Origin of the sequence: Methanoregula sp. (assembly GCF_023227875.1) — an archaeon.
Lineage (GTDB): Archaea > Halobacteriota > Methanomicrobia > Methanomicrobiales > Methanospirillaceae > Methanoregula.
In genome coordinates, this window is record NZ_JALOCH010000005.1 from 56,472 (window position 1) to 114,142 (window position 57,671).

The window sequence follows — 57,671 nt, forward strand, 5'->3', positions numbered from 1 at the left end:
CAACAACTATGGTGACTATGGATCTTCCAACGGCTCTCAAGAGTTATCAGTACGGCGAACGGGCAAAGTCCGAACTGATCATGATATCCCAGTTCTGCCTTGCAGTGAACGGGTTCCCGGAACAGGAGCGTGCCGGCGGCCGCCGCATGCTCCTCATGATGATGGAAGCGACACGGGGAGAGCTCCAGTTTGCGGCACAGAGCACGTCGCAGGCAGAATTCCAGAGGGCGATCAATGCCCTCAACGAAGCGATCTCCCTTGTCGAAGGAAACCAGCCGGAACAGGCATCATTGAGGATTGCGGCAGCGATCAGTGCATCCACCACGCCGGCACAGGAAGCATGGCAGGTACTTTCGGAACATGGACTTCTCTGATATCCTCTCATTCATCTCAGGGCGTTCTTCGGTCCGGGAATACGAGAGCGAGCCGGTCCCGCAAGAAGAGATCGATTATATCCTGGACTGCGCCAGCACAGCCCCGAGTGCCGGTAACATTGAGGCTTGGGATGTGGTCGTGGTGACCGATGAAGAGACACGTGCGGCGCTTGCGGAGGCGGCCTTCAACCAGCCGCACATTGAACAGGCACCGGTGATCCTCGCTGTCTGCTCCAACTATGTCCGCTCGATGTCCCGCTATGGCGAGCGGGGGATCCTCTATGCACTGGAAGATGCGACGATTGCCTGTACTTATATGATGCTCGCTGCCCATGCACGGAACCTGCAGAGTTGCTGGACCGGGGCATTCGATGACGATGCCGTGCGGGATGTCCTCGGCCTCCCCCAGCATATCCGACCCGTTGCGCTGCTTGCGATCGGGAAAGGCCATACCCCGGGACAGCTCACCGGACGCATGGCAGTCGGGGAACACGTGCACCGCGAAACCTGGTGAAGGAGAGAAGATGCCAGACTATGTCGTAACAATTGAATCCGCGTGGCTTATCCGCGATGTAAAATCCCTTGACGATGCGATCGGTATCGCGATCAGTGAAGCCGGGAAACGCCTGAACCCTAATGCAAAATACGTGGAAGTCGAGGCAGGATATCTGACCTGCCCGTACTGCGAAGAGACACTATCAAGTGCGATTGTCGTTGCGGATACCGCACTTGTGGGGCTTGTCCTCGAGATGAAGGTGTTCCGGGCGGAATCCGAAGAACACGCGGGCCGGATCGCCAAGTCCGTGATCGGTAAGGCGCTCCGCGACATCCCCCTCAAACTCGTGGATGTGCAGGCACAATGATCCATATCGTAGGACACACGGCTATCGACCATATCTCGAAAGTCTCCCGCCTGCCCGAGAAGAACTGCTCGACCCATATCACGGACCGCCAGGTCTACTTCGGCGGCGGAGCGGCAAATATTGCGGCAGGGATCGCAACGCTGGGTGAAGCGGTCACGCTCCACTCCTGCGTGGGCAGCGATTTTACCGGCAGCGAGTATGACCGCTGGATGACGGACCTGAAGATCCACAAGCAGTTCTTTGTGGTCCCCGAAACCCACACGCCCACCGCGTTCATGTTCACGGACGAGGCCGGCGACCAGATGACCTTCTTCGAGTGGGGAGCCTCCCGGGCGTTCAAGGACGCCGAGGCCCCGGGCCTGCCGCTCGTCCACATGGCAACCGCCGACCCCGCGTTCAACTGCCGGGTGGCGGAGAAGAGCGAGTTCATCTCCTTCGATCCCGGGCAGGACGTCTTTTTGTACAACAAGGAGCTACTGGAGTCGATCATTGCCAACACGGACATCCTGTTTGCAAACCAGCACGAGGTAAAACAGATGTGCGTCACGCTCGGGATCACCCGCGAGGCGCTCATCAGCAAGGTCAGCATGGCGATCTTCACGATGAGCGGGGACGGGAGCACGCTCTATACAAAAGGCCGCGAGCATTTCATCCCGGCTGTTCCGGTCACGCTCGCCGATCCCACCGGGGCGGGCGATGCCTACCGGGCCGGGTTCCTCTCGGCCTTTGTGCGGGGCTACACTCCCGAGACCTGCTGCCGGATCGGCACGGTCACCGCATCGTATGTCGTAGAGCATGTCGGGTGCCAGACCCATCTCCCGGACTGGAACGCGATGCTCGTCCGGTACCGGAAACAGTTTGGCGAACTTCCGTCACCACAGGATGCGTAACGTATGAGCTGGGCAGCGCTGACCTCAGGGGGAAAGGACTCGATACTCTCGTGCCAGAAAGCAATCGACAGCGGAAAGGATCTCCGCTACCTCGTCACCGCACGGCCGAAGAACCGCGACTCGTACATGTTCCACTCGGCCAACCTCGATGTGGTGCCGGTGATTGCAGAAGTCTCCGGTCGCGAGTATGTCGAGATCCTGACCGAGGGCGAGAAGGAGGCGGAGCTCGCCGACCTTGAAGCAGGGCTTGCAGCGCTCGATATCGAAGGCGTGATCGCAGGAGCGGTTGCCTCGCAGTACCAGGCCGACCGCGTGAAAGCGATCACCGACACGCTGGGCCTCGAACTCTTCACCCCGCTCTGGCACATGGACACCGAAGAACTCCTGCGGGAAGTGGCAGCGCGGATGGATGCCCGGATCATCGTCACGGCCGCCGAAGGGCTGGACGAGAGTTTCCTTGGGGCAAAAATTGACGATGAACTTATCCGCCGGCTCAAAGCCGTTGAGAAGATCCGCCGGATCAATCTTGCGGGAGAAGGCGGCGAGTACGAGAGTATTACCTTGAACGCCCCGTTCTACTCGCGCTCGATCACGTTTACCAGTTCCGAGATCCGGTCCACCACAGACCGGCACGAACTCGTTCTTGGAGGGTTTGCTTAAATGGCGCAGGGCGGCGATGTCAAACTGGGCCAGCTCAGCAAGTATATCTTCACCGCCCCGACCTGGAAACGATCCCTCATCATCCTCATCCTGCTCGGCCTTGTCATTGACGGGGCCAATGCCCGGGCCTGGCTGAGCCTGCCCTCATCGGGCATCATCGCGTTTCCCCTGCCGCCATTCCTGAGCGACGCCCTCTCCATCCCGGCAAACTTCCTCTTCTCCGGCACCATCGCGTTCACCATCCCCGCGATTGCGGCCCTTGCCCTGACGAAACCGCTCATCGAGTACACCGGCAAGACCATGACCTGGAACCGCTCGGCCCTCCTCGCCCTCGCGTGCACGGTCTTCGGGGTCATCATCACGCTCGCATCGATGCTGGTCTCGATTACGTTGATCCCGCTCTTCTACGCCATCTCGCTCGGGTTCATCTTCGGCCTCCGGCTCTTCGTGCTCGTGGCAATTGCCGATTACCGCGTGCCGCGGATGATCCTCCCGGCCCTCACCCAGAGCGGGGTCGGGATCCTGGCCGGCATGTTCCTCTTCTCGCCCTCGTTTGCGATCTTTGCGCTCGTGCTCCACATCGTCTTCGGCCTCGGGTTTGCGATCCTCATCTGGATGATCGAGCGGCCGCTGAAAAAGGCATTCAAGATCCGGGGGCTCGCGTTCATCAACGCCTTCATCGCCCACATGACCGACGGCTCGAAAGGCATGGAGGACTTCTTCCGGGAGATTGGCGAGGAAATTTTCGTCCCGCAGGTGAGTTTCTTCTTTAAGCGGTCTACAAAAAAACCCATCATCTTCACCGTCCCGAACCTGCACCCCGGTCCCATGGGCGAGATCGGGGGCGGCAACCTGCCCAAGGTGATCCATGACAGTTTCGAAGACGAGACGCTCGTTGCCCACGGTTGCGCCACACACGACTTTAACCTGGTCTCGGAATCAGAAATTTCCAAAGTCACTGATGCGCTGAAGAAGACCCGGGCGGACCTGAGCTACCTGAGCGGGGCAAGCCGGTCCGGCATTGTTGAAGTTGGCTCGGTCAAGGCCCGGTACCAGAAGTTCGGCGACTCGGTGCTGCTCGTCACGACCCGCTCCCCCGAGTGGACCGAGGACCTTGACTTCTCAATAGGCTCAACCATCATGGCAGAAGGCCACCGCTGGTTCCCGCACGTGGCCGTGGTCGACGCCCACAACTGCATGACCGATCTCTCGTCGCCCATCCACCTTGCCACGCTCACGGCGAATGAATACCAGACCGCATCGCTCGATGCCATGGAGACCTGCCGGGATCTTCCCGTGCACCCGTTCCGTGTCGGCGTTGCGCACATCACGCTGCCGTACACCCGCGAGCAGGGATTCGGCGACCTCGGGATCCAGGTGCTGCTGGTCGAGGCCGACAACCAGAAGACGGCCTACATCCTGATTGACGGCAACAATATCGCGGCCGGCGTCCGGGAAATAATTCTCGAACAGGTGCTGACGCTCGCGGATGCAGCTGAAGTGATGACCACCGATTCGCATGTCGTCAACACGATCACCGGGAAGAACCCGGTCGGCCTGAACGTGCCGGTTGCGGAATTCCTTCCCTACGTGATGCAGGCAGTCCGGAGCGCAGCCGAGGATCTCGAACCCGCCACGGTCGCAGCCGGGACCTCGCAGTGCGAACACATCGTGGTCTTCGGCTCGAACCGGATCTCCCAGCTCGCGAGCACCGTGAACGCGATGCTCGTCTTTGTTGCGCCGCTCTCGCTGGCTATGCTCCTCCTCGCGTTCCTCCTCTCCTTTGTAGCCTACGCATTCATACTGTGACCGGGAAATTTCCCGGCAACCGTTCAGTATCTTTTTTGCACAACGCCCTTCCGACCACAATGTATATTCGTAAACACGGGAGTATTCTCAATCAGGAACGGAGGATACACGAACCAGAACTACCACGACTATTCCGTATGCATGTACAGCGGTTGAACTATCGATGAGGTACAGGTGATCAGATTTCATCCGTCCATAATCCTGACAACCCGCTGGATCGGCGTTGACTTAAACACGACCGGCCATGTGGCCGTTGCCGCCGACCCGGAAAGCGGAAAAGTACTGAAACTGGGAAAGAACATCCACCATCTTCACGCGCATTCGATCAGGAACTGTACGAAATTATTCAGAGAAGGAAAACTCTGGAAACTGAAGCGGACCAAGACCCGTGAGCGGAAAGAATTCAAATCCGCCCTGCACGCGATCTGCCGGCAGATCGTATCGTTTGCAGATCAGATGGGTACCGGCATCAAATTCGAACGTCTCTTCTCGGCCCGGTATTCACGTCCCGACAATGCTTCCAACCCGTTCACGTTCTCGTTCGAGAACGGATCGTTCTTCTCCTTGCAGCGGCTCGTGGAGAAGAAGGCGCACGACCGCGGGATCGATGTGATCTACGTGGACCCGGCATACACATCGAAGCGGTGCAGCCGGTGCGGTCGCTTTGGCCGGCGCTCGCGGAAACATTTCGAGTGCCCGCACTGCGGGTACGTGGCACACGCGGATGTGAATGCAGCGTTCAACATTGCAACAACCCCGCTCAGATATTCCGTAACGGAACAACTGACCGAACTTACGGCTGAAGAGATGCGGTTTACGAAAAAGCAGCTCCGGCGCATGAACCGGGCGATGAAGGCACGGACTCCGGTACCGGCGCCCGCAATCACGAGCGGGATGGCGGACGAGAACATGCTGGCGGTGCTGATGTAATTTTTTTTTAGACCGGGCTGCAAATTTTTTTCTAAATTTTTTTTGTGCTGGAAATTTTCCGGAAAAATTTCCGTACAGAAAAATCTCATGAACCGGTTTTTTTTCGCGTGGAGTTGAAAAAATTTAGAGCGGAAAAAAATTTCCAAATAGTCGACCCCCTCTTGCGCCACCAGTCCCCCACAGAAAATCTGATCAACACTTCCAGTCGTTTCGTGTAAAGTAATTATTCCGGTAATTCGGAGGAATCGCAACCGGGGGGTGCCCACACGGCGGGAGTGAAATCCGAATGGTCCATCAGGACCATGAGGATAAGTCCCCCGACAGCGTCAGAGATCCTAATCTCGACAGTATCCGAGGTGTTCTCCTGCCTTAAAATAACCATAATTCATCGATGTGAAATATCGCACCTCCGACGAAACCGGCAGGGTCAAAACAGGGGTTCTTTTCAATTGCTGGGTATATTGGTCGATCCATCATGAGATCGGCCGCTGTAACTCTGCTATTTACTGCTTTTTCCGGGGACAGTTTGGGGGGATTCCCACCAAACAGAGCGCAAAATCGGCGTTTCATAAAACAACCATGTCGTTTTTTCACGCTATTATGTCGATCCAAAGGGTCCGGCAGATATACCCCCCAGAGTTCTCCGACGGAGACTGGTCATACACGGAGTGTATGTCCGGTACGACTCGGGCCACGGGGTTCTACGACATCCGAATGACCATCATGCCATGAGGTTGAGAAGAATCCGAAGGATTCTTCGAGAGAGAATGGGATTACGGGGAGAGCTGTTCCCGGGAGGGAATTGTGTGGGGGGAGATGTCACCGAATCCCACGATGGCGATCGTGACGATCACAAAATAAAATGCATCGATCGGGTGGAGATCTTCGGTCAGGATAAACCCGATGGTCCCGCAGGCCATAACGAATGCAAGAATTGCGGAATATACCCGGACACGAAACCCGATCCCTTCCGCCATACACTGATTCTCTCTTCCGGTGCTATAAATACCCGGGGTACGCGGACAGAGGAATTAAAAAAAGGATTATACCGGGCCATCCGGTTGTTTTTTAGTCTTGCGGGCAGCAGGATTGCCATCAACGGATGTAACCGTGACGGTAGTGGATGAGATGCTAATCCGATCTTCCGCTTGAATGGCCGCAAGGATCAGCTCGTTCAGCCGGGAGCGGAGGATCCGGCGGCCGCGGGCATCGGTCACGTACCGCACATCCAGCGTGATCCAGTTATCCGTGAGCGTGATGTAGGCCGAAGGTTCGACAACTTTCTTGGGAAGATAATATTTTTCCCCGATTCGTTCAATCTCTACATCAGCCTGCATGGTCATTGCCAGGGTTTCTTTGACAACAATACCAAGGACAAGATCCCGTGCCAGCCTCCAGTCGCTGTCATAGGTGAGGGGAATGGAGATCTCGTCCCAGACAAACGAATGATCGCGGGTAAAATTGTACACCGGATGGGTTATCACAAGGCCGTTGGGGATGGTGAGCAGGCGCCCTGACGGCTGGTCGCCGGAAACCCAGCCGCGTATCTCCATAAGTGTCGTGTTCAGGACCCCGATATCCATCACGTCCCCGGAATTGTTGTCAATCGTGATCCGGTCTCCGACACGGTACATGCTGGAGATAATGATCAAAAATCCCCCGACAAAATTCTTAAACACATCCTGCAGGGCAAAGGCAAGGGTGGCCCCGATGATACCATAGGAGACAATAAGGGCAGAGGTGTCCGTCACCCATATCCGCAGGCAGAGTGCGATGATGAGTACTACCGATAGTACGGAAATGGCCTTGTTTGCCGTGTACCGGGTTTTCTGATCGGTGATCCTTCTGACGACAACCATGCTGATGATGATGCTGAAAACAAGGTACGATGCGGTCAGTACAAGGGAGGTGGAAAAGAGATCAGTGACTAACGGGTCGTTCAGGAGATGTGCAGCTGCACCGAGTCCTACCGAGAGGAGGAGAAGCAGGGTGAATATGAACAGCTGACGTTTCATGCATTGGTCCGGATATTACTCTTCTCTCCTTTTGGTTTATTAAAATGCTCTGGCTGGCAGAGTAGAATACTGATTGTGAAGGTACGTTCATTCAGGCATTATTTTTAATAACCGGGTGAAAACTGTCCGGATTTTAAAAAACCCACCGGATTCCTGACAATTCGTTAAAATCTTTTTTTAATCCGGGACCGTGACGCATTGTTTATCGTCAGCCCCGCCCCTGCCCGCTCCACTCATTCCACCTTCATGCTCGTTGCTGGTGACCGGGCCTGCATACAGCACGGTGACCTTGTTCGCACTATCGTTACGGGACGCCCCGGGCATCCTGAAAAGGGGGGTGACGGTGCTCCGGTTATCCATTTTTACCAGCCAGCCGGGTTTTATATCCACACCCATACCAGTAGCCCGGTATTACCCCCGGTCCCCCGGAGGGGAACAAAAAAGAATTGAAATTATCCTTAACAGACCAGATCACATTCGTTCAGGCAATTATAAATGTCCGGTTTTCCGTTGCAGTTACTTTTACATATGACGCATTGGTAAAATAATTTCGAACCATTGTCAGGTGGCTGTACTGATTTTTGCTGGGGGAGATCCACCGCATAATAGTGTACCCCGGCACCAATACTTCCGGCGATTGCTAAACAGACCATAACGAGCACGAGCCGTGCAAGCGGGGTATATGCTGAGGGGGATTCCGGCATAATGAAAAACCATCCTTCTGGACAAGTCGTTTATTTTGGATGGGGATGATGGATATAAAAAGACTGGGAATCTGGACCCGGATGAACCGGGTTGCCAGTTTCTTTTGCAATCACCTCATTGTATCCTCAAGGTGCAATCTTTCTTTCCCTTTTCACTACCTCTCCCGGTAAAAGACTCCCCCGGGCGGGAATTTATGCATTGTGGGATTTAAGGTATTTCGCCTTTGTCCCCCTGATAGGAATGCACTGGATAACTATCCTTATCATTCCCGTTTTCCCATCTATTGGTATACGAAAAAAAAGCAGGCACTCATGCCAGACTACCCGGTCCATCCTCCGGACAACAGTGATATCCATGAACAAGAAAACGCTCGGGCTCATTGCTCTCATCCTCCTTATCCTTGCTGCCGGGGCCTGGGCCGGGTATACGATAATCCATGCAAACACCCCGGTACGGATCGGCGTCCTCATTCCCGTGACCGGTGATATCGATCTTAAGGAACCGCTCGAATGGGCAAAGGACAATATTAACCGGGAAGGCGGTATTGGCGGGCGACCGATCGAACTCGTGTATAAGGATACCGGTAAGGGTAACATGACGCAGCTCGCAGAGGAACTGCTGGACGATCCCACCATCCAGATTGTTATCGGACCCCAGGCAAGCGACCATGTCTACGCACTTGCACCGGCATTTATCACCCGGGAAAAACTCTTAATCAGCCCGGAAGCCACTTCCGGGGACATCATCCGGGCATTCGGCAAAAAAGGATATTTCTGGCGGACCTGCCAGGGTGATGTGGCACAGGTAAAGATGATCCTCTCGGTCCTGAAAGGAAAGGGAGCGAAAAAAGTTGCCCTGCTCGCGGCGAACACGACGTGGGGGGACACGTTTTATGACTGGACCGGATTCTTTTCAACTGAATACTGCCTCGAACTTGTTTCAATTAACCAGTTCGACACGGGCAGCAGCAGTCTCGATAACGATGTCGCTGACGCACTGAAAACGAATCCGGATTATCTCATCGCAATCTGCGAGCCCTCCGATGCGGCCACCATCAAGCGGGCAGTCGATCGCTCGGGATCCCCGGCAAAACTTTTCCTTGCCGATGGTTCGGTCTCCCCGGTCCTGATACAATTGCTCGGTGCTGCCGCAGAAGGCCTTGAGGGAACGTCTCCGACAGCCGACCTCACGACCGGGTTCACCGTTGCCTATCAGGAAAAGTTCGGGCATCCCCCTACCGATTATGCAGCGCCGACCTATGATGCCCTCCTGCTCGCCGCTTATACCTCAGCCCGGCAGGATGCGAGCCTCTTTGAATCACCGGCCGACTCTCTCCGGAAAGTCGTCTATGGAAACGGCACCCCAACCGGCTGGGATGCGCAGGGGTCGCATGAGGCGCTGGCAGCGATCCGGGCCGGCGAGACCCCGGCCATCTCCGGCGCCAGCGGCCCTCTCGACTATGACACGGAGTTCGGGGTTGATCCGCTTGTCACATATTACTCCCACTGGATTGTTGAAGACGGTGATTTCCGGACCGTCGAGACAATCGGCTCGGCAAAGACCGGTGTCAATAGTGCAGCCGGTGAATCGGTTGCACGAACCACGGCTTCCGCAAGCCTCATGTCCTTTGTACCTTCCGGCTCGGATACCTACGTACCCTCGGTCACCAAGACGGATTTCCGGGCAGTCATTGTCGGGCCATCGGGCGGATGGAAAAATTACCGGCACCAGGCAGATGCCCTGACCGTCTACACCCTATTGCGGGAGAACGGGGTTCCCGATGATCACATCATCCTGATGGTCTATGACGATGTTCCCACCGCTCCGGAAAATCCACTCAAGGGAGATGTACACAATATTCCCAAAGGGAAAAATATTCGTCCCGGTGCGGACGTGGATTATGCCGGTTCACAGGTAACGGCGGCCACGCTGAAAAATGTCCTGACCGGCACAAAGATCGCGTCAACTCCCGTTGTACTTGAAAGCAATGTGAGTACCGATGTGTTCGTATATATCGCAAGCCACGGCTCACCGGGAGGGATCGCGTTCCAGTCAGATGAACTTTTTACAACGGACGATTTTACCAATGTTACCGATTCGATGAACCGGAACCAACAGTACCGGCAGCTCGTCTTTGTGGTTGACACCTGTTTTGGTGAGAGTGTTGCAATGAACGCAACCGCACCCGGCATCATCTATCTCACGGGAGCGGCATACAACGAACCATCGCTGGGGGCGGTCTATGATATGGACATTAAGCAGTGGTTGTCAGATGAGTTCACCTCACGCATTATGAGCCTGCTCCAGTCGAACCGCGATATCACGTTCCGGCAACTCTACACGGCGGCCTATGAGAAAGTGACCGGATCGCACGTCCGCATGATAACAACGGGAAATGTCAGTATCGATCAACCGGTCATGGAGTTCTTAAAACCATGAACCGGAAGTATCTCATCATCGGTGCCATTGTAGCGATCATTGCCGTTCTTGCAATTATTGTGGCAATGGTTGTGGTCCCACACGAACCCACACGGCCGGTTGTTTATATTATCTATCATTCGGATAAGGGAGATCTGTCCTACACAGACAGTGCCTACCGGGGCCTTTTTGCCGCACAGGAGGATATGCAGTTTACCAAGCGGGAATATAGTATGTCCACTCCGGTGAACTTTTCCCGGTTGCTCACCGGGACAGCCGCTGAAAAGCCCGGTTTTGTCATCACGCTTGGATATGACAAAGCCGGTTTCACCCAGGCACTTGCAACAGAACATCCGGATATCCGGTTCCTTGCCATCGATCAGACCGGCATCGGCTCTGGCAATGTCCGGGCATACGAGATCACGTCCTATGGTGAAAGTTATCTTGCAGGAGTGCTTGCGGCATCTGCCACAAAGACCGGCAGGGTCGGGATCGTTCTTGGCACACAATCAACGCTGCTCGAAGCATTCCGTCTGGGATATGTCGATGGGGTCCATGCCGTCAGTCCGACAATTCCCGTTGACCAGGCGTATGTACGGGATAATTCAACGACCGGGTTTTATGACACGGACCGTGCCGCAGAAATTTCCGGCGGGATGTATGCCAACGGTGCGGATGTGGTATACGCGGTTGCCGGCTACTCCAACATCGGGGTGATCCGCGAGGCAAAAAAAGCACCGGGACGGTATATCATCGGTGTGGATTCCGACCAGACCTATCTTGGCCCCGGGGTGGTCCTTGCTTCTGCCGTGAAGCATGTGGACCGGGTCGTGTATACCGGTATTGCAAAATACATAAACGGTTCATTCACCGGGGGTGACGAGGTCGCCGGTCTCAAAGAAGGGGTGACCGGTCTTTCGTTCAACCCGAAGTTTGAGCACTATAACAGCACGGTCCGAGCATGGGACGCAAAAGCACAGGAAGAAGAAGCGAAATATCTCCGGTCACGGGCCCTGTCGGTGCAGAAATAATCCGGGACCACAACATTACTTCTGTCAACTGATACGCAGACCATAAACTGCATGAGCCGGCCCGGCGATGGTTTTTGAGGATTGCGACAATATGAACAAACCTCATCAGGAACCTATCGATACGGTCTGATTGGGGTGAAGGTCTACAATATTTTTTTGAGGAATTTTTTTTGTTAATAATACCCGGGGGATTGTTGATCAATTTCAAAAATGAAAGAGATGAGATGGTAATCGCGTGGGAAAATCCCTCATGGAATGAAAAGAAAAAAGTTTAAGGACTGCCCGGTTTCCTCAATAACCTATGCACATAGGTTTACACGTTGCGTTCTCTGGCACATTAAGCGCCGCAGCCTGCTGTATTGGGAGGTCAATGGCGAAATACCAGGCAAGTGCGATGATTGTGCCGAGGATTGCAAGCGCTATCATGAAGATGACGAGTTTTTTCAGGGCGTCGGATTGCTGGGGTCCGGTCATGTGATCCTCTCCTGTGCGTTCAGAGAGGATCAATCTTGGGATGGGATAAATAGATGACAAGGATATCCCGAACCGTGTATGTATGGAGACTAAAAGGGATGTTCTCCGATGAATTCAGCCATAAGCATCGTTGCCCGGGGAGACTGGGATCACCGGCGCATCGGGGGGCTCTGATTTGGTGCTTGCGTCCCCGATTCCAGCGGACACCCGCCCGGCCATCGCGATGAACAAGGAACCAGAAAGACCTTCTTCCCCTGCTCGTTCTTCCCATTCCCTATTTTCCGGGAAAAATCGGCATGCTCAAAGTATCATTATTTAATAAAAGCGATTAATTTGAGCCTTATTTTGGAAAAAAGATATAAATTGCCAGAATTCCCTTCGGAATACCCCCGACCAGATTCGGACTGGTGTCGCCGGATCCAAAATCCGACATGATTGACCGCTACACTACGGGGGTGAATATTGGTTAATTCACTTGACAAATTTCCTTAAAAGAAAATTTGTTCTATTGATTTTAGCGTGGGAGATATTAAAATCACATCAGCAGCAGCTGATGAGAAAATGGGAGGGACCGGTCCACGAAACCTGTGCGAGTTCGTTTATGGTGCACGAATCGTTCTGAACAAGGTTGCGATACGACGGACGTTGCTCGTTCAGGACCCGATCATGATGTCTGCAGGTTTTTCCGAGCTGGCCTTTTTTACCGGTTCTTTATGTTCAGGTACTTTAGTCTCCACGTGCTTCTGGGGATGAAGCGGGGGTTCCTCAGATTTCTGGATCTGTTTAGGGTACCGGGCCAGGATTTCCTTAGTGACCTTGAGCTGTTCCTTCATGATACCGGACATCTCAGCCAAGAGCTTGTTCTGGGTACTGATGAGGAGTTCAAGTTCCTGGCTTGCGTGGATGCCCGGTTCGGGATCCTGCGAAGTGCCCTGTTGTTTCTTGATGAATTCACTGCGGCGTTTCCAGATCTTGCTGATACTGTCAATCCCTTTCTTTCGGGTTGGAAAGGCTTCCCGGTAGCGCTCGTAGAATTCATGGCTGTCAGTACATTGGGTGACAAGATCTATTTCCGCGTCGTCAATTTTTTCATATTTTCTTTTCTTTTCCCGTGCCATGAGTACTCCTTCATTATGTCAACAGGCCGGCAAAAAAGAATTGTGGTATGAATCCAATCTGTTTTTTGTGTTGATTTATTGAAGGGGGAATCCGTTTTCCGGAGGTTCACGTGGTGAGATTTATGCATATTTACTGAACGAAACAGGAAAATTTTGAAATGATTGAATTCAAAAATATTTCGTTCAAATTTATAAGATAATTACGAAGTAATTTGGATATCCATTTTTTTCAATATAATTTGTTTTAATTCTGAAATTAGAAAAAATAGATTTATTTGGGAAAAATACTATTCTCTAACATAAAAAGTATGCCTTTCAATTTGCTTGGAATTTTCCAGATTATATCTTTTTGGAAAATACCTCAAATTACCGATGTTAGAGAACAATTTTTCAAATGCTTCAGATTACTTAATTTTCCTTCGTAAATTTGGTAAAATTTGAATAATCCTGATTTGCAGTATTTACCCGATTTTGATCAGGATTATCAATTTATGACGTAAAAATTCAATTCATCGATTAGATTTGATGATTCCATTTAATTAAAAAAATTCGATTTTTGCAGAAAAAAGATGAGATTTTCTTCTTAAAAGCAATGGATTTGATAAATCTTGATTTTCAAATTGATAGAATAATTATCGATAAAAATTTTGAAGAAATTAAAATAAAATGAATCAGAATAATTAATATCTTTGTTTAACCACGAATTAAATTAGATATTAAAAATTATGGATTTCTAAATTTTTATGAAGTGGAATTGAAAACAATTGATAAATTCAGGAAAATCTTTAAATTACTTCGGAAGTTCCATGAGAATTAGGAACTCAATCTTTTTCAATTCACTGAGTGAATATTGAATTAAAATCATTAAACCATGGCAATGGATCCTCTTAAATTCTGCTGTTTTCCAGACAATCAACCAGGTTGACCATATAACCGAATGCATCTACCACGCAATATCTTCAGACCGCCCGATACGAGAGACAATTGATCTGAAGAATGCACACCCATATCACCGATTCCACTCAGCGTAAGATCTGGTGGACTATTCAATACCGAACATTACCATTACATCCATTTCTTGAAAAAAGTTACATCCACCACCCGGAACATAATATGACAAATTGGGGTATTCAAGGGAGAAAACTGGATATATAAATATGCCTTTTATGTATAGCATCATACAGTTTATTAGAAGAGATAATAAAAAATCAGGCCCCTTCATTCGACCCGGAAAGAGGGAAATACTGCTGGTATACCTGGCGGCGTTCGTCGATATCCGTGTGCAGGTAAATCTCCGTGGTCTTGATGGATGTGTGACCAAGGTTTTCCTGCACCACTCTCAGGTTTTTCGAGCGCCGGTACAGTTCGCTTGCGTAACTGTGACGGATCTTATGGGGGGTGATCCCCGACGGGGCATAATGCTTAAAGATATGTTGGATTGCCCGGGATGAGATGTGTTTGCCCTGCTGGCCAACAAATAACGGGCCCGTAATGCGGGTTCCAATGAATTTCAGGATATCGGCAAGGGTGTCTTCATCGACAAAAACAAGGCGGATCTTGTCCCCTTTCCCGCGGATCCTGATGGTATGCTCATCAAAATCGATGTCCCCGATGTTCATGTTACACAGTTCGGACACACGGACGCCCGTCGCATAGATGGTTCTGACAATAAGTTTGTCACGGGGATCATCGATAGAATCGATTAAACGGAGCACCTGGTTGTGCTTTAAGTATTTTATATCCTGCTGCTTTATTCGGGGGCGATCAATCCCGGTGATGGGATTTGCATTGACAATTCCCTGGGTATACAGGAAGCGGTAAAAGGAACTCAGGGTCGAGATCATCCGGTGAAACGTCTTGGGTTTGTACGTCTGCATCGATGATACGAAAGAAAGAAAATCATTGATGATGACCGGAGTCACATCGACGGGAGTGTCCAGCCGTGCCTTTTCAAAGTCTTTCCAGTAGAAAACGAGCTTTGTCACATCCGTATTTCGCCTAAGCCAGACATAATACCCGAAATGTTTGATGACCTGCTCATAGCTGTCAAGCGTACGGGGTGAATAATTTCTCATGCGAAGGTAGTTCCGGTAACTTTTGAGCCACTCCGAAAAATACCCGCTTTCCATGCTCTATTCTATTTTATCTCAAATAAATAAAGGTTTGCGCAGAATACCTATTCTCCGCAAGTCGGAAATCGCGATATCTCCGCAGATTTTTGAGCAGTTTTAAGATATCCGACAGTAGAGGGTTGATCATTTTCACGATTCTCGATACAATCTATGACCCGTCAATCCGCTATCTTTCATGTATCTGACCAGATTTTATATGAAAATTGGATCAACAAGAACCTTTTTTCCAAATTAAAACAGTGTCTCTTTTCATTTGTAGGGCCAATTACCCTTCAACCATGGAGAAATGCCGCTGGAACCGCGATACGGAGGTTTACAGACGGAGAAAACCAGGGTGGTTTTCTAGACCGTGAAGCTAATGGGATTAAAATTGAGAGAAAGATCTTACAGGTGTTTAAGAGTATCACATCACCAAACAGAATTCATCAACAGATGCAGAGAATCATGTGTTGTTTATCAGACCGATTCCAGTGATTGGAAACAAAAAAAACCTTAATGAAGAACAATGATCGCCGTTGATTGGAAAAATTTGACAGGCAGTCAATAACTTTCAAAATCGTAACCAGGTATCATGCAATTAAAAGATTCCCAAGTAATTTTCAGATCACGATATGGTGTGATATTTACATTATTTCCTCTCTGAAATGAGTGAACATTTTATCTGAAATATCTTAAAATCACTCAAGGTAAGTGCAAGATTGAGACGCAAAAAATGTAACCTTTAATGATGGGGAACATTATTCAAGAAGGGGGAATTTTCTGTATGAATTTAAAGACCCTTATTTCTCATGATTTACCCCGATTTAGGATTAATTCCAATCGGCCTCATTAAATCAATTGTTTCTCGCATGGAGCTGTCGGATGATATTGCGTGGTAAATGCAGTCGGTATATTGGTTAACCTGATTGATTGTCTGAAAAACAATAAAATTTGTGAGGATCCATTGCCAGAGTTCATTGATGTTTATCTAATATTTACTAAGTTAATGGAAACAGATCAAATTCACTATTTTTATAGGGCCCTTCGAAGTAAATCATAACTTGTTCCCTGATTTACCAATTGTTTTCCATTCCCTATCATAAAAATTGGAAATCCATTATTTTGAATATCTAATTTAATTCGTGGTTAAAAAAAATATTAATTATTTTTGATTCATTTTGTTTTAATATTTTCACAATTTCTATCGATAATTATTCTATCAATTTGAAAATCAAGATTTATCCAATTTGCATTATTTACGATGAAATTCTCTTCATTTTTCTGTAAAAAAGGATTTTTCAATGAAATGGAAACATCAAATTTGAATTTTGATTAGAGATTTTACGTTATAAATTGGTAATCCTGATCGAAATCCGGTGAATGCTGCAAATTAAGATTATTCAAATTCGGTAAAAATACACCATAATTCAAATTATCCGAAATATCTGGAAATTTACAATCATCCAAATGCTACGCTCAAATTCATCATAAAAATACGACGACCAGATATTGAAACATCGTAACCCGGTTAATTTGGTTCACGGATTAGTTGAGCTTATTAGCTGACTAAAAGAAGATTTGATAATATTTATCCACTCCTGGATAACACCCGTCTTCAGATAATCGAATCAGAATCAGGATCAGAATAATAAGTCTGCAATTCGCGATACAAAAAATACAGTATTCGGATTAAATCCCAAAAAGGCCAGATTACAGACGTTCTCCAAAATTGAGAGCCATTCTGATTTTTTGATATTCTTTATGTCGTAGCATATGATCATGCGAAGTCGTATGTAAGGCCTATTCTATGATTTTACTAACTATTTTCCTGAAAAACAGAGCCGGAAGAAACAATTTCACAAGGAAAAATCACGCGGGAGTAAAAAAGGTTGAATTGCCTTATCAGGCCCATCAAATCAGTACACCAAATCTATTTTCTGGAAATGGCGATTTCGTGGATAAATTGGACCGCATTTCCGAAAAAACGCCTGAAATATTTTTTATAATAACAAGATTATCAATCTGGGCGATCTTACAATAAACCATATGATGCTATACATAAAAGCGGGAAATTGAGGATCCAAAACAGATTACTCATATGCCCCTTGAATAGCACATCCCTATCGAGAGAGATACTTCCCGAAACACGTACCAGATATCAGAACAGTCAACGTTCATCGGACCGGAAACACACCAGTGTCAAACCGGAGAGACCCTTTCACAAGTCACCCCAACATCACCAAATCAAAACCATTCCGTGATGAAAGATTATAAACAAAGGGAATCATTGGTAATGTTATACCATGGTTGATGACACCCAGATGCTGACCCCAAGGCAAGTGGCTGAGATACTTGGGGTTCACCAAAAAACAGTCCATCTCTGGCTTCGATCAGGCAGGCTCCAGGGAACAAAAATATCCTACCGTGCCTGGAGAATACCAAAAACGGCACTTGATTCCTTTATTGTGAGTAACAGTAACACCCGGTTGACACAGCATACAGACTCATTAAAAAAGAGCGCGGGGGAACCAAACAATGCACAGCAACTGGCAAAACAAAAAGAGAAACATACCCAGAATCCGATTATTCTGGATTCATCCCCCCAGGCAAGAATGAAACACTATATCCAAGAAATTATGGGAGAGAAAAACCCAAAATGAATAGTTCCTCACTGGGTCTTCAGGAATTCACAGACTCTTGAAATCATGAAGATCAAATATCCCGTTGATCTTTTTCTTTTTAGCTTTTTATCAGACAGGTATGAGATATATTGGTTTCTCTCCTGAAAAATGAGTGAAAACCATGGTTATTTTATAAATAATAAACCACATACTGCTATACACAATATTCAAAAAATGAACCAATTCTGAAATAATTTCACCGGACAGAATAACATCAACAGGTACGGGTGTTTGCTCGTGGACGATACAGACATACGACAGGAAATCAACAAGTATAAAAAATTCAAAAAAGTCGATGGTGCCACCTATCGGAAAGTGAACCAGTTCCTGCGAAAGAGAACATACATTACGGCACGTGAATGGGCCCTTGCAAGGCTGTGTACAGATTTTCGAACATCAGGTGGTGCTGAAATGACATTTATCGGAAAGCACCTGCCGGAACTGGTTCCGTTTATGGAGGACACCTACACACCCCAGGCCGTAAACCAGGCAAGGAATTCTTTTAAAAGAAAGGTTCGTAAAGCCAGTGCTACCTTCTTCTATGGTGCAATGTGTGGTTTTTTTACTACCGATGAACTTGACGACCTTCTTTTTGAGGCCAGCGAGGTATCGCGGTTCCTCCTGGAAGTTGAAGGCACAACACTGGATATTGACGAAGAGATCGATGTCGAAGACCGTATCACAAAAGTGATGAGAAGTGTGGGGGAAGCAGCAAAGACCATCCTTCAGGCGCGAAATGAGGATGGGAGCATGCCCGAAAAGCCACAGGATACACTTCCGGATACTCCTGCGGAACATGATGATTCCCAAGTCATTGATAATACAATTACTCATTCAGGTAGCGAACCGAAAGACGATACTCCTGTTAATGAGATCACCCCATACAGGAATCCCGCAGACAACCCGCAACTTCCACAGACAATCCCGGCATCGGAAGAACCTGCTGAACCGGATCCTCGCGATTTTCCGGTCACAAAAGATCACCCGTGGTGAGGAATTATCATTATGAAAATTATCCAGGTTGCAGGCAGGTCAAATTCGGGTAAAACCACTTTTATCAGAAAACTGATCCCCGAACTTAAAAAAATTGGTCCGGTCGGCGTGATCAAACATCTCGGTGATCATGAGTTTGTCCTCGAAGCGGAGAAAGACACAACCCAGTTTTATGAAGCCGGTGCGGATATCACAACGGGGATCGATGTAAAGAAAACCGTATCGGTAATCCAAAGCACTGATCTTGATGGGACATTGCATTTTTATGCCGAAAGAGGGATGCATTTCACAGTTATTGAGGGATACAAGCAACGGTCCTATGCAAAGATCGTGATTGGAAACCTTGAGATCGATCGTTGTGTGATGTCCAATCCAACTCCGGACGAAGTGATACGATCACTCCATCTCTTTGACGATTTTAAATAAATGAAATACAGAAGTGGTACCGCGTATGGCAGTAAAAAAAATGCAGAAACGATTGTTTGGGACGAATGGTGTTCGGGGGGTTGTTGGAAAAGACCTCACGCCGGAACTTGTTGTTGCCATTGGTCAGTCTCTTGGTACAATGCGTAAAGGTCGCATTGCAGTTGGGCGGGATACCCGCACATCCGGTGAAATGTTTGTAAAAGCAATTAAATCCGGGCTTCTTGCCACCGGCTGTGATGTTGTAGATTGCGGAGTCCTTCCCACCCCCGCACTCCAGTATATTGTCAAAGGGCAGTTCGATGGGGGGGCAATGATCACAGCATCCCATAATCCTCCCGAATACAATGGTGTCAAGATTATCGAGCCGGACGGGACGGAAATGGGAGACGAGGAGACAATAAAGCTGGAAGAGCTGATATTCGATCGATCCTTTTCAACCGAGCCGTGGGACAAGACCGGAACAGAGATCCAGTCTCCGGAGCGTATTGAGCAGTACATCAAAGCAATAACCGACCATTTTCCCGGTAAAATCGGGACAGGCATGATTGTTGTTGCTGATCCGGGGTCCGGTCCGGCATGCCTTACAACGCCACGAATTCTTACGGAATTAGGGTGCAAAGTAATCACGATCAATGGAATAATGGATGGGACATTTCCCGGCCGGTTACCGGAACCTTCTGCGGAAGGATTGAAAAACTGTGCTGCACTGGTCACGAGCAGTGGTGCCGTATTCGGTGTTGCCCATGACGGCGATGCAGATCGCGCGGTATTCATTGATGAAAGAGGAAAATTTGTTGAAGAAAACCAGCAATTTGCTCTGATTGCACAACACATCTGCCATAATAAAAGAGGAGTCGTTGTCACTCCCGTCAGTACAGGTCAGGTTGTAGAAACCGTAGTAAAACAGGAAAATTGTTCAATAGAATATACACCAGTCGGGAGTATTTACGTTGCCCGGACAATGCGCTTGCTTCTGGAACAGAGAAAACCAGTTGTCTTCGGGGGTGAAGGAAACGGGGGTCTGATCTTTCCCGACCACCAGTTCTGTCGTGATGGGGGCATGACTGCGGCGATGATGGTGTCGCTCCTCAAGTCAACCGGGAAAAAACTTTCAGAACTCATCGACGGTCTTCCCAGACGCGTTATTATCAAAGATAAAATTGCAACAAAGGAAGGAGACAAAATCCTTGAATTGATAAAAACAGTGTATCCCCGTGAAATGCTTGATGAGACCGATGGGGTGAAAATTTATAAGGATTCCTCTTGGGCGCTTATCCGTGCCTCAGGGACTGAACCCATCATTCGAATCATTGTCGATTCCGATACCAGAGAAAATGCGAGTGAGTTCTTTGAGGAAATAAAAAAACACATCAATCCGATCCTTGAAAAGTAAGTGGTCTACCATATACGGATGTTTTTTTTCTTTTTTCAATACACCGGAAAACGAGAGCCTGTAATCGCATATATTCAGGTTTATCAAAAAATTTTCCCCCCATTTTGGAATCTAACAATAAATTCGGCTTATTATACCCAAATATAAAAAATTTACGCGAATACATTATCGTAAATTTTATTAAATACATCAGTCAAATTGAGTTTACCAATTAGTAAATTACCACCTGTGATAAATAATGGTTCGATCCGCAGAGATATTCCAAGACATACAAAAGGTACTAACTCCAGAGGACTGGAAATCCCTGGAGTCGGTCATCACAGGTATTGAAAATCTGCAGGGTCGCCGTGCCCGGAAAAACATTGTGACGGATATCAACAAGATCATCATTGATACATCACTAAAAAGTAACAATCCGTCACTCCTTCTGGCGCTGCAGGAGATCCAAAGCACTGAAACCGACGAATTATTCTCACGTATTATCCAGCAATACATAGCTACGAAAGATAACCGGTGGCTCGAATCTGTTTTTTTGTTATCTGAAAAAATTGATAAAAAAAGCAGTCAGTCCAGGGTATTTGCATCGATTGCCCGGGACCTTATTGATGCCGGTGTATCCGGGGCCGCTCCAAACCTCATCGATCAGGGAATGATAATACTGGATCGCATCAGTTTCCGAAAATACCGGTCCGAGATAATGATCGATATTATCCCTCTCCTGATCGTCTGGGCAATCACAACCCGCAACCAGAAACTTCTCAATACGTCGCTCTTTTTAATCGAAGAGATCGGAGATATTTCAAAACGGGCGGTCCTACATGCGGAACTTGCAAAGGCACTGGCTACAGTTGCAATTCTGGAAAAAAACCGCACTCTCTTCTTTGACAGCATTCAGAGTGCAACTAACATACACCAGAAAATGCGGCGACAGGACTGTATTTCCGAGATCATCGGAAAGGGTGCCAAATCCGTTTTCGGAAAAGAGATGGCGGATATCCCGCAGTTCTTGAGCAATTTTAACAAGAGTTCCCATGATGCATACCTGGAGATCATCAGTGCGTTGACTGAACAACTCCTCGAGAGAGTGAGGGATAAAACCCAGATCATCACCATTCTTGAACAATTGTGCCAGGATCAGCCTGATGTTACCGGTACTATCGTTATCGATCTGTTAAAAAAAGCCGAGCGATCAGGAGATCTCTGGTTTTTGTCCACAGCAATGGATCTCCAACAGCATATCACCGATGGCGATGAATTTCCTGTACGTGAGATGGTCCGTGCCGGGATCTCTGTCGCCAGTACCTCCAATGACATGCAGGTCCTCATCGATCTGATTCCGGTTCTTAATAAGCACTGCAACCCCGTTGTAATGTCCCGGATTTATCTCCAGTTCTCTCAAATCATGCTTTCTTCAGGCAACTTCAGTTTCGCACTCAGTATATTCGGAAAAATCAACCAGGAATCAGAGAGCCAATCTTCGTATTCCGATTGCCTGATCCAATTGTTAAAAGAGGGAATTCTCAATGACAGCATTCCCCTCATCCATCACAACATCCTCTTAAAACTGAATGCAGATGTGGTGAATAACGCGATCTACCGGGCGATCATCGATGTGTGCAAGGATTGCTCATCCAAAGATCTGGTCTCGCACATCCTTTCGATCCGGAATCTCATCCTGCTTCACCCAAAACAGGATCACCTCATTTTAGAGAGTATCACCATACTGGTAGACCGGGGTTTCCTTGATTCGAATGATCCCAGCATCCTCATAAAATTTGCCGAATCCATACGGGAACAGGCACTCAAAGAGCGGGCAATATCGAATATTGTCATTAAGATTGCAAAAATCGGTGTGAGAACCAAAAACCGGGATTTCCTCCAGAGAGCGGTTGGTCTGACCTGTGAAATTGATGGTCAGAACACCCGCTCTGCAGCCCTGAGCAGCATCATCGATGAGGCATCGATCCTTGCTGCCCAGCAGGGCGATCTTGACCTGCTTCTCAGGATGAAAGTCTGGAGTAATTCACTGCTTGAAAAAGACCTCGTTTCTTATGCAATGGCAAACATCATTGACGGTGTAATAAAATATGCCATTGACAAGCAGTCCTGTGATGCCCTTGAAGAAGCATATCTCATCGCAGAAGAGATCAATGACCCGTCACTGAAAACGCAATTGTTCGAACGAATCGCTGAGTGTTTTGTAAAAATCGGATGCATACTCCTTAAAAATCAGCACACACCTTCAGATAGTAAAGATTATTCAACGAGATTCCTGCCATTTGAGCGGGGTCTGGGGATTATAAAAAATAATGTGAAATCCCCCCAGATTTCTCTTAAAATTGCAGGAATTATCGATATTATCATTTCATATTCCCGGACAAGTAACAACCTGGATTACATCGTGCCTCTCGCGATGTTTGCCGTGGAGATAGAAAATTCCTATGAGAGGGATGCAATGATGTCCCGGATCATTTCAAACCTGAATGATGAGATTTCGCATCCGAATTCTACCGATCCATACGAGACGATGGCATTCCTTCTCAAAAGGAATGACCTCGCAAATTCAACCCCCCGCACTATCGGGTTAATCCATCGCATTCTGCAGATGGTAAATGATCCCTATACCCGGCTCACGGGATTATGCGATCTGGCCGACCTGCTAATCTGGTTACGGAAATCCGATTATGCGAGTCAGGTTCTTGAAGATGTCGTGGATCATCTGGATATCCTTACATCAGGATATCAGAAAGTCCTTGTCCACACATACCTTGCATCATCCTACAGCCAGATAGATCTGACGATTGCAGAAAAATACCTGATGCAAGCGATAAACCAGATTGATACCATTGAATTTGACAAAGATGCGACGACCCGGCGCCAGATAGTGCATGCGATTGTGAGACTGAATACGATTAACCCGGATACCAAATGGTATACAATCGCAGTGCAGATCGTTCAAAAAATCACCGAGCCCGTGGAATATGTCAACTCCCTCATCTCTGTTCACAATATGGTCCGGCAGGAGAAGGTCCGTTGCAGGGAACTTATCAAATTCATGGAAGACGCTGCTGAAAAGATCACATCACCCTACGAAAAGGCATCTGTGCTCCTGAACATCATCCCGCTTACCATGCAGAATGCGGATAACGAACTGCCTTTCAACCTTCTTAAAAAAACAGAAACACTTACTAAAAAGATCAATATCCAGTCAATAGCCGACACGATTCGAAATAATATCGCAGAAATCTATACCGTGGTATATCAGAAAAACCATGATAAAAAGATGCTTGCGCATGCGATCCAGATCACCAAATCCATCGATGATGACGAGACCCGGTTTTACCGTCTTGAACAGCTGGGATATACGGAGATGTATGAAATCACTCCACAGTTTGTGAAAATCAAATCGCTTTCAGAACGGATGGTGAGTGAGGGCATTCATCCGAACCATGTCGCTGCGCTGGAACGACTGGTGAGGACCGTGGCAGACCGGGGAAAAGAGGCAGTCTTTTTCTGTTACCTTTCCATTTACTTTAAAAAGAAGGGACAGGAAAAACTCTCCCGGAAGATGCTCCAGAATTCAATAAAAGAGGCCCGGATTATCCGGCCACTGACCCGGAGATCATTTGTCATGTGCGATATCGCATTGAAAATATTTGCAGCCGGTTGTGAACAGACCGCCCAGGAAATTCTCGATCTTGCCATTGATGCTGCAACCAATATCCGCCAGTCTTCATCACGGGATGAAGTGTTCGACGAGCTGGGTCTTGCGATCAAGATTATGCAGAGAATGTAATAATGAAAACCGTTGAACTTTTTATCAGCGGCCGGGTCCAGAAAGTGGGATTCAGGGCATGCATCCGCAGGATTGCATCAGACCTGAATGTAGTCGGAACGGTGGCTAACCTTCCTGATGGCAGGGTTCAGGTATACGCAACAGGAGAGCCGATGATCCTGGAAAAATTCGTATCAATGATCTATGGTTGTCCCCGTGCGGTAATACGGGATGTCCGGGTTGTTGAAATATCGTTCAGGGCATTCGAGGGTTTTTCCATTCTTAAAAACGAACACAGGATCAGTACAGAATTTTAAACTCTTGGTTGTGCCGGATTGCGTTATAAAGATTATTGACCTGCTCATTGACTTTGTCAGTTAGCGATGACGTATAAAACGCTTTCATCATGGTATTGATCACGTCATCGGAAAGCATGCACCGGTCCTGGGTGATCTCAAAATCTGTCGGCACCAGTGTTTTTTTCGCCAGCAGAAAAACAATAGGATCAACCATATCAGCCTTCAACGGTTCTATCAGGTCATGGACCAGGCTCCCTTTACCTTCATACATCAGACCCAGATCCGGGTCGAGACGAGCACCAATCACTGCAACATAACAATTCCCGAATAACATCGCATAGCCGAACGAGAGCATAGCATTGACAGGATCGATCTGGGGCCGCATGGTCCGTCTCCTGAACCCGAGATCCGGTGGCATATTCCGTGACATGATCTCATAATACATATCCGAGGTAAGTTTGTGCAATCTCCGGATTTCATCCAGTTTGATAAGATACTCCAGTTCCTCCTCAGATTTTTTAAGAAATTCCAGCTCACCTTCATAAAAAAGATGTACATTTTGTGATTCCTGAAGACGTTCGATCGCAAAAAGACGCGATTTGGCCGATGCCTGCGCAAGGGCGATTGCATATCGCTGACGGGGGATGGTTTCCTGATACTTCCGTATTTCTTCCACCTTCCCGTCATTGTACGGCTTTATCGAGCCTATAGGGGTTCCATCAGGATCAAAAAACGTAATACAGGAACCATTTTTTACCAGGTGCGAGATGGTTGTGGAACTGATCGTGTGACCCCCGACAACGAGGAGGTTTTTGATTTGTTCAAGAGGGTAGTGATCGGTGCCGGTCTTCTTCTGGACAATCAGATGTTTCTGTGTCGATTTGATATGAGCGCCAAAACCACTAACCGACAACCAAGGATAATCCACTGCGATCAACACCGGAACAAGACAGTCTGACTTTTATAAATACTACCACCAATCCACGGATTAATTCATCGTTTTGCGTTATGATATCGAATCCGGGTTTTATTCCGGATATAATCCCCATGAAAAACACTTATTTCGGTGGGTATAAACTATATCAGGGGAATATATACACGAGTCATGTTATAGCATAACAAGGTGCTACAGATGTTCTGGGATAAAAAAATTGAGACCATGAAACCGGCTGAGTTGAGAGAACTTCAACTCAAACGTCTGAAAAAAACACTCGATCAAGTTCAACATGTTGAATTTTACCGGAATCTTCTCTCTAAAGCCAAGATAAAAAAGATATCCATCAAGTCTCTTGAGGACATCCAGAAGATACCATTTACTAAAAAACAGGACCTCAGGAACGGATACCCGTTTGGTTTTTTTGCAGTTCCGTTAAAAAAGATCGTCAGAATACACACCACCTCTGGCACAACGGGAAAACCGACGGTCGTCGGGTATACGCGAAATGATCTTGATAAATGGTCGGATCTCATTGCCCGCAATATGACGATGGTCGGCATTACCGAGAACGATGTCTTCCAGAATATGGTCAATTACGGGATGTTCACCGGTGGGCTCGGGTTCCATTACGGGGCCGAAAAAATCGGAATGACGGTCATCCCCAGCGCAACGGGAAATACCAAGCGCCAGATCGAGATGATCAACGATTTTGGTGTAACCACCATTCATTGTACTCCCAGTTACGCCATGCACCTTTCCGAAGTTGCCGAAGAGATGGGAACAACTCTTGACAGTCTGAAGACAGGCCTTTTTGGAGCTGAACCCTGGTCAGAAAGTACCCGAAAAACACTGGAAAAGCGACTCGGAGTAACCGCGTACGATTCCTATGGTATGAGTGAACTTTTCGGGCCGGGTGTTGCGTTCGAATGTCCGGAACGGGATGGTCTGCATATCTGGCATGACAGTTACCTTGTCGAGATTATCGATCCAAAGACCGGGGAACAGGTGTCGGATGGCGAACGAGGCGAGCTTGTGATAACGCCACTTGTAAAAGAAGCGATGCCACTACTGCGATACCGGACGGGAGATGTCACCATGCTCATGGAGGATGGCTGCCTGTGCAGGAGGGGAAAGAAGATTGCCCGGTTCACCGGAAGGAGCGATGACATGCTTGTTATCCGGGGCATCAACGTATTTCCCTCACAGATTGAGCATGTGCTCCTGAAGATCCCGGAAGTAGGGAATCAATTTATGGTATATATTGACAGAATCAATCATCTGGATGAGATGACTGTCGATGTTGAGATCAACAGGGATTCGTTCAGCGGGGAGCTTGCTGATCTTGCACGACTTCAGAAAAAAGTTGTCAAGGAGCTTCGCGATTCGCTGGAACTGAGGACAACAGTCAGACTTGTCGAACCCGGATCGCTGCCACGATTTGAAGGAAAAGCAAAGAGAGTAATTGATCGAAGAGAGGCAATCTAATGGTGTTATGGGATCCCCGCATTGAAGAGATGCCGAAAGAGGACCTGCAGAGAATGCAGTATAAGCTGCTCAAGAGTCTTGTATACCGGCTGTATAGTTTTTCCCCCTTTTATCATGACCGTATGAAAGAACAGAATGTTCATCCCGATGATATTCGCGAACTTTCTGATGTCCGCAAACTTCCGTTCATGTTCAAACGTGATTTACGAGACAATTACCCGGACAAAATATTCACCGCGACAAAAGAGGAACTGGTCAGGTACCATGTCTCCAGCGGGACAACCGGAAAACCAACCGTTGTCGGGTATACCCAGAACGATCTGGATCTCTGGACAACATCCCTTGCCCGGGGACTGACCTCAGCCGGGCTTGGAAGAGGTGACGTTATCCAGGTGAGTTACGGGTACGGATTGTTTACCGGGGGCCTCGGATTGCATTATGGCGCGGAGCGTATCGGTGCAACCGTTCTTCCGACCAGCGTTGGCAACACAGAACGCCAGGTCGAGTTGATGCAGGATCTCGGTGCAACCGCCATTGCATGTACTCCATCATACCTCCTGCATATCGGGGAAGTTGCAGAAAAAATGGGGATCAATATTAAGAAAGATACGAAACTCCGGACCGCAATTCTCGGCGCAGAACCATGGACAGAACGGATGCGCACCAGGATGGAAGACTGGCTGGGCATCAAGGCATACGATATTTACGGAACAAGTGAACTTTCCGGCCCCATGTTCACGGAATGTTTAGAACAGAAAGGATTCCATATCTGGTCCGATCTGGCACTGGTTGAGATTATTGATCCCAAGACGGAAGAACCACTGGAAGCAGGTGAGAAGGGAGAACTCACGATCACCATACTCCAGAAAGAGGCCCTTCCCATGATACGGTACCGCATCGGCGATATCAGCTCAATGGAAACCGAAACCTGCGCCTGCGGAAGGACGCACCCGCGGATCCAGAGGATCCAGGGAAGAGTTGATGATATGCTGATCATCAGGGGGATCAACGTCTTCCCCTCACAAATCGAGTATGCCCTGATGGGGATCCCGGAAGTAGGCCAGCATTTCCAGATCATTGTTGAACGAAAAGGAGCTCTTGACGACATGCTCGTCCGTGTTGAATTGAGCAAAGGATCATTCAGCGATAAGATCAACGATCTGATGAAGATACGTCAGAACGTTGAGCACCGGCTCAGGAATTCACTGAACGTGAATGTTGATGTGGAACTTGTTGAGCCGGGTTCATTGCCAAGGTTTGAGGGCAAATCGAAAAAAGTCATTGATAAGAGGTCGTTGTAAATGGACACGCAAAAATATGTGATCAAGCAGATCTCGATCTTTTCAGAAAATCGCCCGGGGCGTCTTGCGGCAATTGCCCATGCACTGGGAGAGGAGAAGGTCAACATTCTCGCGTTCAGTATTGCTGAAGCAAATGGTTTTGGGGTGGTCAGGGCACTCGTCGATCACCCGCAGAAAGCCCATGACAAGCTGCAATCCCTGGGTTTCAACATTGCCTTTACCGACGTTATTGCAGTCAAGATGCAGGATAAGCCCGGAGGATTATTTGAAGTGGCAAAAATTCTGGGGGATGCGGGTATCAACATCGAATATTCCTATGCATATTCCGGGAAAGATGGGGCGGTACTTATCCTCCGTGTCGATCAGGTAGACGATGCGATAACAAAAATTGAAAAATCCGGTGCCACCCTGATGGAACGATCGGTCTTCCACGGATAATCGTTATTTTTTTTCCCATTTTATCAGGTGTGCGACTTCAGCGAGGGTACTTCCCCGCTGGATCTCTTCCCGTATGCGTTCTTCGTTTTTCCTGACTTCAAGCGCTCTCCGGGCAATTTCGTACGCACGTTCTGCAGGGATAACCACAACCCCGCTTTCGTCACCGACAATCCAGTCACCCGGCCGTACAAATTGTCCGCAGCACTGGATCTCTGCATTGATCTCTCCCATACCTTTGGGTTCACCGGCATTGGGAACGATCGCTCTCGCAAAAAGGGGGAACTTCATTGCCCTGATATCATCGACATCGCGAACCGCACCATCGATAACAACCCCGTTAATCCCTCTTTTAACGCAACTGAGTGTTGCCAGTTCTCCCCATGGGGCAACGTGGATTCCGCCGTCATTATTGATAACGAGGACTTCTCCCGGTTTCGCTATATCGATCGCTTCAACAGGTTTCGCCCAGTCCCCGGCAAATGTCTGGACTGTGACAGCTTTTCCCACGATCTTCACATTGCCACATATCGAGACAATACCGGTCATCGCTCCCTTCCGGTGCATCGCATCCGTGATATTGGGTGCCGACACCTGCATGAGAAGATCACGGATTTCTTCGTCCGTGGTTTTTTTCCGGAGGACTTTTTGTGAGGAGGTGTCCATGCCGGATCGGATTTTTTTCGTTGAACCGGTCACATCTGCTGATCGGACAATATTGCCTCCGACAATCACGATATCTGCACCACACCGTACTGCCTCCCCGGCATGATCCGCGTCGATTCCCCCGGCAACCGCGAGAAGAATATGGATCTGACCTGATATCTTTGTTAAGAGTTCCACGGAATCCTTTCCCATCATCTGCTGGTCAATTCCAACATGCGCACAGATAATATGGACACCGAGCGATTCCAGATGCTTTGCACGGGATACCGGATCCCCGACATTGATCAGGTCCGCCATGATCCGTACCCCATAAAGCTGTGCGGCACGTATGGCGTCGGCAATGACCGCATCATCTGCATCCGCAAGAATACAGATGACATCAGCACCGGCTTTTGCGGCCATCTCCACCTCAAGTGCCCCGGTGTCAGCAACTTTCATATCCGCGACGATAACAGAGTCCGGAAACTGCTGGCGTAAGGATCGTACAACCTGCATGCCCTCGCTCTTTATAAGAGGAGTGCCGGCTTCAATCCATTCAGCCCCGCCATCCACAGATTCACGTGCGATCTGCAATGCACGATCCAGATCAAGGAGATCCAGTGCTACCTGTAGGATCGCATGTTTCATGATTACTGATCTGATGTGCTGGATGCTTAATAATTACGAGAAGGGGAAGAACAATATAAGCGCTTTCTTTAGTTCTTGTGATCATAACGTTCACAGTGTAATGACGGAGAAATTGGTTACGTAAAAAGATCCCTATAGTATTTGGAGATCCGTTATATCCCGCGGTTTTTTTCTTAAAAGAAAAAATTATTTTTCTTCATATCGTTCGAAGAACTGGATTTTTTTCTGGACTTTTTTTGGAACGATCGTGATCTCTGCGGGTAACCCGGCCGCCACTAAAGATACGAGAGTGTATTTGTCTGGTACATTCAGCATTGTTCTCACGGTATCTGCATAGGGCTTCTTATCTCCAGCCACCCAGCAGGAAGAAACGCCATGGGCCTGTAATGCCAGAATCAGGTTCTCTGTTGCAGCACAGCAGTCTTCAAGATAATAGGTCTCGTTCTTTTCCCCAAAAACTGCAAAACATACTGCTGCATCTGTAATGAACCTGCCATTATCTGCAAATCCGGCAATTTTTTTTAGCATCTGCTTCTCTTTGATTACTCCGAAGAGCCAAGGCTGGACATTTCTCGCAGTAGGTGCCAGTGCTGCACACTCAATCGCATCCTGGATCACATTCTCACCAACAGGATCCGGTTTGAATTTCCGGACACTATGACGGGATTTGATGACCGTAGTCACAACATTCATGCACCGTAATGGGAAATTCAGGTAATAAAATGTTGCGAAGTTCAAAAGAGTTATTTTTTCTTCAGACAGAGAACCAGTCCGAAGATGGCGGCTGCGATCGCAAGACCCGCTTCAAAACCCGGGGTGTGGGTAGTGGGAACGGCCGTTGACTCCGGCATCGTCGTTATCGGGAGGATTGTTTCCACAGGAGCGGTAACATCCGTAGTAGGAAGAGTTGTTACAGGAATTGTTGTTGCCGGTATTGTGGTTGGTACGACAGACGTAGTTGATCTTGTCGTTACGGTTGTGTAGATCTTGGTTGTAACAGCGGTAGTCGGATTCGTGACATATCCCTGATTTCCAATCAGCGGGTTCCGGTCCTGGTTGAGGAGGGTCACTTTGTTACTGATGGTCTTACCGCTCTGACCGTAATTATCCTTCATGGAATTGACATTACATTCAACCCAGATCGTATAGGTTCCCGGAATATACGTACCACGGTTGCTGGTACCCCAGATAGCACCGGTATATTGCGGGGTCGTTGTAAGGAGGTAATCAACAAGAGATGTAGAAGTTCCCGCCTTGTTGATAAGGGACGAGTAAACTCCCCCATCGGGGCTCTGGACCTTGATCGTTACAGGGACAGACCCGCCAGACCCGGTTCGCTGGGCTATCTGGACAAGGTTCGAATCGATCCTGAACTGGAGTTCATCATCCGTAGGAACCCATTTATTGGTCACATCAACACTAACGGTTGTGTCTTCTACCCGGATATCCAGCTGAGGATCAACTACGTTGAATGCCTGTGTTTTTGCCGGAAGGACATACCATGACCCCGTTCTGGTAGAGAACTCACTCGGTGAAACATAAAAATTCGATGCATCTGCTACAGTGAGAGTATAATCAGGAGAACTACCGGAAATCGAGGCACCGGACGCCCACCAGCCAATCTGCGTTCCTGAAGCGAGTATGCTGGTAATATCCAGTCCCTGTTCCCCGATATAGACCGTGTTTCCAGCACTGATCGTTTTGAAGTCAGCGGCCATTACCGGGCAAATTAATAGGAGAAGTCCTATTACAAGGATAAGACAACTGAAAGGGTATCGTTTCGTCATAAACATCTCCATTTCCTGTGATTTTTTAGTAATTAATAAAAAAGGATTGACTGATGAGGATAAAGGGTTTATGGGTTATCAAGAATAATCCGGTTGAAATTTTCGAATATTCGTTTACCCTCAAAGGTATGGCTGACCTCCGGGTGCCACTGGAGACCGTAAATATTCTTATCGGGAAATGCAATCGCCTCGTTATTACAGATGAGGGATCTGGCAAGGAGCGTGAATCCATCGGGTACCTGAGCTACCTCATCAGCATGAGATGCCCAGACACTCATTTTTTCCGGGTATCCTTCAAGGATTTCATCGGTTTCGCAGATCTCGATATCAACAGGGCCATATCCGCCGCTCTGCCCGGTTTGCACGCTTCCACCAAACCTTTTTGCTATAATATGAAGGCCAAGGCAGATACCAAGAACGGGTAATCCAAGATCAAGGTACTGACTGCAGTTTCCGGCACGTTCAATTGATGGTCCCCCTCCCAGAATTATACCCCGGCACCCATTGCTGATTTTTTCGGGGGGTGTCGTATTGGGAACAAGGACTGCGTCAATATCCAGATCCCGCAGTGCCCGGTGGATCAGATGGTTGAATTGCCCGAAATTATTAACGACATAGATTGGAAGCATCGCATAACCGTTTCATCTGGAATCCTATAAGTCTGTTCAGCTGCAGGCATTTGCGGCAGAAAGGATTCGTTCCCGTATCGTTTCCACGGAATGTCCCATGAGGTGTGCGAGGCACATTGCACCTCCGGCTCCAAACCCTTCCTTGACTTCACCGATACAGTACCGCGCCAGACCGGCATGGCCGAGCGTACCAAAGCCCGGATCCACATAATAAATACGTGCACCTATCCGGGTGGCAATGTGGTCAACATTAGCAGAAGGATCATCGCGAACGTACGAAGTCGTCACAACTGCCGGGGGAGCGATTCCTATTGCTTTGGCAAGTGCCGCAACAGATAACATCTGGGTTCCCCCTGCCAAAACGATATTCCCTCTATAGGATTTGATCATTCCTGCCGCAACCGGCATCATAGGATCACCGCAATAACGGACAATATCAAGAGGTTCAGAAACATGATCGGCAGAAATCCGTGAAAGGGCTTTTGCGCAGATATCTTCTTTTATAGATACCGGGTTCTCAATGAAACTGCTGCTCACAGATGCCTCATAACCAAGTGCCCGCAGGACACAGAGAGCGGTGGTGGTTCCGCCAGGTACACATTCGCTGATGACAAGAAGATCGCTGGTACGAGAGAGAAATTTTCCCAGTGTTTCCCCCTGATGGAAGAGCGTTAATACATTGGGAACGGCATCCCGGAACCGGGGATCTTCGCCAACCGATCCATAGAGATCGTAGCAGGGTACGGTCGGGGTGTGCCGGAGACCGGCATTGATAAACAGGGGCTCAAGACCGCAGAGGGAAACCATCGCCCGGGTGATGGATGATGGTGTCGGGCAACCGGTCGGGGTATTTGGCTTGAACGGATGACTGGTTACATTACCGGTTGCGATCAGTTCCGCATCGAGTATCGGAGTAAGTAAGGTTTTTTCAGGGGTTGGACCGGCCCCGGATATTCCGGGAACCGTAGACAACAGGGTATTGGCAAGAATACCGCAAAAAACCGGGTTTCTAAAACTGAATAAGGGCTTTTCTGAGAGAAATCCCATAACAATCAACGTATAACTTCTCGTTATGAAAGGTTGAATCTATCGATAAGAAAAATCCACAACGATATAATAGCTCAATCAGTAAACTCCTATAGACATGTTTGAGATTGAACAACGGTTGCAGGATCACGGGATAACCATCGATGACATGGTCTCTGCTGCAATGGGACTTTATGTCTCCCACGGAATGCCGGATGACCAGGCAGCTAAGGAAATCGGGAAAAAAATAAAAAAATATCTGGATGATCCGAATGTGGCATCCCTGCTTCTCGGAGCTATCCTCCTTGAGGACGAATTATATACAAAGCGAAAAAACTCCGAAATTGCTGATGACCCCATTTTCCTGCTCAGTGACGAGATCCTCGGAATGGCAATTGCAGAATGTATAGGGGGCACCTATGCCCGGTTCGAGTTCACCCGGTATGACCAGAAGAAACCCGGTATCCTTGCAAAGCTCGGGCCATTCCTCGACGATGCGGTCGCCGGGCTGATTGCAGGATGCACATCGAGGCTTTACAGCGAATCGTTATGAAAAGCATTCATTCGTTATTGCAGTTTACCACGGTCCTGCCCCTCGGAAAACCGCAGGACCTCGAATATTTTGCCAGACGATCGTATCTGTATCCTCTTGCAGGGTACGTCATCGGCGCCCTCGTTGCACTGCCGGTATATTTTATCGCAAACCAGACCATTGCGGCAGCCGTTGCTGTTGCCCTCCTCATCCTGATCACCGGCGCCCACCATTTCGACGGACTTCTGGACTTTGGCGACGGCCTGATGGCTCACGGAGACAAGGAAAAGCGAATCCGGGCACTCACAGACCGGAATGTCGGGGCCGGGGCTATTGCACTCGGGATTACAGTGACACTCCTCCTGTTTGCCGGGCTGCAGGAAGTCGCCTCGATCGCATGCGCACTGATCATAGGGGAAGTCTGCGCAAAGTTTTCCATGGCATTCCTGACCGCATACGGGACACCATTCCATGAGGGCATGCAGATGTATCTTCACCAGTTCGCCCAACAGGGTTTTCCGGTGATATCATTCCTGTTGTGCCTGCCGCTTTTTCTCATGCCGGTTGCACCGGTAAAAATATTCGCAGCCTTGATCCTCATGACCATCTGTCCGGTAATCTTGCTGGTTATCTCGAAACGGCTTTTTGGAGGAGTGAATGGTGATGTTGTCGGGGCATCCAATGAGATCACCCGTGCACTGGTGATCATTGGGATTGCACTTCTCTGATCCACACTCAACGTTCCTGAAAAAATTACGAACGCGATCAAAGGGTGTAAGTTACGCAACCGTTTGGAGGATAATTATCCTACAAACGGTTGTACAACTAACAACAGATAGTTTTTTCCGGCGTGAGTATCCCCGCTGATCAACCAGACCCTGCTTGAAAAATTACCGGCAGGGGTCGAAGGGGTGTTTATAAAATTTCACGAACTGAGGGGCAATCCGGTTCTCAAAACAAAAGGGGGGGTGAATCCGGGCAGGGAAAAGAACAGGGAGGCATTAAATGCACAATTCGAAATGCGTCATGACGGTCAGTTCCTGAAGAATACCCGGATCACAGCACAACTCTTCAGATTAATAGAGACCCAGATATCCTTGATCCGCATCATCGTCACATTCAATGGCTGATCCATCCCGGACGAACGTATTAAACAGCATTGCTGCATTCATCAGGTTCTCATCTGCTGAAGATCCTCTCCGGATATCATTGAGTACTTGCATCTGTGGAGTTGGCACAACCCGGCTCCCCACCCGGACACCCGTGCAGTGCCGGCAATACGCGCATTGGCTGTATACCGATACATCACCATCGGCACATGCAACCGTGACCCGGTTTTTTTTCTCATCCCTCTGAAACGGCAATGACTTCATACAGTGATGTTTTTTGGGATCTGATATGATGTTACCGATGTAATTATTCTCACCGTAAAAAACGTCCCTTCAATCGAAATATTTTAAATAGTTGGGTCTCATATAAGTAATACTCGCATAAACGGACTGTAAGCGGACAGTCCGAATGTTTTGGAGGATTACATACATGGCATCTGACAAGCCCCACATGAATCTGGCTGTAATCGGCCACATCGACCACGGAAAGTCAACTACCGTCGGACGAATGATGTTCGAGACCAGCGCTGTACCGGCCCACATCATCGAAGGGTACCGCAAGGAGGCTGAATCCAAGGGTAAGGCCACCTTTGAATTTGCATGGGTTATGGACAACCTGAAAGAGGAACGTGAGAGAGGTATTACCATTGATATCGCCCACAAGCGGTTCGACACTCCCAAGTTCTACTTCACGGTCGTGGACTGCCCCGGGCACAGAGACTTCGTCAAGAACATGATCACCGGTGCATCCCAAGCTGATGCAGCAATCCTTGTTGTCGCAGCTCCCGATGGCCCGATGGAACAGACCAAGGAGCACGTCTTCCTTGCAAGGACCCTTGGTATCACCCAGATCATCATCGCCATCAACAAGATGGATGCAGTCAAGTACGATGAGAAGCGGTTCAACGAAGTCAAGAAGGACCTCTCTGACCTCATCAAGATGGTCGGCTACAAGCCCGAAGAGACTCCCTTTATCCCAATCAGCTCCCTGGCTGGGGTCAACATCAAGGTCAACAGCCCCGAGACACCATGGTACAAGGGTCTGCCCCTTATCTCGGCACTCGACACCTTCAAGGAGCCGGCAAAACCGACCGACAAACCCATGCGCCTGCCCATTCAGGATGTGTACAGCATCAGCGGTATCGGAACCGTGCCTGTAGGCCGTGTTGAGACCGGTATCGTGAAGAAGGGAATGAAAGTCTCCTTCATGCCCGCCAACAAGGCCGGGGAAATCAAGTCCATTGAGATGCACCACGAGGAAATCCCCGAGGCTGTCCCTGGTGACAATGTTGGTTTTAACGTCCGTGGTATTGGCAAAGGCGATATCCGCCGTGGCGATGTTATGGGCCCGGCAGAAGCACCACCAACCGTTGCAGATGAGTTTACTGCACAGATCGTCGTGCTCCAGCACCCGAGTGCATTGACCGTCGGATACACCCCGGTCTTCCACTGCCACACGACCCAGACCGCGTGTACATTCATTGAGCTTAAGAAGAAACTCGATCCCCGCACCGGCCAGACCAAGGAAGAGAACCCGACGTTCCTCAAGTCAGGAGATGCAGCCATTGTTGTCATCAAGCCGACAAAACCGATGGTTATCGAGAACGTCAAGGAGCTCCCGCAACTCGGCAGGTTTGCCGTCCGTGATATGGGTTCAACGATTGCCGCCGGTATGTGTATCGCCGTCCAGCCAAAACAGATGCTATAATTTTTTGGTGGTACCATGCAGAAAGCCAGAATTCGCCTGACAGGAACCGACTTCCAGAAAGTAGAGATGGTCTGTGACAGGATAAGAGAGATCGCAGAGCGCACAGGTGTAAATCTGGCCGGTCCGATACCGCTCCCGACCAAACGGCTGGTCGTGCCAATCCGCAAGAGTCCCGATGGAGAAGGGACTGCAACGTGGGACCGCTGGCAGCTGAGGGTACACAAGCGTCTCATCGATATCGACGCTGATGAGCGTGCACTTCGCCAGCTGATGCGCATCCAGGTGCCGAAAGATATCGGCATTGAGATTGTTTTAGAGAGTTGAAGGTGCGGCGTGCAGCAGGCCGCTCTTTTTTCTTATAATAAAATTCGTCAATTTTTTACTTTCGAACGAGTATTTCTGTTAATCCTCATCATTGCATTCATCCTGCGGTTCTGGCAACTCGATCTCAAGTTGCTCCACCATGATGAGGCGATCCATTCCTGGTTCTCATTCCAGTTACTGACGAAAAATACCTGGATATACGATCCAAGCTACCACGGCCCATTCCTCTATTTCGTCACCGCAGGAATGTTCTCTGCACTCGGAGATTCAGATCTTGTTGCACGGTTGCTGCCTGTACTATTCGGATTTCTACTGATTCCACTGGTCTACTGTATTTACCGTCTCGGGTATATCGACCGTAATCAGACCCTGATCGTGGGCCTGTTTATTGCCATATCTCCCGACATGATATACTTCTCCCGGTTCCTCCGTCATGATATTTTCATGCTCTTCTTCACGTTCCTGCTCATCGTTACCCTCTTCTATTATTTTGAACGCGGCCAGTTTCGGTATGTGTTTATTGCAGCAATCGCAACTGCAGGGGCTCTCTGCTGCAAGGAGGAGATGCCCGCACTCCTGCTGATCATTGGTTCATATTTCCTGATCAGCCTGTGGTGGGGACGATATTCCCTGCCACAACGGGGGAAACGAGACTTCATCATATTCACACTTCTGGTCATCGCTCTCTGCTGTACTCTGTATACGGGATTCTGGGGGCATCCTGAGACAATTGTTGGAGAAAACTTCGGCATTGAAGCAGGCGGGGTTCATTTCGATTATACAACAACCGGGTGGTACCAAGCCGTTGACCACTGGACGGAAATGCACAACATGCAGCGCCTTGGGGGACCATGGTTCTATTACCTCCCTTTCGATCTCCTCTATGAACTGCCCATATTTATCCTTGCAATAATCGGAACGATCCAGATCCTGTTTTCTGGTTCCGGCTTTTCACTATTCTACCGGCGCGTCAGGAACTGGATCACCTTTCGGCAGTTTCAGATCTCAGCGGGAGATCTTGCAGCGGTTAGTACGAACCAGTTGAACAGAGCACACCAGACGAATGTTAAATCTGAGGAATTTTTCCGGTTCTGCCTATACTGGATGCTTCTCACGATGGCATTCTATGCCTATGTCGGCGAAAAAGTCCCCTGGCTCATCATCCCCCAGCTACTGCCGATGTGCTTTGTCGCCGTGTATAAACTCAACTGGCAGAAGATGGCTCTGGCCCTCGCAGGATGCATATTCCTCATCGTCATGGCGTGGCATGTTGCATACATTCCGGCAGATTTCAACGAGCCCATTGTCCAGGTCCAGAATTCAGAAGATATGCGTGAAGTGATACAGCTCATGGAAACCTCTGATAAGGTCATAATTGCATCCAAGGATTACTGGCCGCTCCCGTGGTATTTCAGGGGGGATCGATGGGATAAAATCACGCTGTTCAGCTCAGTGCCGGAGGAGAACAAACTTATCGAAAAACACCCGGGAGTCATTATCCTCCACGATACGGAGAGCCTGCCTTCCATCGAAGGGTATGATAAAAAAACATACAAGCTGTCATACTGGTTCTCATACTATGACAACGATAAACGGTTAGCTGACTACTATCTCCACCGTGACGGTAAAATGGGCAGCATCAATATCGACATTTTTACACCTAATTTGACCGGATGAATATTACCAGATACAGGTGAATTATCATCAGTGAAAAGGCAACAGGAACAATAAACCTTGATCCTTTTTCGTAGTGCCATACCACTATCGGAAGCCTTTCGATCTTTATTGGGTTTCAGAACGATACTACCCTTGTTTCAATAGACAATATGAAGAGCCCTGAACGAATTTTTCGAGTAAAAAAGAATGCGTATTAGATTAAGGAGATTAACCGAGTTCGTCCCAGCGTGAACGTTTACGGTATATGATTACCCCGACAACAACAAGGACGACAACAATTACACCAATAATTAGGAATATTCCCCCGGGAAGTTTGGGAAGGGAAGGGAGGCCGGGGAGCTGCCAGCCGGACGTCAACTGTTTCTGGCGTGCCAGTGCTTCGGTATACGATTCATTACCTTTAGAGAATGCATCAGCCGCCTTGGTACGGGCCTGTTCATAACTCCCGCTGTTGATCGCATCCTCTGCATTTGAGATATAATTAACGGCTACCTCTCTTTTCGCAATAATGGCTGAAAGCTGTGCATCGTTTGCGGTACTCTGGTTACCCTTGAACCATGCAATGATACCATCGACATTGCTGATCGGGATCCGTGCATTTGCAACTTCACTCTCGGCCCATGCCAGTTCGAGTGCTACTTCACCGGCATCGATTGAGGCCTGCGAAGCAGTCAGATCATTCAGGGCCTCGGTATATTGTGTTGCAGGCCTGGATGAGGCCGTTGAAATTTTCGACTGGGCATCATTGTAGTAAGATTCTGCGGCCGAAGTATCGATGCCCATGGCACTTTTTTCATCGATATGAGACTGGAGTGACTGGAGATTGGTATTTTTTTCCGATACGACCTTTGTCACATCACCGGTATTGACTACCAAAGCCTTTTTTTCGACCGCGGAACTGGCAACAGTATTTCCATTGGAATCAATTTCCTTTACACTGAGTACGATCTTTTCCGTTGTTGTATCAACCGATGGTGCGTTACCTTCCAGAGTAACCTTGATAATTTCCTCTACACTTGACTGGTATGACAACTCAAAACCACTCAGGTCAAGGGTTTTCCCACCGACAGGTTCCCTTGGATTTTCAACATCGTCGAGAATAATGGTATATGTCCATTTCGGGTTTGTCAAATCCGTTGTCATTACCAGATCGCTCCCCTCGGGAAACGTTAAATCCGAAGAGGCAGAAAATCCAACCTTGAATGAAACCGTAACAGCAGTGTTTGGTGTCAGGGATCCGGAAGGGTTAATCGTCATCCCTTCCACGGTAAATGCCGATACCGCCGGAATGCACAATAGTGTAGCAATAACTGCAAGAGCAATCAGTTTTGGTAATCCTTTCATCATCAACCTCACTCGAACAAAGGATCAATCCCTTCTTCAAACATACTCGATTTTTTCTCTTTAGACTTTATAACATCTTCTTTTGTTTCTTTTGCGATATCAAGAAGTTCCTTGATTCTCGGTGCATTGCCCACAGTCGCCAGCATCACAACAGCAGCCACGTACTCGCTGTTGACCGGGTAGTCCCCACCCCGAACTTCAACGCCGGCTATGTTCTCTTCCACCCAGCTTTTTGCCTTGTCAATTCCCTTGCGATCCATCTCATTTGGAGGCCCGGCAAGAAGGACCAGGGCACGTTCCGCCGTTGAGTAATCGCAGGGCAGGGTCAACCGTCCGAGCATCGCCCTGCGGACTAGTGCAACGATCTTGGCTGACCGGTCCTCACCCATCAGGGCCTCGACGTTTGCATCTTTCTTGCCCCCGAATTTATCCTTTAAATCTCCAAAAAGCCCTCGCTTATCTTTTGTTTGCTTGCTCATCACTTCACTGACCGCATAGCCGACAGAGGTGATGCCTCCTCCACGGAGCGTATTGATGATCTCACTGGAGTCGACTACCATCTCCCCAACACCCATACTCCGGTTCACTTCACCGGCACGGAAAAGGACCGAGAAACGTCTCACAACCTCATTATTCAGGCGCGTAAATGCAGATTTGACACTTTCACCCTCGTTCTTCCATGCACTGTTATCAAAGATAAACGTGTTATCGGCTTCATTCACAAGAGTGGTCAGGCTCCGGGCAGCATTATAGGAATAGAGCCGCCCTTCTTCGGGGGCGGGAATGATACCGAGGGCGTATACAGGTTCGCGGTAAATACGTTTGAGATGCCGGGCAAGCACAGGCGATCCACCGGATCCGGTACCGCCACCAAGTCCTGCAACGATGACAAACGCATCCACATCATGGGTACCACGCATGTCAATTGCACTGATGATGCTGTCAATTTCATCGGCAGTAACACGGGCCCCGGTCACGTTGTCGGTGCCTACACCATGACCCTTGACCATCGTCTGGCCGATGAGAATCCTGTCCTTCATCTCGATGTTCTTCAATCCCATCAGGTCCGTTCGCGCGGTATTGACGGCAATGCCTCTGAAGCTGTTCGTCCCGAGCTTCTTGTCCTGCTCGATGAACATATCGACGATTTTGCCGCCAGCCTGGCCAAATCCTATGAAAAATACCCGCATTCGGTGACACCATCCAATGGGCTAACAGATACTTATTTTCTCTTAATTCTTTTAAGTCCTTTTGCTGATATGAACCTTTATTTCAGCAGTTCAAAAACCTTCTTATAAAATTATCGAGGTAATACATAAAATTCCGGCGATTTTTCCGGAGCCTTTTTCATTTCGCCCCCAAAAGTACTATAGATTACCAGCCATGAAGATAGGAATTATCGGGGGAGGTTTGACCGGTCTTGTCGCAGCCCATGCACTTGCAGGGGAGCATGAGGTCGAACTCTTCGAAAAACTGCCCTATCTCGGGGGTTGTCTCTCATCCTACAATATGAACGATTACTGGATTGAGCGATATTACCACCATTGTTTCTCTTCTGACACGACCCTGTTTTCGCTTCTGAAAGAGACCGGTCTTTTTAAAAAACTGGAATGGATGAATGGGACAACGGGATATTTTGCCAGGAACCGCATCTTTCCATTAAACAAACCGTTAGAGATCCTTGCCTACCCGGAACTCACTCTCATCGATAAAGCAAAACTGGCATGGCTTACCCTGAGTGCAAAGAAGACCGATCTCACAAAACTCGATGATATCCCCGCGGACCAGTACATCATCGAAAACCTCGGGACAAATATCTATTCATCGTTCTTTGAACCACTCCTGAAAAGCAAATTCGGTGACCGGAGAAATGAAGTCTCTGCGGCATGGCTGATCAGCCGTATCGCCATCCGGTCAAACCGGGGCGTATCCGGAGAGCGACTGGGATACCTGAAAGGCGGATTTCACCAGATCATCGGGGCGCTTGAGTCATCCGTGACAGAAAAAGGCGGAAAGATTGAGAAACAGAGCACGTCATCGTCCCTTTCAAGGGAAGGAAAGGCATGGACACTCAACGGGAAACGGTTCGATGCCGTGATCTCAACAATCCCGCCCCACGAACTGGAACGGATCGGGGGTCCTGCTCTCCCGCATATCCCCTACCAGGGGGCAGCCTGCCTGACCCTTGCAATGGACAGTCAGGTGACGGACGGGATTTACTGGCTGAACATGAAGGACTCTGCACCTTACGGTGCAGTCGTCTCCCACACGAACTTCATCCCTGTGGAAAGATACGGTGAGCATATCGTCTACCTTGCATCCTATTTCAGCGGTACACTTCCTGCACAACTTGACGAACGAATGATCACAGACTTCTGCAGGAGGTTCTCTGTTTCCGAACGCGAGATCCACTGGCACCGGATGGCAGTGGACCCCTGGGCGGGGCCGGTATATACGACGGGATACCGTAATCTCATTCCCGGTTACGAACAAGCCGGCCTCTACATGGCAGGAATGTTCTCGCGGACAAATTATCCCGAGCGCAGCATGGAGGGCTCGGTAAAGGCAGGATATGAAGTGGCAGACTGCATCAGGAAGCAGGAGACACATGACAGGCCCTGAAGTCACCGCGATCATTCCGGTATTCAACGATCGTCCTTCCCTGGAGACTACGCTCCCTGTTTCAGTAAAGACGCTGTCCCGGATCACTCCCGCATTCGAGATCCTTGTTGCAGAAGACGGGAGTACCGATGGGAGCGCTGAATTTGTCGATGACTATCAAAAGAGGGACCCTCGCATACGTCTTCTTCACAGCGATGCACGACAGGGGAGGGGACGGGCTCTGAACCGGGCGATACGCGAAGCACAGGGATCGATTGTCTGTTACTTTGATGTTGATCTTGCAACGGATATGCAGCACCTCCCGGAACTGATCGGAGCGATCCGAGAGGGGTATGACATCTCCACCGGCTCACGGCTCCTTCCCGACAGCAACATCGTCCGAACCGGTGGCCGTGAAATTGCGAGCCGGACATACAATCTTCTCGTACGATCGCTCCTTTCCAGCAGGGTCTTCGATCACCAGTGTGGATTCAAGGCATTTCGCAGGGAACGCATCCTGCCCATCCTGCCCCTCATACGGGACAAACACTGGTTCTGGGATACCGAGATGCTTGTCCGTGCCCAGAAGGACGGCTGCCGGGTCAGGGAATTCGCCGTCCGCTGGCGTGCGGGAAAAGGGACAACGGTCAGAGTAAAGGACGTCTTTACTATGGGCGAAGCAATACTCCGGTTGTGGTGGCAGATCCATGTATCGAAAAATTAGTGCAATCGTTGTCCCGACGCTGATCGCCATCGGCATCATCGGGTATATGCTCTACAGCGTCTGGGGCCAGCTCCTCCTTGCACTCCAGCACATCATACCGGAATATCTTCTTCTCGGAATTGTAATCTGCCTTGCCGCGTGGTGGCTTCGGGGTTGGAGATATCACGCGATCCTTAAAAGTCTGAACTATAATGTCAGTGTAACGGTTTCAACGGCATGCATCTTTGTCAGCCAGAGCGTCAACGTCGTTGTCCCTGCCCGACTGGGAGATTTTGTCCGTGTCTTCATCCTGAAACATGAGTATAACACTACATATTCAGAGGGCGTTTCCTCAATCGTAGTTGAACGAGTCTTCGATATCGTCACAGTCGCTCTTCTCGGTGCAATCGCGATCTTCTTTGTGCTCAATGTGCCGGCATGGTTCACTACTTTGATCATTGTCCCGCTTGTTGCGGGCATGCTTTTCTTTATTTTCCTGCTCTTTGTCGAAAAGCCCTCATCGGAGAACAAGTACATTGTTATCATCCTCAATATGCTGCATGAGATCCGGCGTGCTTCCCTCACCCTTCGCTCCATAATTGTTCTTGGTGCATCATCCGTTGTGATCTGGCTGCTTGACATCCTTGTCTGCCTTGCCGTTGTGCTGATGTTTGAACAACAGGTTCCTTTTGCCATAGTCGTACTTGCTGTTGTAATAGGCAACCTTGTGAAAGCGGTCCCGTTAACACCCGGGGGAATGGGCACCTATGAAGCGGCTCTGACCGTGACATTCGGGCTTGCGGGTATCGATCCGGCAGTTGCACTACTGATTGCAATCATCGATCACCTGATTAAGAATCTCGTTACGCTTGCCGGGGGGGTCGTCTCTATCTACTACTTCGGAGACTGGGTAATCCCGAGCATCAAAGACGCGTTTAATACAAAGTTTGAGGGAGGGAAGAAACCTGACGGCACCTGAACAGCAGGTTATTGCCGTACTCAGCTGGCTTGTTATTCTTACCCTGCTCCAACTTTCTGTGTATCCGTCCCTGAAAAAGACCTTCGGAACATTTGCTTTTCCCGTCGCATTCCCCGCATCACTGCTCATATTTACCCTCCTGTCATGGTACTGTGGTCTTGCACGGCTCCCAATTCAGACAGCACTCATCCCGTTTCTTGGTCTTGCAACCTGGCATCTCTATCACCAGGCTTACCGGATCGATGACCTGAAAGCACAGTGGCACTGGGAGGCACTCTTCCTTATCGCCTTCTTCATCATGCTGGATGTACGGTTTGTCAACCCGACAATCTCATATGCAGAAAAGTTCATGGACCACGGGTTCCTTGCATCCGTGATCCTGAACCCGGTCGTTCCCCCGCTTGATCCATGGTTTGCCGGGGGGTTCCTGAATATCTATTACTATCTCGGGTACTGGATGCTGGGGTGCCTTGCCATTATCAGCGGCGTGCCATCCACGATCGCATTCAATCTCTCCCTTCCGACCATCTTTGCCCTATCAGCAGTAAGCCTGTACGCGATCGGGACGCTCCTGCTCGATCGTTTCCGCTGGCTCCCCCTTATCGTCCTCGTATTACCCAATCCCGCACTCATCTCCCAGTTTATTACCGGTACTGCAGTGAACCCGGCCTATGATCCGTCCCTGTCATGGCTTGGTACAAGGACCATAACAAACACCATCAACGAATACCCGCTCTTCTCATTTGTATGGGGGGATGTCCATGCCCATGTTGTATCGATCTTTAACCAGCTCTTCCTGATCTTCCTCCTCCTTTTTGTGTACCGGAGATGGGAGACTCTTGAACGTTATGCAAAGGTGATAGTGATGGCCTTCATCGCCATCAGTCTCGGTTCGATGCCACTCTTCAACACATGGGATGTGCTCATCTTTGCTCCGATTGTTCTCGTCATCGGTTTTCTCATTCTCTGGAGAAACCGCACGGATATTGATCGATCCACATGGGCGTTCCTGCTCGCGGTCCCTCCGGTGTCCATCCTCTGTTACCTGCCGTTTTACCTCCAACTCCAGACAAACACCGGTGCGGTTGCTCTTGTTCAGACACCATCCAATCCCCTTGAGTTCCTCATGGTCAACGGGATCTTTATTGCCATCTTTTTTGCCTTGCTGGTCCCGTGGATCCGAAAGAAGCCCTGGCTCCTCCTTGCAGCTCTGCCGTTTGCCGTTGCAGGGTACATCGCGGCAGCAATAGCCGTCATCCCGCTGGTATATTTTGCATTAAAAGAAGACCGGGACTTTACAGACATCCTTGCTGTTTTCGGCCTTGCAATCCTTGTCATTTGCGAACTCTTCTATATGAAAGACAATATGGGGGAGACTTACTTCCGGATGAACACGGTCTTCAAGTGCTACCTCCCCGCATGGCTGATGCTCGGTACGGCTGCATTCGTAATGATCGGGCAGTGGCTTTCTTCAGGGAACCGGGTGCCGGTCCTGTCTGCCCATAATACGGCGGTTATCTCAGTGATAGTTGTATGCCTGCTTTTCGCTGCTCCATTTTCAGTCCAGTATAACTCAGGATACGGTACGGGGACACTGGACGGACTTGCCTATCTCAACGCCACCCATCCCGGTGATGCAGGGGCGGTTGCGTACCTTCGGACACTCTCCGGCAACGAGATCCTTGTTGAAGCAGAGAATGGGGATTACTCCTACTATTCCCGGGTCTCGTCATTCACCGGCATTCCGGCAATCATCGGCCAGCCATTCCACGAATTCATGTGGAGGGGCGATGAAACCGGGTGGTTTACTGCAAGAAAAGCAGACATCCGGGACATCTATGAAACACCGGACCTGACCGTCCCGCTCATGAAAAAATACAATGCCACTCTGTTGTATGTCGGCGATGCAGAGCGCGAGCGGTACATAGTTGACCTCCCGGGTACCGGCCTCACGAAAGTATATTCAGCAGATAAGACGGATATTTACCGTCTCACGGGCTGATCTGCACTCCGCTTCTTCTATGCGTCCCGAGGGCCACCATGATACGATAACGTCGTGGCACAAACCTTTATTTCCGTTCCTGTCGAACTGATATGGCTACATCATTATTTACTGATGAGTAATGAAGGAGCATATTCTCCTGAATGAGGTGAGTTATGGCAAAAGGTTACGTTAAGACAGAGGCTCCAGAGGAGCTCCAGAACAAGGCGCTCGAAGCCCTTGAAGTTGCAAGAGATACGGGTAAGATCAAGAAGGGATCCAACGAAGCAACCAAAGCCATTGAGCGCAGCATTGCAGCGCTTGTGCTGATTGGTGCGGATGTTGAGCCCGAAGAGATCGTAATGCACCTTGCCCCTCTTTGTGAAGAGAAGAAAGTCCCTTACATCTTCATCAACAAGCAGAATGACATCGGCGCCGCAAGCGGCCTCGACGTAGGCTCTGCCGCGGCAGCAATTGTCAAGCCCGGTAAGGCAAAAGAAACGATCGATGACCTTGCCAAGCAGCTTACCGCGCTGAAGGCGTGAGGAGTCCAGCATGGCAGACGATGCAACGCCAGCCGAAGTGATCGAGGTCGTCGGTTCAACCGGCATGCACGGTGAGGCAATGCAGGTGAAGTGCCGCATCCTCGACGGCAGCAACAAGGGACGGATCATCACCCGCAACACCGTGGGACCGATCCGTGAAGGGGATATCATTATGCTTCTCGAGACCGAGCGCGAAGCGAAGAAAATGTCGAGGCGGTAAGCGATGGTAGAACAGCATGTCTGCAGTTTCTGCGGACACCAGCTCGAGCCCGGCACCGGCAAGATGTTCGTAAAGAAGGACGGGACAATCTTCTTCTTCTGCAGTGCAAAGTGCGAGAACAACCACAAGCTCGGCCGTGTACCACGCCGTGTCGAGTGGACAAACGCCGGCAGGAAAGCGGCGGGCAAGAAGGAGTGATCCTGCCATGGACCGCACCTTTGTGATGGTCAAACCCGATGGGGTCCAGCGCGGTCTTGTTGGTGTGGTTGTCTCCCGCCTTGAAGCAAAAGGGCTCAAGCTCGTTGCAGCACGGTTTGAGAAATTACCGGAGCAGCGGGTGACAGAGCACTATAAGGAACACCTTTCAAAACCCTTCTTCCCGGCGATGAAACAATACATCATGAGTGGCCCGTGCTTCCTCATGGTCTGGGAAGGCAGGAACGTGGCAGCGATCGTACGCACGGTGGTTGGCTCCACAAACCCCCAGGAAGCAGCGCCCGGAACAATTCGCGGCGACTTTGGCATCGACATTGGCAGGAATGTGATCCATGCCTCCGATTCGCCAGAGAGTGCAGCCCGGGAGATCGGCATCCACTTTAAAAACAACGAAGTATTCGATTACACGCGGATTGACGAATCCGTGTTATACGAATACTGATTTTTTTTATCCGAATCGTTCATCAGAAAAGTGAGGGGACGCTTTCGCGTTCCTTCACCTCCCCGAGATTTCAAATCTCAGGGACCATGAGGAAGAGAAGAACCCGCCAGAGTTCTTCGAAATCCGAGTGGTCATCTGACCGCGAGGATGAGAAGAATCCATCAGGATTCTTCGAAGGTCGGCTGATGCCTCCCTTCTCTTTCTCGAAGTCCTGACGGACTTCTTCGAACTTCGAATTTTAAACCACTAATCGCTATTAGCATTCTGCACCGGACTATCACATATTATATCATACAGAATTCAGAATATATCATGAAACGGGTCGGCCAGACAGAATGCCGGATGATTAACCGCATATGCACCTGCTGCTCATTGCAGTTGTTATGCGGTTCTGTATCGACAATTCGAACCTGGCGTTTCCCGATACACGGAGGATAAACAGAATGGACTGGGATCTTACATCGGTTGGTCTGGTGCTGATCGGCAGCAGTATTACAGCCGCTGGCACCATCATTGCAGCACTGCTCATGGGAATTACGGTCACTTTAGCCCCATTCCTCCTCCTGACCACGGCCGTGCTTATCGTGATGAGTGCTGTACTCATCGTCTACAAAACACCCCGAAGCCCACCTCCCATCTGATCGGGGAACCGTATGGAAGAAACGCATACTGTCCGGATATGCAGTGCCCAGATCGCCAGTGTCTGGGATGATCCTGACAGGACCCTGAAAAAGGCCGGCATTTTTGTGAGCCACGCAGCCGCATCCGGAGCTGCGCTGGTCTCGTTTCCTGAACAGTTCGCTACCGGCTGGGACCCCCATTCAGGTAGCCCTGCTGAGGATTGTAAGGGGACGGTTGTATCGGTTCTCCGGGAACTGGCAAAAGAGAACAATATCAGTATTCTGGGGTCATTCCGGGAGCAAAACGATCCCCTGCCAAAAAATACCGCGATTGTCATCGGGGGGGATGGCAGGGTCCTTGCGAAATATGCCAAAGTGCATCTCTTCAGTCCCGGCGGTGAACACGAGGGATTTTCTTCCGGTTCAGAACTCGGGATGTTCACGCTGGGCCCGTTCACCTGTGGCATAGCCATCTGTTACGACCTGCGATTCCCGGAACTCTTCCGTCTCTACGCGGAAAAGGGGGTGCAGGCGGTTTTTGTTCCCGCAGCCTGGCCAGGGAGTCGCATGAAGCACTGGGAGCTCTTCATTACGGCACGGGCCTGCGAGAACCAGATGTATGTTGTTGGCACCAATACCACGGGCGTGACGCCGGTCGAAACGTACACCGGGGGCTCGATGACAGTCGATCCCTCCGGCGCGATCCTCAACAGGGCAAACGAGGCGGAGCAACTACTCTTTTGTGATCTTGACCTGGATGTTGTCAGAAAAGTACGTTCAACCTTTCCGGTTACCAAAGATAAACGTGAAGACCTCTACCATGCATTATCCGGTAGAAAATACTGATACCGGTTAGTGTTTCCGTCTTCCTTAAAACCGCACGCCTATATGTGATCAGAAAACCAATACAAATCCATGTACCATCTCGCATGCGTCAACTGTGGAGCCACCTATCCCGCTGACGAGATCCTGTATAATTGTAAAAAATGCGGCCACCTTCTTGCCGTCAAATACCCGCTCGATGAGATTAACGTCACCCGGGCAACATGGGACAAGCGGCCCATATCAGTCTGGAGGTACAAGGAACTGCTGCCGGTGCATGGAGATCCCGTCACCCTGCAGGAAGGAGGTACTCCTCTGTATCACCTGAAAAAACTCGGCGAGGAGATGGGCATTCCCCACCTCTACGCAAAACACGAGGGGATGAACCCCTCCGGCTCGTTCAAGGACCGGGGTATGACCGTCGGCGTTTCGATGGCGCTCCAGCTCGGAAAGAAGAGCGTTGCATGCGCAAGCACCGGGAATACATCTGCCAGCCTTGCAGTCTATGCTGCAAAGGCCGGTATCCCCGCGGTTGTCCTTCTCCCTGCCGGCAAGGTGGCCGTCGGCAAGATAGCCCAGGCACTGATGCACGGTGCAAAGGTAATCTCCATACGGGGCAACTTCGACCGTGCGCTCGAGATGGTCCACGATCTCTGTCTCTCTCATGGGTTGTACTTGCTCAATTCGATCAACCCCTACCGGCTTGAGGGACAGAAGACAATCGGATTTGAAGCAGTCGACCAGTTGGGATATGTGCCAGACAGGTTCGTGTTACCCGTAGGTAACGCCGGCAATATCTCTGCGGTCTACAAGGGATTGCTGGAACTACAGGATATGGGGTTCATCGACCGGCTCCCGATGATGACCGGGATCCAGGCCCAGGGATCGAGTCCCGTGGTTCGTGCGATCCGCGAGCACCTTCCTGAAGTAGTGCCGGAACAGCAGCCCGAGACTATTGCAACAGCAATACGGATCGGTGCACCGGTCAATGCCGAAAAGGCCCTGATCGCAATCCGGAAGACCGGCGGTCTTGCCGAATCCGTGACAGATGATGAGATCCTCCGGATGCAGCGCGACCTTGCACGAAAGGAAGGCATCGGTGTTGAACCGGCATCGGCAGCTTCTGTTGCAGGTATCCGAAAACTGGCTGAAAATGATATGATCGACCGGGACGAGCGGATTGTCTGCGTTGTCACCGGCCATCTCCTGAAAGACCCTGAAACGGTGATCAAACAATGCGAACCCCCGATAGAGATCAACGCGGACCTGCCTTCACTGCTCTCTGCGCTGCACTTATAATCATCCTTGCAGCCATCCCCGTAGCAACCGCGCTGTCGGCACACTACGTAGTTCTGCCGAACGGTACAGCGTACCGTGCAGCAATCGAGGTGACAGATGTTTCGCGTTACGAGTTTGCCGATATCGGGTTCATGGGGGAGAATGTTCCGGTGGAGGTTGCAGATGTTCAACTGACCGGTAACTGTTCCCAATGCCAGTTTAACTGGAGCCGCCCGTGGGGCGCTCCTTCGAGGATTGAATTCGCGAAGGGGAATTATACGGTCTCATATACCGCACCGCTCCGCGATAACAACCTTCAGGACGTATTTACCCGTGCCTATTACGTGAACGTAACCATTCCCCATGAGTTCGATGTGCGCAACCCGCTCCTTGCGGGAATCAGTCAGGGCGCTAACATCACACGGCATGCCGATAACTCGACAACAATCCAGTGGAACAAGACTGCATCATTTAATGTCCGGTTCTATGACCCGGGGCGCGAAGAGATCCTCTGGTTTTTCCTGCAATTCATGGGTATCCTGGTACTGGTCCTTGTTGTAATTCCCTACATCCTGTCAATGAAGAAGACCGACTGATCTTTCAGTACCTTTTTTGTGCTGACGATCGACGGCTTTATTTCTGGCTTCTTCATTTTACGACAAAGTTACGGGAAAGAAATGTATATACGGCGCTATATCCAACAAAGTAGAAAAAAGAGGATTATCCATGCTTCTTGAAAACGCTGCAGTAGGAATTGTCCAGTTGATCGTCGCAATTATTTTTGCTGTCGTAGCCCTGTATATCGGTTTTGCGGTACTCAGTAAGATCACCAGGGACATTGATGCGGAGAAGGAACTTGCAAAGGGGAATGTGGCTGTTGGTATTATTGTTGCAGCGGTCTTTGTTGCCATCGCTCTTGTCGTTGAATCCGGTGTCAGCGGCCTTTCAGCAGGGATCAGCAAGGCACTCGCGGCCGGGCTCTTTTCGGTCGATGGACTGATCACAATCGGTCTCGCATTCTTCCAGCTTCTCGCCGGGATTGTTCTTGCCGTCGGCGCGATCTACCTTGCACTGAACATCCTTGACAAGCTGACCAAGGGTGTTGAGGAATTCGAGGAACTCAAAAAAGGTAACGTTGCCGTTGCGCTTGAGATGGCCGGCGTGATCGTTGCCGTAGCCTGGATCATCCAGTCCGGCGTGATCGGTATCACTGCAGCCCTTGTCTGATCATTTCTTTTTTCGTGACGGTGATCGTACCGGTTTTGATATCCCCCGGTAGCACGGGGACTCTATGAGTCGGCGTACGTTCTATCTCCATATCCCCGGTTATTTAATCGATCCGTGGAAATTATGGGGAAACGGTATGGTGAGAGAAGAGATATCGAGAAAAATGATGAAATGGGATAAAAAGAATTTACTGGTATCCAAATGATTTCATGACCACGTCGGGATTAACTGCACCAACATGGTAAACGGCACCCTCGGTGAGCTCGTTGATGATGACTTCCGCAGGTGAGAAGAGTGCCGTGTCGATCTTGTAGAAATCATAGCCGGCTTCCTTGAAGATATCATTGAACGGTTTCCCATACCCCTTGGACTTGTTGCTGGGGATCTTGTCAAGGTAGTCCTTGATCTCGGGTGCCTTCATGGTCAGGGAGATCCTGCCGTGGTAGATGGTGGCGTCGTTCGTCACACCCATGGCAAGTTTGGCACCGCGGACCGGCGGGACTGGTGCAGTTCCCATTGCAGCGATGACCTTCTTGGTATCGAACCCGAGCTCGTTGAGCTTGTAAATCGCTGTCTCGACACAGCGTCCCGATACTTGGATCGAGCCAACCATAGATGATGTCGGTGCAACGACTGCACAGACATTTGCCACATCGATATGGCACTCCTCGGCGATCTTGTTCATGACATCCGCGTTCGGGAGGTGGTCGCTCTCAAGACAGATGACTGCACAGTCGTAGTCATCCTCGTATTCGATGACTTCGAACGTGTGCTTCGGCTTGAGGGAGAGTGCCCGTGCCGGGCCGCTGCCCATCGCGAAGTAATTACCGACCTTCACGGTCCAGCCCGCCTTCTGTGCGCCAAGACAGGAGATGGATGGGAAATCGGTGTTCACATCGATGAAAGGCATCGGGATGCCCTTGATCTCGCCCATGCGGAAGTTGACTTCCCCCAGACCGCCCATGCAGATCTCGGTGAAGGCCCTGCCGGCAGCATAACCGCCGCGGACGCTCACACCACAATCGACAATACGTGCGCCATTGTCCAGTTCATGGTATGCGCAGTTGAATTCTTCGGCCAGATCTGCCAGATTGTCAAAAATTTCCAGTGCCAGTTCGTTAACACTCAGCATTAGAGAAAACCCCTGTATTATTACAGAGGGTCTGGGAATAGATAATATTTTTCAAATCGAGTATTGCGCCGAAAGATCGTCGTCAGGAAAGGTATTCCAGGACTTTGACCGGGTCATAACGGAGGGTGATAATCCGTGTCCTGCCCTTACCCTCGCGGTACTGCAGGTTGATGAGCCGCATTGCATCCAGTTTCTTGACGATCTCGTAGAACCGTGTGTATCCGATTGCCACTGATTCCTTGAACGACTTGTATACATCCCCGGCATTCATCTCGTGTTCTTTCTGGCTCCGTTCCGCGATCGATTTGAGGATCTGCCGCTCTTCACCGTGAAGGGTCTTTACAGTATAGGCCAAGTGGAGATACCGGGAGATCTCGTAGGCACCGCAGATGTCATCCCGCTCAATGCTGCGCCGGGCTGCCCGTTCCGCGGAGAGCGTTGCACGCTTGAGGAGGTCGATACCGACCCGCAGATCCCCGCTCTTCAGGGTTTGTTCGACGACAAGGCTCAAAAGCTCTTCAGATAAAACACCGGAGAACAGGCCCTGCATCACACGGGCTTTCATGATCTCCCGCACTTCCGGATCCCCATACGGGGGGAAATAGATCTCGGTGGGCCGGAAGACCGATGCAACCCGGGCATCCACAGCCCGGGTGAGGTCCACATCCATGTCGCTGATGATAACGATCACGCCAATCCGGGTGCCTTCGTAGGTCTCGTGAGAGCGGAGCAGCGTGTAGAGGACCTTGTTGATCTCGTTCTCGTAGAGGAGGTAATTTGCATCATCGAGCGCGACCAGCAGGACGATCTCTTCTTTTGTCAGGTGCCGTGCAACGGCGTCGAAAACCTGCTTGAACGATGTACCCGAAGAGGGAGGGAGGTGACCAACAAGTTTCTTGTAGATCTGGGAGATGATGGCGAACTTGGTATTGTCGATCTGGCAGTTGATGTAGACCGGCACGAGTTTCTTTGTAGTCTCCTCGATTTCATGGAAGAGCTTCCGGATACTTGTTGTCTTTCCCGTGCCGGGGAGGCCCTTGCAGACGCTGTTCATCGGCCTGCCCCCTCGGAGCCCGGGCTTGATCTGGAATGCCAGCTCGCGCATCTGGTCGTCCCGGAATTCGAACTGCTCGGGGACGTAATCGATCTCCAGTACCTCAGGGTCCCGGAACAGCGTCTCATCCCACATCAGCAGGTTCTTTTTCATCTCAATACACCTCTACGCGATCGGTATTAACTGCATTGATTATCAGTTACCGGAAAGACCGCAATTCTTTATAAAAAGTGTTTTGTTGAATGGACAAACTTATATCGCCCCGCACACGAAACAAAAAACGAGTGTCGTGCGGCAGGTGATGAAAGTTACCCCCACTGATCAATGATGACGCATGGGATCTGATGCCGCACTACTCATGAAAAGAGGAAGTCAAGGAACTCAACCGCGCTTTTCGTCCCGAAACCTCCCGACCGTGCGCTCTTCTCCGAATATTTTGTAATCCCATCTGTTCCCTTGCCCCGGACCACAAACGGTACCAGGTCACGGGTATGGGTCTTGGCGCGGATCGGTGTCGGATGGTCGGGCAGTACCGCGATAACCCCGTCAAACCCGTCCATGAGCATCCCCACGACTTCATCAACCTTCTCGATCGCCTTCACCTTCTCCTCGATACTGCCGAGGTGCCCCGCTTCATCGGGGGCCTCGATATGGATATAAACAAAATCCAGTCGTTTAATGGCATCCAGCGCATACCGGGCCTTGGCATGGTAATCCGTATCGAGATACCCGGTGGCACCCGGTACCGTGATGACCTCCATCCCGGCACAGCGGGCAATCCCGTTGAGGAGATCCACCGCAGAGATGACCCCGCCCGTCTTCCCGTACTTCTTCAGAAACAAGGGAAACGCCGGCTTCTTCCCCCCGCTCCACGGCCAGATCTGCGTTGCCGGGCGTTTGCCGTCAGCCACCCGGGCTGAGTTCAACGGGTGGTTACCAAACACGCTTTTGCTCTTCTCCATGCACCGCAGGAGCAGTTCCGCATCGCCACCCTTCGGGAGGTAGGGGGCAATGCCCTGCCCCACGATATCGTGAGGGGGCGTGGAGGTGGCGCCCTTTCCCCCGTGGACAACCAGCAGGTTCCGGTAACTGACACCGGCCTGTACCGTTACGTCGGGGATGGCAGGCTGGAGCGAAGCAAAGAGCTCCTTTCCCTCCGCACTCGATATGTGACCGCTTGAGAAATCCGCCATCGTATCATTCTCAATGGTCACGAGATTGCAGCGGTACGCAACATCTGCCGGGGCAAGATCGACTCCCATGCTCAATGCCTCAAGCGGACCGCGACCGGTATAGTACTGTTCCGGGGCATACCCGAGAACCGCCATGTTCGCGATATCGCTGCCGGCCTCGTACCCGTCAGGGATGGTCCGGAGCATCCCGCAGGCACCCTCGCGTGCCATCCGGTCCATGTTCGGGGTCTTTGCATATTCGAGCGGGGTCTTATTGCCAAGAGCCGCAATCGGCTCATCCGCCATACCATCCCCAAGAACAACGATGTACTTCATTTACTGCCCCTGGACAGCAGCCTGTGCCGCGATCCGCACACTCTCACGGGAGCCCAGTTCCGGTTGCCAGCCCAGCGCCTTGAGCCGTTCAACCGAGAGCTGCATCTTCGGCACATCGCCGACCCAGCCCAGTTCCCCACCGGTGAACCGGTAGTGCACGTTCTTTAAGCCCATGGCGTCCGTCACGATGTCCGCAATGGCCACCACGTCGATCCAGTCCTCGGAGCCGATATTGAAGGTGTTCACCGGCTGCTTCGCATGCGCTATGGCAAACTCCACGGCCCGGATACATTCCCGCACTTCAAGATAGGACTTGGTCTGTTTCCCGTTCCCGAGGATCTCCAGTTCCTTTGGATTCTCTTTGAGTTTCCGGACAAAATCCGTGATAACGCCGTGGCCGCTGCGTGAGCCGATGATATTGGCAAACCGGAACTGCCATGACCGCATCCCAAACGAGTGGCAGTAGGCCGAGATGAGCGCCTCGCAGGCAAGCTTACTCGCGCCATAGACCGAGACCGGCTCGAACGGCGCATAGTATTCGGGGGTCGGGATGACCGTTGCATTCCCGTACACCGTTGACGTGGAGGTGAAGACCAGTTCCGGCACGGCATGCACCCGCATTGCCTCAAGCACCCGGTACGTGGCAACGATATTGTTCCGGAAGGTCGGATCCGGGGTCATGGCGCTCTGGCGCACATCCGGATCGGCAGCAAGGTGGTATACCCGGTCCGCCCCTTTGAGTGCATCCTGCCACCCGTCAGAAAGGAGATCCGCTTTGACCAGCCGAGCCCGGCCCGATTTGAGATGCCCGACTATCGTCTCTTCGTGTCCTGCCGCAAGGGAGTCGATGACAACAACACGGTCTCCACGTGCAACAAGGGTATCCACCAGATGCGAGCCGATGAACCCGGCTCCGCCTGTCACCACATCAAACATCACTACCTATTATGTCATTAATGCTATAGGATTACTGCTATGTTCATAGGGATCGATCACGGCACCACCGCCATGCGGTTTGCCGGGGAAGCCCGCGAGTTCAAGGTGTCGCGGGAAGCTGCCAAGGACTTCCACATCGCAAACCTCGCCAAAATCTGCCCGCTGGACGAGATCGAAGGCATCGCGGTCTGCTACTCGATGGGCGACAACTTCTCGAAGATCACCCGGATCGGAAAGGTGCAGAACCGGGGTCTTGTCAGCCGCGAAGGGGCGGGCAAGCATATCGGCGGCGGCACGCGGGTCTTTGACGAAGTGGCGGCTAGCGGCATCCCCGCGATTGCGATCCCGGGCCTCCACCGGGGATCCCCGACCGATCCCCGCTTCAAGGCCTACTCCCACCAGACCAGCCCTGAGAAGATCGGTATTGCGTATGAGGCCTGCCATGATCTCGGGGACGATGTGATCGTCTCGGACATCAGTTCCAATACCGTGACACTCCTCGTTTCGGGGGGTAAACTGGTTGGCGCTTTTGATGCCTGCATCTTTGCCCCGGGTACGCTCCACGGCGCTCTCGATGTGGACGCGATCCGCAGGATCGACAACGGGGACTGCACGGCAAACGATGCATTCCAGCACGCGGGCGTGAACTTCTCCCTCCCAGAACCCGAACGCCTGCGCACGGTCGCCCTGTTTGCCGCTATGGAATGTGCAGCAATGCGGGTCCTAAACCCCCGCGCTCCTGTGGCATTAGCCGGCAGCCTTGCACCGGTTATTGCGCAGGAAGTCGAATCGCTTCTGGGCACAACGGTGGCCGTATACGATGAATGGTGCGCTTCCCGCGGTTGTGCACGAATT

General features: G+C 50.0%; 55 protein-coding genes and 1 tRNA gene (1 of these 56 only partly in view). 37 read left to right on the top strand and 19 right to left on the bottom strand.

Annotated elements, in window-relative coordinates; all coding sequences use genetic code 11:
* Positions 1-17 precede the first annotated feature (17 nt).
* The 7 genes from M0R30_RS06585 to M0R30_RS06615 all read left to right on the top strand — a co-directional run bounded on the left by M0R30_RS06585 (position 18) and on the right by M0R30_RS06615 (position 5,526).
* Complete coding sequence (locus M0R30_RS06585; RefSeq protein WP_292544971.1) at positions 18-374, top strand: hypothetical protein; 357 nt, start codon at positions 18-20, stop codon at positions 372-374.
* Positions 361-888 carry a nitroreductase family protein gene (locus tag M0R30_RS06590; RefSeq protein ID WP_292544974.1) on the top strand — a complete coding sequence of 176 codons (528 nt, stop codon included), beginning with the start codon at positions 361-363 and terminating at the stop codon, positions 886-888. Before M0R30_RS06585 ends, M0R30_RS06590 begins: the two co-directional genes overlap by 14 nt.
* A gap of 10 nt (positions 889-898) precedes the next feature.
* Positions 899-1,237 (top strand): DUF555 domain-containing protein, encoded by a 339-nt coding sequence (locus M0R30_RS06595; RefSeq protein WP_292544977.1) that lies wholly within the window; start codon positions 899-901, stop codon positions 1,235-1,237.
* Positions 1,234-2,127 carry a carbohydrate kinase family protein gene (locus tag M0R30_RS06600; protein WP_292544981.1) on the top strand — a complete coding sequence of 298 codons (894 nt, stop codon included), beginning with the start codon at positions 1,234-1,236 and terminating at the stop codon, positions 2,125-2,127. Before M0R30_RS06595 ends, M0R30_RS06600 begins: the two co-directional genes overlap by 4 nt.
* Before the next feature lie 3 nt (positions 2,128-2,130).
* Positions 2,131-2,787: a diphthine--ammonia ligase gene (locus M0R30_RS06605; RefSeq protein ID WP_292544984.1), complete on the top strand. Its 657-nt coding sequence runs from the start codon at positions 2,131-2,133 to the stop codon at positions 2,785-2,787.
* Positions 2,788-4,596, top strand: coding sequence for a DUF2070 family protein (locus tag M0R30_RS06610; RefSeq protein WP_292544988.1), 1,809 nt, complete (start codon positions 2,788-2,790; stop codon positions 4,594-4,596).
* A gap of 174 nt (positions 4,597-4,770) precedes the next feature.
* Complete coding sequence (locus tag M0R30_RS06615; RefSeq protein ID WP_292544991.1) at positions 4,771-5,526, top strand: RNA-guided endonuclease TnpB family protein; 756 nt, start codon at positions 4,771-4,773, stop codon at positions 5,524-5,526.
* A gap of 773 nt (positions 5,527-6,299) precedes the next feature.
* Here the strand turns inward: M0R30_RS06615 and M0R30_RS06620 are convergent.
* From M0R30_RS06620 to M0R30_RS06630, 3 genes are all read right to left on the bottom strand, one after another.
* Entirely contained in the window at positions 6,300-6,503 is a 204-nt protein-coding gene (locus M0R30_RS06620; RefSeq protein ID WP_292544994.1) for an ion channel, read from the bottom strand.
* A 66-nt stretch (positions 6,504-6,569) separates the two neighbouring features.
* Positions 6,570-7,541: a mechanosensitive ion channel family protein gene (locus M0R30_RS06625; RefSeq protein WP_292544997.1), complete on the bottom strand. Its 972-nt coding sequence runs from the start codon at positions 7,539-7,541 to the stop codon at positions 6,570-6,572.
* Between the two features lie 177 nt (positions 7,542-7,718).
* Positions 7,719-7,931, bottom strand: a complete 213-nt coding sequence (locus M0R30_RS06630) for a hypothetical protein (RefSeq protein WP_292544999.1) — start codon at positions 7,929-7,931, stop codon at positions 7,719-7,721.
* Between the two features lie 669 nt (positions 7,932-8,600).
* On the opposite strand from M0R30_RS06630, the gene M0R30_RS06635 reads away from it, so the two are divergent.
* Both M0R30_RS06635 and M0R30_RS06640 read left to right on the top strand, forming a co-directional pair.
* Positions 8,601-10,685, top strand: coding sequence for a C13 family peptidase (locus tag M0R30_RS06635; protein ID WP_292545002.1), 2,085 nt, complete (start codon positions 8,601-8,603; stop codon positions 10,683-10,685).
* On the top strand, positions 10,682-11,695 hold the full coding sequence (locus M0R30_RS06640) for a BMP family ABC transporter substrate-binding protein (protein ID WP_292545004.1): 1,014 nt from the start codon (positions 10,682-10,684) through the stop codon (positions 11,693-11,695). The genes M0R30_RS06635 and M0R30_RS06640 overlap by 4 nt, the downstream gene beginning before the upstream one ends.
* Positions 11,696-11,986: 291 nt before the next feature.
* Here M0R30_RS06640 and M0R30_RS06645 read toward each other — a convergent pair whose 3' ends face one another.
* The 4 genes from M0R30_RS06645 to xerA form a co-directional block, all read right to left on the bottom strand.
* Positions 11,987-12,169: a hypothetical protein gene (locus tag M0R30_RS06645; RefSeq protein ID WP_292545008.1), complete on the bottom strand. Its 183-nt coding sequence runs from the start codon at positions 12,167-12,169 to the stop codon at positions 11,987-11,989.
* A gap of 384 nt (positions 12,170-12,553) precedes the next feature.
* A tRNA-Gln gene (locus M0R30_RS06650) sits at positions 12,554-12,626 on the bottom strand.
* A gap of 196 nt (positions 12,627-12,822) precedes the next feature.
* Positions 12,823-13,287: a hypothetical protein gene (locus M0R30_RS06655; protein ID WP_292545010.1), complete on the bottom strand. Its 465-nt coding sequence runs from the start codon at positions 13,285-13,287 to the stop codon at positions 12,823-12,825.
* 1,208 nt (positions 13,288-14,495) lie between these two features.
* Positions 14,496-15,416: a site-specific tyrosine recombinase/integron integrase gene (gene xerA, locus M0R30_RS06660; RefSeq protein WP_292545013.1), complete on the bottom strand. Its 921-nt coding sequence runs from the start codon at positions 15,414-15,416 to the stop codon at positions 14,496-14,498.
* 2,285 nt (positions 15,417-17,701) lie between these two features.
* On the opposite strand from xerA, the gene M0R30_RS06665 reads away from it, so the two are divergent.
* From M0R30_RS06665 to M0R30_RS06690, 6 genes are all read left to right on the top strand, one after another.
* Entirely contained in the window at positions 17,702-18,058 is a 357-nt protein-coding gene (locus M0R30_RS06665; RefSeq protein WP_292545016.1) for a helix-turn-helix domain-containing protein, read from the top strand.
* A 258-nt stretch (positions 18,059-18,316) separates the two neighbouring features.
* On the top strand, positions 18,317-19,072 hold the full coding sequence (locus M0R30_RS06670) for a DUF5806 family protein (RefSeq protein WP_292545019.1): 756 nt from the start codon (positions 18,317-18,319) through the stop codon (positions 19,070-19,072).
* 12 nt (positions 19,073-19,084) lie between these two features.
* Complete coding sequence (gene mobB / locus M0R30_RS06675) at positions 19,085-19,498, top strand: molybdopterin-guanine dinucleotide biosynthesis protein B (RefSeq protein WP_292545022.1); 414 nt, start codon at positions 19,085-19,087, stop codon at positions 19,496-19,498.
* Positions 19,499-19,538: 40 nt separating this feature from the next.
* Positions 19,539-20,891, top strand: coding sequence for a phosphoglucosamine mutase (gene glmM, locus M0R30_RS06680; protein ID WP_292545432.1), 1,353 nt, complete (start codon positions 19,539-19,541; stop codon positions 20,889-20,891).
* A gap of 364 nt (positions 20,892-21,255) precedes the next feature.
* Positions 21,256-24,687 (top strand): hypothetical protein, encoded by a 3,432-nt coding sequence (locus M0R30_RS06685; protein ID WP_292545025.1) that lies wholly within the window; start codon positions 21,256-21,258, stop codon positions 24,685-24,687.
* Between the two features lie 2 nt (positions 24,688-24,689).
* Complete coding sequence (locus tag M0R30_RS06690; RefSeq protein WP_292545028.1) at positions 24,690-24,983, top strand: acylphosphatase; 294 nt, start codon at positions 24,690-24,692, stop codon at positions 24,981-24,983.
* Here the strand turns inward: M0R30_RS06690 and cas1 are convergent.
* On the bottom strand, positions 24,967-25,893 hold the full coding sequence (gene cas1, locus M0R30_RS06695) for a CRISPR-associated endonuclease Cas1 (protein WP_292545433.1): 927 nt from the start codon (positions 25,891-25,893) through the stop codon (positions 24,967-24,969). The genes M0R30_RS06690 and cas1 overlap by 17 nt on opposite strands.
* A 204-nt stretch (positions 25,894-26,097) precedes the next feature.
* Between cas1 and M0R30_RS06700 the strand changes: the two genes are divergently transcribed.
* The 3 genes from M0R30_RS06700 to M0R30_RS06710 are packed head-to-tail and all read left to right on the top strand — an operon-like array spanning position 26,098 to position 29,126.
* Entirely contained in the window at positions 26,098-27,387 is a 1,290-nt protein-coding gene (locus M0R30_RS06700; RefSeq protein ID WP_292545031.1) for a phenylacetate--CoA ligase, read from the top strand.
* The gene (locus tag M0R30_RS06705) at positions 27,387-28,688 is read left to right on the top strand and encodes a phenylacetate--CoA ligase (RefSeq protein ID WP_292545033.1); all 1,302 of its coding nucleotides are present in this window, start codon (positions 27,387-27,389) and stop codon (positions 28,686-28,688) included. Before M0R30_RS06700 ends, M0R30_RS06705 begins: the two co-directional genes overlap by 1 nt.
* Entirely contained in the window at positions 28,689-29,126 is a 438-nt protein-coding gene (locus M0R30_RS06710; protein ID WP_292545035.1) for an ACT domain-containing protein, read from the top strand.
* A gap of 3 nt (positions 29,127-29,129) precedes the next feature.
* Here the strand turns inward: M0R30_RS06710 and M0R30_RS06715 are convergent, their stop codons facing one another.
* The 5 genes from M0R30_RS06715 to cobT all read right to left on the bottom strand — a co-directional run bounded on the left by M0R30_RS06715 (position 29,130) and on the right by cobT (position 33,879).
* Entirely contained in the window at positions 29,130-30,416 is a 1,287-nt protein-coding gene (locus M0R30_RS06715) for an orotidine 5'-phosphate decarboxylase / HUMPS family protein (protein WP_292545038.1), read from the bottom strand.
* 186 nt (positions 30,417-30,602) lie between these two features.
* A complete protein-coding gene (locus M0R30_RS06720) occupies positions 30,603-31,109 on the bottom strand; it encodes a nitroreductase family protein (protein WP_292545042.1) in 507 nt (168 codons plus the stop codon).
* 50 nt (positions 31,110-31,159) lie between these two features.
* Positions 31,160-32,134, bottom strand: coding sequence for a DUF3821 domain-containing protein (locus M0R30_RS06725; RefSeq protein ID WP_292545045.1), 975 nt, complete (start codon positions 32,132-32,134; stop codon positions 31,160-31,162).
* A gap of 137 nt (positions 32,135-32,271) precedes the next feature.
* Positions 32,272-32,832 carry a GMP synthase subunit A gene (locus M0R30_RS06730; RefSeq protein WP_292545048.1) on the bottom strand — a complete coding sequence of 187 codons (561 nt, stop codon included), beginning with the start codon at positions 32,830-32,832 and terminating at the stop codon, positions 32,272-32,274.
* 36 nt (positions 32,833-32,868) lie between these two features.
* Entirely contained in the window at positions 32,869-33,879 is a 1,011-nt protein-coding gene (gene cobT / locus M0R30_RS06735; protein WP_292545050.1) for a nicotinate mononucleotide-dependent phosphoribosyltransferase CobT, read from the bottom strand.
* A gap of 97 nt (positions 33,880-33,976) precedes the next feature.
* Between cobT and M0R30_RS06740 the strand changes: the two genes are divergently transcribed.
* The 5 genes from M0R30_RS06740 to M0R30_RS06760 all read left to right on the top strand — a co-directional run bounded on the left by M0R30_RS06740 (position 33,977) and on the right by M0R30_RS06760 (position 39,208).
* Positions 33,977-34,411 carry a phosphatidylglycerophosphatase A gene (locus tag M0R30_RS06740; protein WP_292545053.1) on the top strand — a complete coding sequence of 145 codons (435 nt, stop codon included), beginning with the start codon at positions 33,977-33,979 and terminating at the stop codon, positions 34,409-34,411.
* A complete protein-coding gene (gene cobS, locus M0R30_RS06745; RefSeq protein ID WP_292545055.1) occupies positions 34,408-35,118 on the top strand; it encodes an adenosylcobinamide-GDP ribazoletransferase in 711 nt (236 codons plus the stop codon). Before M0R30_RS06740 ends, cobS begins: the two co-directional genes overlap by 4 nt.
* Positions 35,119-35,929: 811 nt before the next feature.
* Positions 35,930-37,207 carry a translation elongation factor EF-1 subunit alpha gene (tuf, locus tag M0R30_RS06750; RefSeq protein ID WP_292545058.1) on the top strand — a complete coding sequence of 426 codons (1,278 nt, stop codon included), beginning with the start codon at positions 35,930-35,932 and terminating at the stop codon, positions 37,205-37,207.
* 15 nt (positions 37,208-37,222) lie between these two features.
* Complete coding sequence (gene rpsJ, locus M0R30_RS06755; protein WP_015286469.1) at positions 37,223-37,531, top strand: 30S ribosomal protein S10; 309 nt, start codon at positions 37,223-37,225, stop codon at positions 37,529-37,531.
* Between the two features lie 9 nt (positions 37,532-37,540).
* Positions 37,541-39,208 carry a flippase activity-associated protein Agl23 gene (locus tag M0R30_RS06760; RefSeq protein ID WP_292545060.1) on the top strand — a complete coding sequence of 556 codons (1,668 nt, stop codon included), beginning with the start codon at positions 37,541-37,543 and terminating at the stop codon, positions 39,206-39,208.
* Positions 39,209-39,415: 207 nt separating this feature from the next.
* Here M0R30_RS06760 and M0R30_RS06765 read toward each other — a convergent pair whose 3' ends face one another.
* Positions 39,416-40,351 (bottom strand): hypothetical protein, encoded by a 936-nt coding sequence (locus tag M0R30_RS06765; protein WP_292545062.1) that lies wholly within the window; start codon positions 40,349-40,351, stop codon positions 39,416-39,418.
* A gap of 209 nt (positions 40,352-40,560) precedes the next feature.
* Complete coding sequence (locus M0R30_RS06770) at positions 40,561-41,742, bottom strand: tubulin/FtsZ family protein (RefSeq protein WP_292545064.1); 1,182 nt, start codon at positions 41,740-41,742, stop codon at positions 40,561-40,563.
* Between the two features lie 193 nt (positions 41,743-41,935).
* On the opposite strand from M0R30_RS06770, the gene M0R30_RS06775 reads away from it, so the two are divergent.
* From M0R30_RS06775 to M0R30_RS06835, 13 genes are all read left to right on the top strand, one after another.
* Positions 41,936-43,174: an NAD(P)/FAD-dependent oxidoreductase gene (locus M0R30_RS06775; protein ID WP_292545067.1), complete on the top strand. Its 1,239-nt coding sequence runs from the start codon at positions 41,936-41,938 to the stop codon at positions 43,172-43,174.
* Positions 43,161-43,877 carry a dolichyl-phosphate beta-glucosyltransferase gene (locus M0R30_RS06780; RefSeq protein ID WP_292545069.1) on the top strand — a complete coding sequence of 239 codons (717 nt, stop codon included), beginning with the start codon at positions 43,161-43,163 and terminating at the stop codon, positions 43,875-43,877. The genes M0R30_RS06775 and M0R30_RS06780 overlap by 14 nt, the downstream gene beginning before the upstream one ends.
* The gene (locus M0R30_RS06785) at positions 43,861-44,835 is read left to right on the top strand and encodes a lysylphosphatidylglycerol synthase transmembrane domain-containing protein (protein ID WP_292545072.1); all 975 of its coding nucleotides are present in this window, start codon (positions 43,861-43,863) and stop codon (positions 44,833-44,835) included. Before M0R30_RS06780 ends, M0R30_RS06785 begins: the two co-directional genes overlap by 17 nt.
* On the top strand, positions 44,804-46,837 hold the full coding sequence (locus tag M0R30_RS06790) for a DUF2298 domain-containing protein (RefSeq protein ID WP_292545075.1): 2,034 nt from the start codon (positions 44,804-44,806) through the stop codon (positions 46,835-46,837). Before M0R30_RS06785 ends, M0R30_RS06790 begins: the two co-directional genes overlap by 32 nt.
* A gap of 155 nt (positions 46,838-46,992) precedes the next feature.
* Entirely contained in the window at positions 46,993-47,361 is a 369-nt protein-coding gene (gene rpl7ae, locus M0R30_RS06795) for a 50S ribosomal protein L7Ae (protein ID WP_292545078.1), read from the top strand.
* Between the two features lie 10 nt (positions 47,362-47,371).
* A complete protein-coding gene (locus M0R30_RS06800; RefSeq protein ID WP_292545080.1) occupies positions 47,372-47,581 on the top strand; it encodes a 30S ribosomal protein S28e in 210 nt (69 codons plus the stop codon).
* A gap of 3 nt (positions 47,582-47,584) precedes the next feature.
* A complete protein-coding gene (locus M0R30_RS06805) occupies positions 47,585-47,779 on the top strand; it encodes a 50S ribosomal protein L24e (protein WP_292545084.1) in 195 nt (64 codons plus the stop codon).
* A 7-nt stretch (positions 47,780-47,786) separates the two neighbouring features.
* A complete protein-coding gene (ndk, locus tag M0R30_RS06810; RefSeq protein ID WP_292545087.1) occupies positions 47,787-48,239 on the top strand; it encodes a nucleoside-diphosphate kinase in 453 nt (150 codons plus the stop codon).
* A gap of 443 nt (positions 48,240-48,682) precedes the next feature.
* On the top strand, positions 48,683-48,880 hold the full coding sequence (locus tag M0R30_RS06815) for a hypothetical protein (RefSeq protein ID WP_292545090.1): 198 nt from the start codon (positions 48,683-48,685) through the stop codon (positions 48,878-48,880).
* A 12-nt stretch (positions 48,881-48,892) separates the two neighbouring features.
* On the top strand, positions 48,893-49,705 hold the full coding sequence (locus M0R30_RS06820) for a nitrilase-related carbon-nitrogen hydrolase (RefSeq protein ID WP_292545094.1): 813 nt from the start codon (positions 48,893-48,895) through the stop codon (positions 49,703-49,705).
* A gap of 69 nt (positions 49,706-49,774) precedes the next feature.
* Positions 49,775-50,980, top strand: coding sequence for a threonine synthase (gene thrC, locus M0R30_RS06825; protein ID WP_292545097.1), 1,206 nt, complete (start codon positions 49,775-49,777; stop codon positions 50,978-50,980).
* The gene (locus M0R30_RS06830) at positions 50,917-51,555 is read left to right on the top strand and encodes a DUF5803 family protein (RefSeq protein WP_292545101.1); all 639 of its coding nucleotides are present in this window, start codon (positions 50,917-50,919) and stop codon (positions 51,553-51,555) included. Before thrC ends, M0R30_RS06830 begins: the two co-directional genes overlap by 64 nt.
* A 130-nt stretch (positions 51,556-51,685) precedes the next feature.
* Positions 51,686-52,186 (top strand): DUF350 domain-containing protein, encoded by a 501-nt coding sequence (locus M0R30_RS06835; RefSeq protein ID WP_292545103.1) that lies wholly within the window; start codon positions 51,686-51,688, stop codon positions 52,184-52,186.
* A gap of 187 nt (positions 52,187-52,373) precedes the next feature.
* Here M0R30_RS06835 and mch read toward each other — a convergent pair whose 3' ends face one another.
* The 4 genes from mch to M0R30_RS06855 all read right to left on the bottom strand — a co-directional run bounded on the left by mch (position 52,374) and on the right by M0R30_RS06855 (position 56,816).
* Positions 52,374-53,318 (bottom strand): methenyltetrahydromethanopterin cyclohydrolase, encoded by a 945-nt coding sequence (gene mch, locus M0R30_RS06840; RefSeq protein ID WP_292545106.1) that lies wholly within the window; start codon positions 53,316-53,318, stop codon positions 52,374-52,376.
* 82 nt (positions 53,319-53,400) lie between these two features.
* Positions 53,401-54,525 carry an ORC1-type DNA replication protein gene (locus M0R30_RS06845; RefSeq protein WP_292545109.1) on the bottom strand — a complete coding sequence of 375 codons (1,125 nt, stop codon included), beginning with the start codon at positions 54,523-54,525 and terminating at the stop codon, positions 53,401-53,403.
* A 203-nt stretch (positions 54,526-54,728) separates the two neighbouring features.
* Positions 54,729-55,880: a cofactor-independent phosphoglycerate mutase gene (locus tag M0R30_RS06850; RefSeq protein ID WP_292545112.1), complete on the bottom strand. Its 1,152-nt coding sequence runs from the start codon at positions 55,878-55,880 to the stop codon at positions 54,729-54,731.
* Positions 55,881-56,816 carry an NAD-dependent epimerase/dehydratase family protein gene (locus tag M0R30_RS06855; RefSeq protein ID WP_292545113.1) on the bottom strand — a complete coding sequence of 312 codons (936 nt, stop codon included), beginning with the start codon at positions 56,814-56,816 and terminating at the stop codon, positions 55,881-55,883.
* Between the two features lie 39 nt (positions 56,817-56,855).
* On the opposite strand from M0R30_RS06855, the gene M0R30_RS06860 reads away from it, so the two are divergent.
* Positions 56,856-57,671, top strand: partial view of a methanogenesis marker 12 protein gene (locus M0R30_RS06860; protein WP_292545115.1) — the 5' portion only. The gene runs 57 nt beyond the window's last position; 816 of the gene's 873 nt are visible here — the first part of the coding sequence; its start codon is at positions 56,856-56,858; the stop codon falls past the right edge of the window.

What these genes read in the sequence shown, in the direction of transcription:
- M0R30_RS06820 (WP_292545094.1), top strand. Translation starts at nt 48,893, where the DNA reads ATGGAAGAAACGCATACTGTCCGGATATGCAGTGCCCAGATCGCCAGT.
- M0R30_RS06845 (WP_292545109.1), bottom strand. Translation starts at nt 54,525, where the DNA reads ATGAAAAAGAACCTGCTGATGTGGGATGAGACGCTGTTCCGGGACCCT.
- rpl7ae (WP_292545078.1), top strand. Translation starts at nt 46,993, where the DNA reads ATGGCAAAAGGTTACGTTAAGACAGAGGCTCCAGAGGAGCTCCAGAAC.
- rpsJ (WP_015286469.1), top strand. Translation starts at nt 37,223, where the DNA reads ATGCAGAAAGCCAGAATTCGCCTGACAGGAACCGACTTCCAGAAAGTA.
- M0R30_RS06600 (WP_292544981.1), top strand. Translation starts at nt 1,234, where the DNA reads ATGATCCATATCGTAGGACACACGGCTATCGACCATATCTCGAAAGTC.
- M0R30_RS06785 (WP_292545072.1), top strand. Translation starts at nt 43,861, where the DNA reads ATGTATCGAAAAATTAGTGCAATCGTTGTCCCGACGCTGATCGCCATC.
- M0R30_RS06850 (WP_292545112.1), bottom strand. Translation starts at nt 55,880, where the DNA reads ATGAAGTACATCGTTGTTCTTGGGGATGGTATGGCGGATGAGCCGATT.
- M0R30_RS06710 (WP_292545035.1), top strand. Translation starts at nt 28,689, where the DNA reads ATGGACACGCAAAAATATGTGATCAAGCAGATCTCGATCTTTTCAGAA.
- M0R30_RS06705 (WP_292545033.1), top strand. Translation starts at nt 27,387, where the DNA reads ATGGTGTTATGGGATCCCCGCATTGAAGAGATGCCGAAAGAGGACCTG.
- M0R30_RS06730 (WP_292545048.1), bottom strand. Translation starts at nt 32,832, where the DNA reads ATGCTTCCAATCTATGTCGTTAATAATTTCGGGCAATTCAACCATCTG.
- cobS (WP_292545055.1), top strand. Translation starts at nt 34,408, where the DNA reads ATGAAAAGCATTCATTCGTTATTGCAGTTTACCACGGTCCTGCCCCTC.
- M0R30_RS06645 (WP_292545008.1), bottom strand. Translation starts at nt 12,169, where the DNA reads ATGACCGGACCCCAGCAATCCGACGCCCTGAAAAAACTCGTCATCTTC.
- M0R30_RS06725 (WP_292545045.1), bottom strand. Translation starts at nt 32,134, where the DNA reads ATGGCCGCTGACTTCAAAACGATCAGTGCTGGAAACACGGTCTATATC.
- M0R30_RS06780 (WP_292545069.1), top strand. Translation starts at nt 43,161, where the DNA reads ATGACAGGCCCTGAAGTCACCGCGATCATTCCGGTATTCAACGATCGT.
- M0R30_RS06805 (WP_292545084.1), top strand. Translation starts at nt 47,585, where the DNA reads ATGGTAGAACAGCATGTCTGCAGTTTCTGCGGACACCAGCTCGAGCCC.
- M0R30_RS06595 (WP_292544977.1), top strand. Translation starts at nt 899, where the DNA reads ATGCCAGACTATGTCGTAACAATTGAATCCGCGTGGCTTATCCGCGAT.
- M0R30_RS06655 (WP_292545010.1), bottom strand. Translation starts at nt 13,287, where the DNA reads ATGGCACGGGAAAAGAAAAGAAAATATGAAAAAATTGACGACGCGGAA.
- ndk (WP_292545087.1), top strand. Translation starts at nt 47,787, where the DNA reads ATGGACCGCACCTTTGTGATGGTCAAACCCGATGGGGTCCAGCGCGGT.
- thrC (WP_292545097.1), top strand. Translation starts at nt 49,775, where the DNA reads ATGTACCATCTCGCATGCGTCAACTGTGGAGCCACCTATCCCGCTGAC.
- M0R30_RS06740 (WP_292545053.1), top strand. Translation starts at nt 33,977, where the DNA reads ATGTTTGAGATTGAACAACGGTTGCAGGATCACGGGATAACCATCGAT.
- M0R30_RS06620 (WP_292544994.1), bottom strand. Translation starts at nt 6,503, where the DNA reads ATGGCGGAAGGGATCGGGTTTCGTGTCCGGGTATATTCCGCAATTCTT.
- M0R30_RS06765 (WP_292545062.1), bottom strand. Translation starts at nt 40,351, where the DNA reads ATGACAACGGATTTGACAAACCCGAAATGGACATATACCATTATTCTC.
- M0R30_RS06640 (WP_292545004.1), top strand. Translation starts at nt 10,682, where the DNA reads ATGAACCGGAAGTATCTCATCATCGGTGCCATTGTAGCGATCATTGCC.
- mch (WP_292545106.1), bottom strand. Translation starts at nt 53,318, where the DNA reads ATGCTGAGTGTTAACGAACTGGCACTGGAAATTTTTGACAATCTGGCA.
- M0R30_RS06720 (WP_292545042.1), bottom strand. Translation starts at nt 31,109, where the DNA reads ATGAATGTTGTGACTACGGTCATCAAATCCCGTCATAGTGTCCGGAAA.
- M0R30_RS06775 (WP_292545067.1), top strand. Translation starts at nt 41,936, where the DNA reads ATGAAGATAGGAATTATCGGGGGAGGTTTGACCGGTCTTGTCGCAGCC.
- M0R30_RS06830 (WP_292545101.1), top strand. Translation starts at nt 50,917, where the DNA reads ATGCGAACCCCCGATAGAGATCAACGCGGACCTGCCTTCACTGCTCTC.
- xerA (WP_292545013.1), bottom strand. Translation starts at nt 15,416, where the DNA reads ATGGAAAGCGGGTATTTTTCGGAGTGGCTCAAAAGTTACCGGAACTAC.
- M0R30_RS06625 (WP_292544997.1), bottom strand. Translation starts at nt 7,541, where the DNA reads ATGAAACGTCAGCTGTTCATATTCACCCTGCTTCTCCTCCTCTCGGTA.
- M0R30_RS06665 (WP_292545016.1), top strand. Translation starts at nt 17,702, where the DNA reads ATGGTTGATGACACCCAGATGCTGACCCCAAGGCAAGTGGCTGAGATA.
- M0R30_RS06605 (WP_292544984.1), top strand. Translation starts at nt 2,131, where the DNA reads ATGAGCTGGGCAGCGCTGACCTCAGGGGGAAAGGACTCGATACTCTCG.
- tuf (WP_292545058.1), top strand. Translation starts at nt 35,930, where the DNA reads ATGGCATCTGACAAGCCCCACATGAATCTGGCTGTAATCGGCCACATC.
- M0R30_RS06835 (WP_292545103.1), top strand. Translation starts at nt 51,686, where the DNA reads ATGCTTCTTGAAAACGCTGCAGTAGGAATTGTCCAGTTGATCGTCGCA.
- mobB (WP_292545022.1), top strand. Translation starts at nt 19,085, where the DNA reads ATGAAAATTATCCAGGTTGCAGGCAGGTCAAATTCGGGTAAAACCACT.
- M0R30_RS06610 (WP_292544988.1), top strand. Translation starts at nt 2,788, where the DNA reads ATGGCGCAGGGCGGCGATGTCAAACTGGGCCAGCTCAGCAAGTATATC.
- M0R30_RS06715 (WP_292545038.1), bottom strand. Translation starts at nt 30,416, where the DNA reads ATGAAACATGCGATCCTACAGGTAGCACTGGATCTCCTTGATCTGGAT.
- M0R30_RS06800 (WP_292545080.1), top strand. Translation starts at nt 47,372, where the DNA reads ATGGCAGACGATGCAACGCCAGCCGAAGTGATCGAGGTCGTCGGTTCA.
- M0R30_RS06815 (WP_292545090.1), top strand. Translation starts at nt 48,683, where the DNA reads ATGGACTGGGATCTTACATCGGTTGGTCTGGTGCTGATCGGCAGCAGT.
- cobT (WP_292545050.1), bottom strand. Translation starts at nt 33,879, where the DNA reads ATGGGATTTCTCTCAGAAAAGCCCTTATTCAGTTTTAGAAACCCGGTT.
- M0R30_RS06585 (WP_292544971.1), top strand. Translation starts at nt 18, where the DNA reads ATGGATCTTCCAACGGCTCTCAAGAGTTATCAGTACGGCGAACGGGCA.
- M0R30_RS06690 (WP_292545028.1), top strand. Translation starts at nt 24,690, where the DNA reads ATGAAAACCGTTGAACTTTTTATCAGCGGCCGGGTCCAGAAAGTGGGA.
- M0R30_RS06770 (WP_292545064.1), bottom strand. Translation starts at nt 41,742, where the DNA reads ATGCGGGTATTTTTCATAGGATTTGGCCAGGCTGGCGGCAAAATCGTC.
- M0R30_RS06855 (WP_292545113.1), bottom strand. Translation starts at nt 56,816, where the DNA reads ATGTTTGATGTGGTGACAGGCGGAGCCGGGTTCATCGGCTCGCATCTG.
- glmM (WP_292545432.1), top strand. Translation starts at nt 19,539, where the DNA reads ATGCAGAAACGATTGTTTGGGACGAATGGTGTTCGGGGGGTTGTTGGA.
- M0R30_RS06635 (WP_292545002.1), top strand. Translation starts at nt 8,601, where the DNA reads ATGAACAAGAAAACGCTCGGGCTCATTGCTCTCATCCTCCTTATCCTT.
- M0R30_RS06700 (WP_292545031.1), top strand. Translation starts at nt 26,098, where the DNA reads ATGTTCTGGGATAAAAAAATTGAGACCATGAAACCGGCTGAGTTGAGA.
- M0R30_RS06590 (WP_292544974.1), top strand. Translation starts at nt 361, where the DNA reads ATGGACTTCTCTGATATCCTCTCATTCATCTCAGGGCGTTCTTCGGTC.